Below are 56,553 nucleotides of genomic sequence, written 5' to 3' on the forward strand. Positions count from 1 at the left end.
TTTGGTTATGCATAAAAGAAATATATAAACCGGTTTCTTCCAGGCAAAAAAACAGGCCGTCGAAACGGCCTGAAATCCCCTGCTTTGTGGGTGCCTTGAAAAGATCGCAGCCTGCGGCAGCTCCTACAGGGATCGACGTATGCACGTAGGAGCTGCCGCAGGCTGCGATCTTCTGACCTTCAACGATTGGGCTGCGGCGTCAGGCGCAGGTAAGGCTTGACCGCCCGATAGCCCTTGGGAAAGCGCTGTTTGATTTCATCTTCATCCTTGAGCGACGGTACGATCACCACCTCATCACCGTCTTGCCAGTTGGCCGGCGTGGCCACCTTGTAGTTGTCGGTGAGTTGCAGCGAGTCGATCACCCGCAGGATTTCATTGAAGTTGCGGCCGGTGCTCGCCGGGTAGGTAATCGTCAGCCGGACCTTTTTCTTCGGGTCGATCACGAACAGACTGCGCACGGTCAGGGTGTCGTTGGCGTTGGGGTGGATCAGGTCGTAGAGGTCCGAGACCTTGCGGTCGGCGTCATCCAGGATCGGAAAGTTGACCACGGTGCCCTGGGTTTCGTTGATGTCCTCGATCCACTTGTGGTGCGACTCCACCGGGTCCACCGACAAAGCGATGGCCTTGACGTCGCGCGCGGCGAACTCATCCTTGAGCCTCGCGGTGAAGCCCAGCTCAGTCGTGCACACCGGTGTGAAGTCCGCGGGATGGGAAAACAGCACGCCCCAGCTATCGCCCAGCCACTGATGGAAACGGATGGTGCCTGCGCTGGAGTTCTGTTCGAAATCGGGGGCGATATCGCCAAGTCTGAGACCCATGGTGCTGCTCCTTGTGAGTGCTTGATGGGTTCAACTGTGCCTGTGTTTTTTATCTATTAAAAAGAATAAATATCGATTTATTTAGATCATAAAGAAATATTAAATATCTGTTCACTGGACGTGCCCGCGCAACCGGCCGAACATCGCCCCCAAGGTTCGAGAAGGCCTTGAGTTGCTGCAAAGAGGGAAGTTCAAGGCGGGATTACGGGGGTGAACCCGTCTTGAAAATGTAAAAGCCCCGCCCGGTGCAATACCGGGCGGGGCTTTTTTGTCTCGGTTACGCGAGCGCTTATTACAACAGCGGGATCGAGTAGCTGACGATCAGGCGATTTTCGTCCTGCGAACGGGTGTTCGGCAGGTCGGTGCGCCACGTGGCGTTTTTCCACATCAGGCCGAGGTTCTTCAGCGCGCCGGACTGAACGACGTAACCCACGGTCAGGTCGCGCTCCCACTCAGAGGCACCATTGGCCGCCTCGCCCCCCTTGGCGTTAACGGTATCGATATTGTCACCGCGCAGGTACACCAGGCCAGCCGTCAGGCCAGGTACGCCGACCTTGGCGAAGTCATAGGAGTAGCGTGCTAGCCAGGTACGCTCGCCAGCACGGCCGAACTTCTGGATTTGCGAATCGGTGATGGTGTAGTTCGACGAACCGTCGCCCTGGTTCAGCCAAGGGAAATCGCTGCTGCCGTTGCTGACCTGATAACCGCCACCGAAGGTGTGACCGGCAACGGAGTACAGGAACAGGCCGCTGTACAGGTTGTTGTCGACCTTGCCCTTGCCGTTGGCTGCACCGCTGTAGTTGCCAGTGGTGTAGTACAGAGGATCGTGACCGTTGGCACCGTCGTCGGAGCTGTTGAAGTAACGCAAGTCAGACTTCAGCACGCCAGGGCCGATGGCCCAGTTGTGCACCAGACCCAGGAAGTGTTGCTTGTAGAACTCTTCCAGGGTGCCGTAGTAGTACTGGGCCGTCAGGTCCTTGGTGATCTTGTAGTCGCCACCGGCATAGATGAACTTGTTGCTGTCGCGGCCTGCAGCGGAACGGCTGTTGGCGCCAGAGATAGACAACTGTTCATTGTTGCTCGAGTTACGACCTTTTACCTGCTCGATCTGACCGCCGATCAAGGTCAGGTCCTTGATGTCGTTCGAGGAGATCTGGCCACCCTGCCAGGTTTGCGGCAACAGACGACCGTCGTTGGTCACGATCACCGGCAGCTTGGGCTGCAAGGTACCCAGCTTCAGCTCGGTCTGGGAGATCTTGGCTTTGGCAGTCAAACCCAGGCTGGAGAAGTCATCAACCGCTTCGCCGTTGGACTTGCTCGGGAACACGGTGCCGCCATACGAGTTGTTGCTCGCGCCGTTGGTGCCGCCACCGGAATCCAGTTTGACGCCCAACAGGCCGATCGCATCGATACCGAAGCCGACGGTGCCCTGGGTGTAACCCGAGATGAAACGTAGATCGAAGCCTTGGCCCCATTCTTCGTTTTTGTTCGGGCCAGTACCGTCACGGTAATCGGTGTTGATGTAGAAGTTACGCAGCCCCAGTGTTGCCTTGCTGTCTTCGATAAAACCCGCGGCGCTTGCCTGCTGGGTCAAAACCCCGACGGCCACAGCCATGGCCAAGGTGGACTTGTTCATGTTTCGCTCCTCTCGTTTCTAGTTCTGATGTTCCTGGTCCCGAATCGATTGCCCGGGATCCTGAATGCATTAATTCGTGGCAAACCGTCTAGGCCGGTCGTTTTGCGGGCCGCAGGATACATGGCCTTAAAGCCAAAAAGAATTTTTTGGTGCTTTTTAATACCGCTTAGGAATATGGCTTCCCACGACAGATCCGAGGTATCGGCGGCAAGGCCGAATTCTGAACCTGAGCAAATATCGAGGGACGAAACTGCCAAATCCGGGCTCAGGGATGAGTGGCGGACAGGCGCACTTTAAGCGGGATATTTAAAAACCAAAAAGAATAATAAATAATCAGCAAAGATCTTTATGGAATATAAAAGAACGGACAAAAAAAACCTCGCCAGCGGGCGAGGTTTTTTTCTCAAGGCTTGTTACAGGAAGCTGTAGGTGTAGTTGAAGATCAGACGAGTCTGGTCAACATCAGGGTTGTTGGAGACTTCACTGCCACGGTAGACGCCATTACGCAGCGTTACGCCGAAACCTTTGAGCGTGCCCTGCTGGATGGTGTAGTCGATCCGCATGTCGCGTTCCCACTCGGAGCCATCAGGGCCGCTGCCGTTGGTAGCCTTGATGTTGTCGCCATGCAGGTAGGCGATCGAAGTTTTCAGGCCCGGCACGCCCAGTCCGGCGAAGTCATAGGAGTATTGACCGAAGGTGGTGTTTTCACCGGCACGAACAAACCCGTTGATCATGGAATCGGTGAACAGGTAGAAGCTGGCGCCGCCGTTCCCTTCCGGACGGCCATTGCCATCGACCACGTTGCCCTGGTTCAGGTAGACAAAACCACCGTCATCGCTGACGCGCTGATGACCGACCAGGAAGGCATTGCCACCCAGGGTGTAGGTGAACATGGCGCTCCAGGTCTTGTTGTCGACCTCGCCCGGGGTCTTGGCGAAACCGTTGTTGTTGTTGAAACGGAATCCCGGATCACCGTTCTTGCCGTCGGAGCTACTGTCGAAGTAGCGAATATCAGTCTTGAAGGACTGCTTGGCGTCGATCGCAAACACGTGGACCAAGCCCAGGAAGTCCTGTTTGTAGTAGTCCTTCAGATTCGAGTGGTAGTACTGCAGGGTCAGGTCCTTGGTGACCTTCCAGTCAGCACCACCGTAGTAGAACTTGTTGCTGTCCTCTGTACCGCCAGCCACGGCCAGGCCGGTGGAGTTCGAAGAAGCGCGACCCGCCGAATGCTCCAACTGACCTGCGTTGAAGGTCACGTTGTCGATTTCTTTCGAAGTGATGGTGCCGCCTTCAAAGGTCTGCGGCAGCAGACGGCTGTCGTTCGCGACCAGGATCGGCAAGTTGGGTGCCAGAGCGCCACCCAGGTGGGCTTCGGTCTTCGAGAAGCGCGCCTTGACGTTGGCCGCCGCACGGCTCCATTCGTGTACGGCCGAACCATCGGTGTCGCTTGGGAAGAAGGTGTTGTTGTCCGGGTGGTGACCCTTGCCGCCGTCCAGGTGGATACCCAGCAGTGCCTGGGCGTCGATACCGAAACCGACAGTGCCTTGGGTGAAACCGGACAGATAATCGAATTTCAGGCCTTCCGCGGACTCTTTCTGATCCGCACCGCCTTCACGGTTATCGTTGTTGTAATACATGGTCCGGGAACTGATGGACGCCTTGCTGTCTTCCAGGAAACCTGCGGCGCCTGCCTGCTGCGCCAAAACCCCTACGGCCACGGCCAAAGCCAAGGTGGACTTGTTCATTGTGTAGCTCCTCTCGATTCTAATTCTTGTATTCCTGGTCTCGAGTCGTCGCCCGAAATCCTAAGATTCGCGATTAGCGCCAGACCGTGACCCACAAGTCAATCGTAACCATGTGTGTCTACGACCATAGTCTAATCCCCGTTTTTTGGTCCCTGCCGGGTCATGAGTTCGTCATGAACCTGAAAAGAATTACCCCATTCTTTTCTAATACCGTTTAGGAATTTAGCACCCGATTTACAGATCCCCCAGAACAGAGGGCTCGGCTCATAAGCTAATTCCTAAAAAGTATTTATTTTTGTTTTTTTAGATCGATTAGTTTTTTACGCAATTCGGAAACAAATCCTTTACCGAAAGGCGGCCCCATGACGACCAAACGCGCACTATCCGGACCAATTGTTACAGTTTGTGTATCTCTCGCATTTTCTTTCGCCGCCCAGGCAGCAAACCTCACTGTCGGCTATCAAACCGGAATCGACCCCAGCAAAGTCCCCCAGGCCGATGGCCTTTATGAAAAAACAATTGGCCAGCCCATCGACTGGCGACGCTTCAACAGCGGCCCGGAAGTGGTCACGGCGATTGCCTCCGGTGATGTGCAAATCGGCAATCTCGGCTCCAGTCCGCTGGCCGCTGCCGCCTCGCGCAACCTGCCGATTGTCGCGTTCATCGTCTCGGCCCAGATCAACGCGGCCGAAGCGTTGGTGGTGCGCAACGGCAGCGGCATCGAGAAACCGCAAGATCTGATCGGAAAGACCATCGCCACGCCTTTCGTTTCAACCTCCCACTACAGCCTGCTTGGTGCGCTGAAGCACTGGGGCCTGGACAGTTCGCAAGTCAAAGTGGTGAACCTGCAGCCGGCGGAAATCGCAGCAGCCTGGAAGCGTGGTGATATTGATGGCGCGTTTGTCTGGTCGCCCGCCCTGGGGGAAATCCGCAGGACTGGCAAGACCCTGACCGACGCTGCGCAGGTAGGCCAATGGGGTGCACCCACCTTTGAAGTCTGGGTGGCGCGCAAGGATTACGCCGAGAAGCACCCGGAGGTGGTGGCCAGATTCGCCAAGGTCACCCTCGACGCCTTTGCCGACTACGCAGCGCATAAAGCCGACTGGACGGTGGACTCGGAGCCCGTGCAGAAAATCGCCAAGCTGACCGGTGCCAATGCCGCCGATGTGCCGGAGTTACTGGCCGGATCCGCATTCCCGGATGCCAAGGCGCAACAGAGCACCGCGCTACTGGACGGCGGCACGGCCAAGGCCATTGGCGAGACGGCGAAATTCTTGAAGGAGCAAGGGAAGGTGGAGACGGTGCTGCCGGACTATTCGCCGTATGTCAGTGCGAAGTTTGTGCAGGAGTAACGCAAGGCTCCTACAAAAGTCGTTCAAACCTCAAAGGGCTTTTTCGAAGATCTTCGAATTACGCTGATAGTTGTACAGCGACGCCCGCGCCGACGGCAGACGGTCAACGCTGCTCGGCACAAAACCACGCTCGCGGAACCAGTGAGCGGTACGGGTGGTAAGGACGAACAAAGTCTTCAAACCCTGAGCCCGGGCGCGGGTCTCGATGCGCTCCAGCAATTCATCACCGCGACCGCCATGGCGATACTCCGGATTCACCGCCAGGCACGCCAGTTCACCGGCATCCGAATCGGCAATCTGATACAGCGCCGCACAGGCGATGATCATGCCTTCGCGCTCGACCACGCTGAACTGCTCGATCTCGCGCTCCAGCACCTCGCGGGAACGGCGCACCAGGATGCCCTGCTCTTCCAGCGGGCTGATCAAATCCAGCAGTCCGCCGACGTCTTCGATGGCCGCTTCGCGCACCACTTCGAACTGCTCCTGGGCCACCAGCGTACCGCCGCCGTCACGGGTGAACAGTTCGGTCAGCAGTGCACCGTTCTCGGCATAACTGACGATATGACTACGGGCCACACCGCCACGACAAGCTTCGGCAGCGGCATCCAACAGTTCCGCCTGATAGTTACTGCCCAGGCGCTGCAAATGCGCCGGCACCTGTTGCGGACGCAATTCGCGCACCAGGCGCCCGTTTTCGTCGATCAAGCCCAGTTCGGCGCCAAACAGCAGCAGCTTGTCCGCGCCCAGATCAATGGCCGCGCGGGTGGCGACGTCTTCGCAGGCCAGGTTGAAAATTTCCCCGGTCGGCGAATAGCCCAGCGGCGACAGCAGCACGATGGAGCGCTCGTCCAGCAAACGGTTGATGCCCTTGCGGTCGACCCGGCGCACCTCGCCGGTGTGGTGATAGTCGACGCCTTCAAGCACGCCGATCGGCCGTGCCGTCACCAGGTTGCCGCTGGCCACCCGCAGGCGCGAGCCCTGCATCGGCGACGAAGCCATGTCCATCGACAGGCGAGCCTCAATGGCAATGCGCAACTGGCCAACTGCGTCGATCACGCACTCCAGGGTCGCGGCATCGGTGATACGCATACCGTGGTGGTAATGCGGGGTCAGGCCGCGGGCCGTGAGGCGCGCTTCGATTTGCGGGCGGGAACCGTGAACCAGTACCAGACGCACACCCAGGCTGTGCAACAGCACCAGGTCGTGGACGATATTGCCGAAGTTCGGATGCTCAACGCCGTCGCCGGGCAGCATGACGACAAAGGTGCAATCGCGGTGGGCGTTGATGTAAGGCGAAGCGTGACGAAGCCAATTGACGTATTCGGGCATGAACCTGGGCCTGTAATAAATAGCAGCCGAAAAAAGGGCGAAACAGAAAAACGCACAGCGGGCTGATGGTTATCGTCGGAACAGGCTTGGCGACACGCGCGCTCTCCTCATGAATACGGGTTGGGGTACCGGCAATTTATACGGCTTGTCAGGTAATTCACAGACCCCTGTGGGAGCGGGCTTGCTCGCGAAGGCGGTGTGCCATTCAGTATTGAGGTGGCTGACACGACGCCTTCGCGAGCAAGCCCGCTCCCACAAGGTCAAGCCGCCGGTGCCAGGCAATAGTGTTCGATCAGTTGCCTTAATAGATGCACCGTAGGCTGCAAACGTGACATTTCGAGGTATTCCCCCGGCTGGTGGGCGCAAGCGATATCACCCGGGCCAAGCACCAGCGTTTCACAGCCAAGGCGCTGAAGATAAGGTGCTTCGGTGCCGAACGCCACTGCTTCGGCGCTGTGACCGGTGAGCTTTTCGGCAAGGCGTACCAGCTCGGCGTCCTCAGCCTGCTCGAACGGCGGCACTTCAGGGAACAACGGCGCGTAATCGATCTTGACCTGATGCCGCTCGGCAACCGGCTTGAGCTTCTGCAGGATCTCGGCGCGCAGGACTTTGGGGTCCATGCCGGGCAGCGGGCGCAAATCGAATTCCAGCGAACACTGGCCGCAGATGCGGTTGGGGTTGTCGCCGCCATGGATGCAGCCGAAATTCATCGTTGGCATCGGCACGCCAAACTGCGGATTGCGGAATTCACGCTGCCACAACAGGCGCAGGCCACGCAGTTCACCGATGGCATCGTGCATGGCTTCCAGGGCGCTGTGGCCCAGGCGCGGGTCGGAGGAATGACCGCTCTGCCCGAGAATGTCGATGCGTTCCATCATGATGCCTTTGTGCATGCGGATCGGCTTGAGCCCGGTCGGCTCGCCGATCACCGCCGCCCGCCCCAGCGGTCGCCCCGCTTCGGCCAGCGCGCGGGCACCGGACATCGAACTTTCTTCATCGCAGGTGGCGAGAATCAGCAACGGCTGTTTGAACGGCTGATCGAGCAGCGGTTTGACCGCCTCGATGGCCAGGGCGAAAAAACCCTTCATGTCACAACTGCCCAGGCCAATCCAACGACCGCCGACTTCAGTCAGCTTCAACGGGTCGGTTTGCCACAACGCGCCGTCGAACGGCACGGTGTCGCTGTGCCCGGCCAGCACCAGGCCGCCGGGGCCGGAGCCGAAACTGGCCAGCAGGTTGAACTTGCCGGGGCTGACCTGCTGGATCTCGCAGGTGAAACCCAGCTCACCGAGCCACGTCGCCAGCAGATCGATAACCGGGCGGTTGGTTTGATCGAGACTGGGCTGCGTGCAACTGACCGACGGTGCGGCGATCAACGCAGCGAATTGTTCTTTCATCGATGGCAATGGCATCGCTGACTCCCGGCACCCGAATTGAGGTCCATCATAGAACCAACCGATGACAGGAATAAACCGTCTCGGCGCGTACTAACCGTGAGTCCTGTACACTGCACGACCTTGGCAGCCACACATTCCCCCGGCTGCGCTCCCGATCCTGGATTTTCCGGCCATGCAGAAAGAAACCGAAATCAAACTCCGCGTCAGCCGCGAAACCCTCGCCGCCCTGCGCGAGCACCCGTTACTGAAAAAACGCAACAAAAGTGGCTGGGAACGCCGTGAGTTGATGAATCAGTACTTCGACACGCCCGAGCGCGACCTGGCCCAGGCCAAAGTCGCCCTGCGCCTGCGCAAGGATGGCGAAGAAGTGATTCAGACCCTCAAGACCCGCGGCCAGAGCGTCGCCGGCTTGTCCGAGCGTAATGAATTCAACTGGCCCCTGCCCAAGGCCAAGCTCGACTTGAAGAAACTCGACGGCGAATGCTGGCCCGAGGAACTGGCCGAGCTGGACAAGAAGACCCTGAAGCCGATCTTCACCACCGACTTCGTCCGCGAATGCGCGGAAATCGCCTGGGGTCGCGGCAAGACCAAAGTGGTCATCGAAGCCGCGCTGGACCTGGGTCACGTCGTGGTCGGCAAGCAGAAAGAAGAAATCTGCGAGCTGGAACTGGAACTGCGCGAAGGCGAGCCGGCAGCCCTGCTGGAACTGGCCGCCGAGCTGGCCGAGAAACTGGCCCTGATGCCTTGCGACATCAGCAAGGCCGAGCGCGGTTATCGCCTGTACGACGCCCACAGCTATTCGTTGAGCCTGCCGGCGCCGCAGATCACCGCCGAAACGCCGCTGGACGACGCGTTCGCCGCGCTGAGCTGGCATTTGCTGGGCAGCAGCCAGCGTCTGGCCGAGCAGTATCGCTTCAATGGTCACTGGCGCCTGTTGCAGGACTGGGTCGAATGTCTCGCGGAAATGCGCGCGCTGATCAGCAGCCTGGGCCAGGCCGCTCCGCGTCAGTCGACCCACGACCTGCGTATCGCCCTTGATGCCTTGCTGGAAGACTGGCGCCCGCTGGTCCAGGCCGGCCTGGAAGATGAAGACGTGCGCAAAGCCGCGCCCGAGCAGTTCCTCGAAGAGCTCGAAGACCCGCGCTGGGGCCTGTTCTCCCTGACCAGCTCGCGCTGGCTGCTGGCCCGCACCTGGGCCGCCGACCGCAACACCCGTGGCAATCGCCAGGGCGCTGCGCAACTGGGCAGCTGGTTGCCGCGCCTTTTGGGCGAAGAGGCCACTTCGTTGCAATTGCAACGTTACCAGCAACAACCGGAAGACCTGGCCGAGCAACTGCCGCGCATCGAACGCATCCAGGTCTGGCTGCACCATGCGCGTAACGTGCTGGAGATCCCGGAAATGGATCGCCTGTACGGTGAGCTGAACAAACTGGCGCAATTGGCCAACGAGTCGATCACCGACGAAGTCCTGGATGCGCGCAAGCAGCAGGCGATTGCGGTGTATCAGAACCGTGCCTGGAAAATGCTGTTGCGTCTGTAATACCGAAAAGATCGCAGGCTTCGCCAGCTCCTACGGGTGTACTCCATCCGAATGTAGGAGCTGCCGCAGGCTGCGATCTTTTTGCTTTATCGCACCACCGGCAAACTGGTCGTCGACTTGATCTCCGACAACGCCACGATCGAATTCACCTCCTGAATCCCCGGCACCATCGACAGTTTCTCGAAAAAGAAACGCTCGTAGGCCTCGATGTCCGCCGTGACAATCCGCAGCAAGAAATCCACCGCCCCCATCAGCACGTAACACTCCAGCACCTCCGGAAAGCCGCGAATCGCCTCGGTGAATTCGGTGAAGTTCGAACGCCCGTGGGCATTGAGTTTCACCTCCGCGAAGATCTGCGTGTTCAGGCCGATTTTCTTGCGGTCGAGCAAGGTCACCTGAGCGCGAATGATGCCCTCCTCTTTCATCCGCTGAATCCGCCGCCAGCACGGCGATTGCGAGAGCCCCACCTGTTCGGCGATCTGTGCGCTGGAAAGCGAAGCATCCTCTTGCAGCAAGGCGAGGATCTTGCGGTCGTAGCTGTCCAGTTCGCTTTGCATAAAAAAACCCTTAATCGACTAACAAGTGAATTGATTTATTCTTCAATTCTGCAATACAGCCAATCATAGAGAAGAAATACCCGGCACAGGATGTAAACATTTCTCCAATGATTTTGGAGCCAGACCATGCCGTATCTCGAAGCCGTAAACACCCCACCTGCCCGTTCCGATGTCTGGAACGTCGGTAACGCCCATTGCCGGGTTCGCTATCAAATGCTGGCCGAGGCAGAACCGGACCTGCTGTGTCGTGCCCTCAATCTGTTCGCTTTGCAACTGCTCACCCCGGAACAGGTCAACGCACAGCGCCAGGACGACTGGCTGAACATCGAGATCGTCATCGACGGTTTGAGCTGGCACCGCGCGCAAGTGATTGCGGAAAAACTTCGTAACCTGATCAGCGTTTGCTCGGTGGAGCTGCAAGAAGCTGATTCCCCATGGGCCGAAGCGGCTCAAGCGGCGGGCTGAAAAACGCCGAAACGGCTTTGTCGGGTAGTGGCCCAGCTGTCAGCCGGGCCACGGCTATCCTTTGCGCACTGTCGTTCAAAAGGAGCCCGCATGTCCGTACATCTCGCCTTTCAGGACCGCTGGCTGGATCTCAATGACCTGCTGCGCGAACTGGTCGCCCAGAGCTTTATCAGTCAGGATTCGGCCGAACACGCGCTCAATGCCCGTCGCCGCAACGCCTCCCTTGGCCAGATGCATCCGCTGGAGTTCATTGCCAGCCAACAGCTGGACGATCTCAGCCGTCCCGGCAAACCGCTGGACCTCGAGAGCCTGACCTTGTGGCTATCCCGGCAGGCCGGCCAGCCTTACCTGCGCATCGACCCGTTGAAAATCAATGTCGCTGCCGTGACCCCGCTGATGTCCTATGCCTTCGCCCAGCGCCACAAGATCCTCGCGGTATCGATCGACCGCGAGGCGGTCACCGTGGCCAGCGCCCAACCTTATGTCAGCGGTTGGGAAGCTGACCTGACCCATGTGCTCAAGCTGCCGATCAAGCGCGTGGTGGCCAACCCGGTGGACATCCAGCGCTTCAGCGTCGAATTCTTCCGCCTGGCCAAATCGGTCACTGGGGCGAACAGCGCCGACCCGCAAGTCAGTACCCTCGGCAATTTCGAACAGTTACTCAACCTCGGCGCCAGCGACCAGGAGCCCGACGCCAACGACGCACACATCGTCAACATCGTCGACTGGCTGTTCCAGTACGCGTTCCAGCAGCGTGCCAGCGACATCCACATCGAGCCCCGGCGCGAGCAAGGCACGGTGCGTTTTCGCATCGACGGCGTGCTGCACAACGTCTATCAATTCCCGCCCCAGGTCACCATGGCCATCGTCAGTCGCCTGAAAACCCTGGGGCGCATGAACGTCGCGGAGAAACGCAAACCCCAGGACGGCCGGGTGAAAACCAAGACCCCGGACGGCGGAGAGGTCGAACTGCGCTTGTCGACACTGCCCACGGCCTTCGGCGAAAAAATGGTCATGCGGATCTTCGATCCGGAAGTATTGCTCAAGGACTTCGACCAGCTTGGTTTCTCCGCCGACGACCTGCGCCGCTGGCAAGACATGACCCGCCAGCCCCACGGCATCATCCTCGTCACCGGGCCGACGGGTTCGGGCAAGACCACCACCCTCTATACCACCCTGAAAAAACTGGCGACGCCGGAGGTCAACCTCTGCACCATTGAAGACCCGATCGAAATGATCGAGCCTGCGTTCAACCAGATGCAGGTCCAGCACAACATCGACCTGACCTTCGCCGCCGGCGTGCGCGCGCTGATGCGGCAAGATCCGGACATCATCATGATCGGCGAGATCCGCGACCTCGAAACTGCAGAGATGGCGATCCAGGCCGCGCTCACCGGGCACCTCGTGCTGTCGACCCTGCACACCAACGACGCACCCAGCGCCATCAGCCGCCTGCTGGAGCTCGGCGTGCCGCACTACCTGATCAAGGCCACGGTGCTTGGCGTCATGGCCCAGCGACTGGTGCGAACCCTGTGCTCGCACTGCAAGGCGCCGCTGACGCTGGGCGAAGACGACTGGCAAACCCTGACCCGCCCCTGGCAAGCACCCTTGCCGACCAATGCCCAGCGAGCCATCGGTTGCGTGGAGTGCCGCGACACCGGTTATCGCGGTCGCGCCGGGGTCTACGAAATCATGCAGTTAAGCGATGGCATCAAAGCGCTGATCAGTCCTGATACCGACCTGCTGGCCGTGCGGCGCCAGGCATTCAAGGAAGGCATGCGCAGCCTGCGGCTGTCAGGAGCGCAAAAAGTCGGCGCCGGGCTGACGACCATCGAGGAGGTTCTGCGCGTGACACCCCAGAGCGAGCAGAACTGAGACCCGGCTGTACTTATCCGGCATCGGCACAGCTACACTCCAGCGATTGAAACTCCACAGATCCACACATCAACAAGGAATCGTTATGCAGATCGGTAGTGTGCTTTTGCTTTTTGTCGGCCTGGTGGTCGCCATTCTGTTCATGGGTTTCAAGGTCGTGCCCCAGGGCTTTGAATGGACAGTCGAGCGTTTCGGTCGCTACACCAACACGCTCAAGCCGGGTTTGAACGTCATCATTCCGGTCATGGACCGCATCGGCCGCAAGATGAATGTGATGGAAAGCGTGCTGGATATTCCGCCGCAGGAAGTCATCACCGCCGACAACGCCACGGTGCAAATCGACGCCGTGTGCTTCTTCCAGGTGGTCAACACGGCCCAGGCGGCCTATGAGGTCAACAACCTCGAACACGCCATCCGCAACCTGCTGCAAACCAACATCCGCACCGTGCTCGGCTCGATGGAACTCGACGCCATGCTCAGCCAGCGTGACGGGATCAACGAAAAACTGCTGCGCACTGTCGACGAAGCGACCGCGCCGTGGGGCATCAAGATCACCCGGATCGAGATCAAGGACATCAGCCCACCCGCCGACCTGATGGCGGCGATGTCGGGGCAGATGAAAGCCGAACGGATCAAGCGTGCACAGATCCTCGAAGCCGAGGGCCTGCGCGCCGCAGCGATCCTGACCGCGGAAGGCAAGAAGCAGGCACAGATCCTCGAAGCCGAAGGCAGTCGCCAGGCCGCGTTCCTGGAATCCGAAGCCCGCGAGCGGCAAGCCGCGGCAGAAGCACAGGCGACCAAAGTGGTGTCCGAAGCCATCGCCAGCGGCAACGTGCAGGCGGTCAACTACTTCGTCGCGCAAAAGTACATCGATGCGCTGGGCAAGCTGGCTTCGGCCAACAACAGCAAGGTGATCCTGATGCCGCTGGAGGCCAGTTCGATGATTGGCGCGGTGGGCGGCATTGGCGAAATCGTCAAGGCCACTTTCGATAACAAGAAAGCCTGAGGCGCGCCATGTGGGCATTTTTGCAGCACCTTTCGTTCTGGGACTGGTTGGCGCTGGGCACGGTGCTGTTGATTCTCGAAGTGTTCGGCGCCGGCGGTTACCTGCTGTGGATCGGCATGGCTGCGGCCGCCGTGGGCGTCTTGACCTTCCTGCTGCCGGACCTGTCCTGGGAATGGCAGTTTCTGCTGTTCGGCCTGCTGTCGATCACCACCGCGTTGTACTGGTGGCGACGTCAGCGCACGGCGGCGCGCCCGAGCGATCAGCCGCACCTGAACCTGCGCGGTCAGGATCTGATCGGCAAAACCTTTGTGGTGCATGAAGCGATTGTCGACGGTCGCGGCAAAATCAAGGTGGCCGACGGCGTGTGGATGGCCCGAGGGCCGGATGCTGGCATTGGCAGTCGCGTGCGGGTGGTCGGCCAGCAAGGCGCGATCCTGCTGGTCGAAGCGGCGGATTAGGCGACCACGGAACTCGATTGGGGGTTGGCAATCCAACCGCGTAGTCAACCCAGTGGAGTCACCCTGTCATGCGTTTCAAACTTGCTGTCGCTACCGTCGCGCTGTTGTCTTTGCCTGTCGGTTCGGCGATGGCCGATACTTTTTGGCGTAACGTTCTCACCTCCGGCGCAACCACCGGTTCGAGCTATCTGACATCCAAGGATAACAAGCTGGTTGTCGCAGCCCAGGACGATGCCAGCAGCTTCGTCGCCAGTGATGGCAGTATCCGCGGCCCGTACCTGGAAGCGGCCATGCAGAAAGTCCGCGCCGACAACCCGGGCCTGCAAGCCACGGACATGGAGCTGGCAAACGCGATCCTGGCGAAGAATGCCGTGGCTTCGGAGTAAGCGTTGCGAATGAAAAATGCCGCTCATATGAGCGGCATTTTTTTTGCTTTGCGAACACAACCTCATGTTCACTGATACCCCTGTGGGAACAGCCTGAAATGTCAGCGGTAATCATCCACCGGCACACAGGCACAAAACAGGTTCCGGTCTCCATACACGTTGTCCACCCGGTTCACCACCGGCCAGTATTTGTGCGCCTTGGTGTGCGCGTCTGGCGTGACCGCTTGCACGATGCTGTATGGCCGCTCCCACACGCCGGTGATATCGGCCAACGTATGCGGCGCACCTTTCAACGGGTTTTCTTCAGCCGGCCAATTGCCGTTCTGCACCTCGTTGATTTCCGCGCGGATGCTCAGCATTGCCCCGATGAACCGGTCCAGCTCCGCCTTCGACTCACTTTCGGTCGGTTCAACCATCAGCGTCCCCGGCACCGGAAACGACATGGTCGGGGCATGGAAGCCGTAATCCATCAAGCGCTTGGCCACGTCCTCCTCGGTAATGCCGGTCAACGCCTTGAGCGGACGCAGGTCGAGGATGCATTCATGGGCCACCCGCTCGTTGCGCCCGGTGTAGAGCACAGGAAAGGCACCGGACAAATGCCGCGCCAGGTAATTCGCGGCGAGGATCGCCACTTCGCTGGCGTCCGCCAACTGCGGCCCCATCATCGCGATGTACATCCAGCTGATCGGCAGAATGCTTGCGCTGCCCCAGGGTGCTGCGCTGACGGCGCCATTTTGTGGAAGCGGGCCGTCGATCGGCACCACCGGATGGTTGGCCACGAACGGCGCCAGATGCGCCCGAACACCAATCGGCCCCATGCCCGGCCCACCGCCACCATGGGGAATGCAGAAGGTCTTGTGCAGGTTCATGTGCGAGACATCGGCGCCGATATCGGCCGGACGCGCCAATCCGACCTGAGCGTTGAGGTTGGCGCCATCCATGTACACCTGCCCCCCGTGCTGGTGGATCACTTCACAGATTTCGCTGATTCCCTCCTCATACACGCCATGGGTCGAAGGATAGGTCGCCATCAGGCAGGCGAGTTTGTCTGCGGCCTGCGCGGCTTTTTCCTTGAGGTCATCCAGGTCAACGTTGCCCGCCTCGTCACACTCGACGATCACCACGCGCATCCCGGCCATCTGCGCCGACGCGGGATTGGTGCCATGAGCCGACGAAGGAATCAGGCAAATATCGCGGCCGCCCTGTTGCCGGCTCTCATTGTATTTGCGGATTGCCAGTAGCCCGGCGTATTCGCCCTGGGCACCGGAGTTGGGTTGCATGCAGATCGCGTCGAAACCGGTGATCGCACACAACCAGCGCTCCAGCTCCTCGATCATCAGTCCATAACCGGCGGCCTGTTCCTTGGGCACGAACGGGTGCAGGTTGGCGAACTGCGGCCAGGTAATCGGGATCATCTCGCTGGTGGCATTGAGCTTCATGGTGCAGGAGCCCAGCGGGATCATCGATTGATTGAGCGCCAGGTCCTTGTTTTCCAGTTGCTTGAGGTAGCGCAGCATCTCGGTTTCGCTGTGATGGGCGCTGAACACGGGATGGCGCAGATAAGGCGAAGTTCGCACCAGCCCTTCGGGAATACCGCCAGGCAAGACCTCGGCATCCAGGTCATCGACGCTGAACCCGTGATCGGCCCCCAGGAACACATCGAACAGCTTCGCCACGGTGCCTTCGTCACAGGTCTCGTCAAGGCTCAAGCCCAGTTGGCCGCGCCCGAGAATGCGCAGGTTGATCTGTGCGGCCCGGGCACTTTCGATGATCGCGGTCTGGGCTCCGCCGACTTCCAGCGTCAGGGTGTCGAAGAAGTGCCGGTTGATCCGGGTGATACCGTTGCGCTCAAGCCCGGCGGCCAGGATGCAGGTCAGCCGATGAACCCGCTGGGCGATCCGCTTGAGCCCTTCGGGGCCGTGGTAGACCGCATAGAAACTGGCGATATTGGCCAGCAGCACCTGGGCCGTGCAGATGTTGGAGTTGGCCTTCTCCCGGCGGATGTGTTGCTCGCGGGTTTGCAGGGCCATGCGCAAGGCGGTGTTGCCCCGCGCATCTTTCGAAACACCGATGATCCGCCCGGGAATTGCCCGTTTGTATTCATCGCGGCTGGCAAAAAATGCCGCGTGAGGCCCGCCGTAGCCCATGGGCACGCCAAATCGCTGGGACGAACCGAACACCACATCGGCACCCAGTTCACCTGGCGGGGTCAGCATCAACAGGCTCAGCAAATCCGTGGCGACGCAGGCCAGGGCCTGTTGCGCGTGCAGGTGATCGATCAGCGGCCGCAGGTCGTGGATTTCACCGTGGGTGTCGGGGTATTGCAGCAATGCGCCGAACACCTGGTGCTGCTTCAAGTTATCCACAGCGTCGACGATCAGCTCGAAGCCGAAACCTTCAGCACGGGTCTGCACCACGGAAATGGTTTGCGGGTGGCAGTTTTCGTCGACAAAGAACAGGTTGCTTTTGGACTTGGCGACCCGCTTGGCCAGGGCCATGGCCTCCGCCGCGGCGGTGGCCTCATCAAGCAGTGAGGCATTGGCCAGCTCCAGGCCGGTCAGGTCAATGGTCAGTTGCTGGAAGTTAAGCAGCGCTTCGAGCCGCCCTTGGGCGATCTCAGGTTGATAAGGGGTGTACGCGGTGTACCAGCCGGGATTTTCCAGCACGTTGCGCAGAATGACGGCCGGTGTGAGGGTGCCGTGGTAGCCCATGCCGATCAGGCTGGTCCAGACCTGGTTCTGTTCGGCATAACCGCGCAGCTTGGCCAGCGCGGCCTCTTCATCGAGTGCCGGGGGCAGATCCAGCGCCCGGTTGAGACGGATGCCCGGCGGCACCGTCTGCTCGATCAATTCGACCCGACTGCCCAGGCCGAGGCTGTCGAGCATCGCCTGCTGCTCGGCGGCATCGGGCCCGAGGTGGCGGCGCAGAAAGGCATTGGGGTCGCGTAACTGGCTCAGGGACGGCAACTGGGACATGACGGGCTCTCTCTTGACTGGCGCTCAGCGTCGATGCAACACGGTCAAACCAGCATAGCAGTCGATCTCCCGGTGGATGGCGTGGCGCGCTCGAGCAATCCGGATCATCATGTCCGCCGCCTGCCCAATGTCCGCTGATCGGTGACTGTATCCATGAGCCAACTGCCTTTCCTGCCGTTTTCCAAACCTACTATCGATGAAGCCACGATTGCCGCCGTCGGCGACGTATTGCGCTCGGGCTGGATCACCAGCGGCCCCAAGGTCCAGGCCTTCGAAGCGCAACTCTCGGAGTATTTTGGCGGGCGCCCGGTGCGCACCTTCAATTCCGGCACCTGCACCATGGAAATCGCCTTGCGGATTGCCGGGGTCGGGCCAGGCGATGAAGTGATCACCACGCCGATTTCCTGGGTGGCCACCGCCAACGTCATCCTGGAAGTCGGCGCCACCCCGGTGTTTGCCGACATCGACCCGATGACCCGCAATATCGATCTCGATCAACTGGAAGCGGCGATTACCCCCCGCACCAAAGCCATCATCCCGGTGTACCTCGCCGGTTTGCCGGTGGACATGACACGTTTGTACGCCCTGGCGAAAAAGCACGGCCTGCGGATCGTGGAGGATGCAGCCCAGGCGCTGGGCTCCAGCTGGAACGGCCAACGCATTGGTTCGACGGGGGACTTCGTGTCCTTCAGTTTCCAGGCGAACAAAAACGTCACCTCCTCCGAGGGCGGTTGCCTGGTGCTGAATACGGCCGAAGAAGTACGACTGGCGGAGAAATACCGGTTGCAGGGCGTTACCCGCAACGGCTTCGATGGCCTGGATGTCGACTTGCTGGGTGGCAAGTTCAACATGACCGACGTCGCCGCAGCCATTGGCCTGGGGCAATTTGCTCATATCGAAGCCATCACCGCTCATCGCCGTGACCTGGCCCGGCACTATTTCGCCTGTTTTGGCGAGGATTTCGAAGCGCAGTACGGAGCGCAACTGCCGCCAGCGGATTTCGAGAACAGTAACTGGCATCTGTTCCAGCTGGTATTACCGGAACGCACGGATGGCAAACCGGCGCGGGCGACTTTCATGGAGCAGATGCAGGCATTGGGTGTCGGGATCGGCTATCACTACCCACCGATTCACCTGTTGAGCCTGTACCGCGAGTGCGGCTTCAAGGAGGGCATGTTCCCGGTCGCTGAGCAGGTCGGTCGGCTGATTGTCTCGCTGCCGATGTTCACGGCGATGAGCAAAGCCGATGTCGAGCGTTCGGTGGCGGCGGTGAAAGCGGTTTTGCGCGACGCCTGAGCCCGCAATGAAAAAGCCCCGACGGATCGGGGCTTTGGGATGTTGCGTCAGGCTTATTCGCCGATGGCAGCCTTGTAGCCGGCGGCATCCAGCAGCTTTTCCAGCTCTGCCTTGTCGCTTGGCTTGAGCTTGAAGATCCACGCGCCGTACGGGTCGGTGTTGAGCAACTCTGGCGAACCACCCAGTTCTTCGTTGATCGCAATCACTTCGCCGCTGATCGGAGCGTAAATGTCGGAAGCGGCTTTAACCGACTCCACCACACCAGATTGATCGCCAGCGCTGAAGACTTTACCAACTTCAGTCAGCTCGACGAACACCACATCACCCAGCGCTTCCTGCGCGTGATCGCTGATGCCCACGGTGACGGTGCCATCGGCTTCCAGACGTGCCCATTCGTGACTTTCGGCAAAACGCAGGTCGGCAGGGATATTGCTCATGTTCTGTGTCCTCAGGAAATTGTCAGCGGTCGTTAACCGCTGGAAAAGATTAGATCAAGGTTTTGCCGTGGCGTACGAAGGTCGGCTTGACCACCCGGACCGGGTACCACTTGCCACGGATTTCCACTTCAGCGCGGTCGGCTGTTGCCATCGGCACGCGCGCCAGTGCAATCGACTTGCTTAGCGTAGGAGAGAAACTACCACTGGTGATCTCCCCTTCGCCAACATCAGCGATACGAACCACCTGATGAGCACGCAAAACACCGCGCTCCTCAAGGACCAGCCCTACCAGTTTGTGCTGTATGCCGGCGGCCTGCTCGGCTTCCAGCGCCTTGCGCCCGATGAACTTCCGGGTGGCGGGCTCCCAGGCAATGCTCCAGGCCATATTGGAGGCCAAGGGTGAAATATCCTGCTGGATGTCCTGACCATAAAGGTTCATGCCGGCTTCGACCCGCAAGGTATCCCGCGCGCCAAGGCCGATGGGAGAAATCCCGGCACCGACCAGATCGTTGAAAAAGCCTGGCGCCTGATCGGCCGGCAGAATGATTTCCAGGCCGTCTTCGCCGGTATAACCGGTGCGCGCGATGAACCAGTCACCATCGGACAGGCCTTCGAAGGGCTTGAGGAGCTGGATCAGGTTGCCGCGGGACTGGCTGACCAGTTCGGCAATTTTCTGCCGGGCGTGAGGGCCCTGGATGGCCAGCATCGCCAATTCGGAACGCTCGCGAAGTTGCACGTCGAAACCGTCGAGATGCGCTTGCATCCAGGCCATGTCCTGATCGCGGGTGGAGGCGTTGACCACCAGGCGATAACCCTCATCGAGACGGTAGACGATCATGTCATCGACGATCCCGCCCTGCTCGTTGAGCATGGTGCTGTACAAAGCACGGCCGGGGCTGTGCAGGCGTTCGACATCATTGGCCAGCAAATGCCGGAGCCAGGCTTTGGCCTGGGTGCCGCCGACATCGATTACGGTCATGTGGGATACATCGAAGACACCGCAATCGCGGCGCACCTGATGGTGCTCCTCGACCTGCGATCCATAATGCAGAGGCATGTCCCAACCGCCAAAATCGACCATCTTCGCGCCGAGTGCGAGATGAAGGTCATACAGAGGCGTACGCTGTCCCATGGGTTTCTCCTTCCGGGCGTGGCGAAGGCGCGGGCAGGTGCTGCACGGACTGAATGCCTTGAAACAAAGGGCCTTCAGCCGATTTCAGCTACCTGGTCTGTCAGACTGACCGCACCGAATGCCGCGCATTGTAGCCGCAAGGTGTAGGACTGACACCTAGCTGTTTCGATGCGCCGAGCGCCGGATCAATCCGATGACCGGCAACAGCCCGACCAGCACCAGGGTCAAGGCCGGCAAAGACGCCCGCGCCCATTCGCCTTCGCTGGTCATTTCGAAGATTCGCACTGCCAGCGTGTCCCAACCAAACGGGCGCATCAGCAAGGTCGCGGGCATTTCCTTGAGCACGTCGACGAACACCAGCAGCGCGGCGCTCAACGTGCCGGGTAGCAATAATGGCAGATACACTTTGAAAAACAGTCGTGGCCCACTGACGCCAAGGCTACGTGCCGCTTCGGGCAAAGATGGCCTTATACGCGCCAGGCTGCTTTCCAGCGGACCGTAGGCCACCGCAATGAAACGCACCAGATAGGCCAGCAGCAACGCCGACAGGCTGCCCAGCAGCAGTGGCTTGCCCGCGCCACCGAGCCAGCTCGAGAACGGGATCACCAGCTCGCGATCCAGGTAACTGAACGCCAGCATGATCGACACCGCCAGCACCGAACCAGGCAAGGCATAACCCAGATTGGCCAGACTGATCCCGGAACGAATGACCCGGGTGGGTGCCAGTCGTCGGGCAAACGCCAGTAACAAGGCGACGCTGACGGTGATCAACGCCGCCATCGCCCCCAGGTACAAGGTATGGACGATCAACCCGGTGTAGCGCTCGTCGAGATCGAAGCGCCCGCGCAACCAGAACCACACCGCCAATTGCAGCATCGGGATAACGAAGGCGCAGGCGAACACCAGACCGCACCACGTCGTGGCCGCCAGTGCCTTGATGCCTCGCAGGTGATACAGCGCCTTGACCCGTGGTCGCTCGTTGCTCGCCCGGTTGGCCCCACGGGCACGCCGTTCGCCGTAGAGCACGAGCATCACCACCAGCAGTAACAGGCTGGCCAGTTGCGCGGCGGACGACAGGCTGAAAAAACCGTACCAGGTCTTGTAGATGGCCGTGGTGAAGGTATCGAAGTTGAACACCGACACGGCGCCGAAGTCCGCCAGGGTTTCCATCAACGCCAATGCCACGCCCGCACCGATGGCTGGTCGCGCCATGGGCAACGCCACCCGCCAGAACGCTTGCCAGGGCGACTGGCCAAGGACTCGCGCGGCTTCCATCAGACCCTTGCCCTGGGCGAGGAAGGCGGTGCGCGCCAGCAGATAGACATAGGGATAGAAAACCAGCACCAGCACCACAATCACCCCACCCGTGGAGCGCACGCGCGGCAGCCGCAGACCACTGCCAAACCACTCGCGCAGCAGGGTTTGCACGGGGCCGGCGAAATCCAGCAGGCCAACGAAGACGAAGGCCAACACATAGGCAGGGATCGCGAAGGGCAGCATCAGCGCCCAGTCCAGCCAGCGCCGGCCGGGGAATTCGCAAAGGCTGGTGAGCCAGGCCAGGCTGACACCCAGGGCGGTCACGCCGACACCGACGCCTAGCACCAGGGTCAGTGTATTGCCCAGCAACCGCGGCATCTGTGTGTCCCAGAGATGGGACCAGATCTGTTGATCGATGGTTTGCCAGGAAAGCAGCAGGACGCTCAGGGGCAACAGGACCAGCGCAGCGATGGCGAAGACGACGGGATACCAGCGGCGCTGGGCGGGATGGGCCAAGGAAAATCTCTCGCGAAATTTTGAAGTGTAGAGAAAACGCAAAAAGATCGCAGCCTCCGGCAGCTCCTGCATTGGGTTGGTGATCACCCTGTAGGAGCTGCCGGAGGCTGCGATCTTTTGACCTTTAAAACAGCAGGCTCAGTTCCAGCCAGCCTTGTCCATCAGGCGAATCGCCTCGGCCTGGCGCTTGCCGGCGATTTCCACAGGCAAGGTATCAGCGATGAACTTGCCCCACGCGGCGACTTCAGCCGATGGCTGCACGGCCGGGTTCGCCGGGAACTCCTGGTTCACGTCGGCAAAGATTTTCTGCGCTTCAGGAGTGGTCATCCACTCCACCAGGGCCTTGGCCGCTTCCGGGTGTGGCGCGTGTTGTGTCAGGCCGATACCCGACAGGTTGATGTGTACGCCACGGTCAGCCTGGTTCGGCCAGAACAGCTTCACCGGCAGGTCTGGCTTCTGCTTGTGCAGGCGGCCGTAGTAGTAGGTGTTGACGATACCGACGTCGCACTGGCCGGCGTTGATCGCTTCCAGCACGGCGGTGTCGTCGGAGAACACGTCAGTGGACAGGTTCCTGACCCAGCCCTTGAGGATTTCCTCGGTCTTCCCGGCGCCGTGCACTTCGATCATGGTCGCGGTCAGGGACTGGTTGTAGACCTTCTTCGCCGTGCGCAGGCACAGGCGGCCTTCCCATTGCTTGTCGGCCAGCGCTTCGTAGGTGGTCAGTTCACCCGGCTTCACCCGATCAGTGGAGTAGGCGATGGTCCGCGCCCGCAGGCTCAGGCCGGTCCAGGCATGGGAGGCAGCCCGGTATTGCAGGGGAATATTGGTGTCGATGGTTTTCGAGGTGAACGGCTGGAGGATGCCCATCTGCTCGGCTTGCCAGAGGTTACCGGCATCGACGGTCAGCAGCAGGTCGGCCGGCGTATTCGCGCCCTCGGCCTTGAGCCGCTGCATCAGCGGCGCTTCCTTGTCGGTGATGAACTTCACTTTCACGCCGGTCTTGGCGGTGTAGGCATCGAATACTGGCTTGATCAGCTCGTCGATTCGCGAGGAGTAGACCACCACTTCGTCAGCGGCCTGGGCGGCGGTGCTGCCGATCAGGGTCAAGGCCAGTGCAGTCAGTAGACGCTTCGGTGCCAACATGGGAGCGGTCTCTCGATTGAAAAATGAGGACAAATGATAAGGACTCACATTTAGCTTCTCAATCGAAGCTGGCCGTGGAGGAGTTACCAGATGTTGCTTGAGCTGGAATATGAGGTGACTGAACTGCCGCCATCGCGAGCAAGCTTGCTCCCACAGGGTTCTCCAGCGTTCACACAAATTGCATTAACACCTGAATTCCTGTTAGAGCGAGCTTGCTCGCGATGAGGCCATAAGCCTCAACGAAAATCTCAGAGCTTGGCAAGCGCCGGCAAATCCCCGGTCAACCCCAGCGCTTCACGCACGAACAACGCCTTGGCTTCCGGCATCTTCTCCACAATTTTCAACCCGGTATTACGCAACCAGCGCACCGGCAACGGATCGGCCTGGAACAAGCGCTCGAAGCCTTCCATCGCCGCCATCAGCGCCAGGTTGTGGGGCATGCGCCGACGTTCGTAACGGCTGAGGACCTTCACATCCGCCAGGCGTTCGCCACGTGTTGTCGCTTGCAGCAACACTTCGGCCAGCACGGCGGCATCAAGGAACCCGAGATTCACCCCCTGCCCGGCCAACGGGTGAATGGTGTGGGCCGCGTCGCCGATCAATGCCAGGCCTTCAGCCACATAACGCTTGGCATGCCGCTGGCGCAGAGGCACACACAGGCGCGGGTCAGCGCTAAGCACCTCGCCGAGCCGACCTTCAAAGGCCCGCTCCAGCTCCTTGCGGAAACCTTGTTCATCCATCGCCATCAGGCGTTCGGCTTCGCCGGGTGTGGTCGACCAGACGATCGAACACCAATCCTGTTGGCCGTCGCGCTCAAGGGGCAGAAACGCCAACGGACCGTTATCGGTGAAGCGCTGCCAGGCCGTCATCTGATGCGGCCTGGCGCAACGCACGCTGGTAACGATGGCATGGTGCAGATAATCCCATTCGCGGGTCGCCACACCGGCCAGGCGTCGCACCGCCGAGTTGGCGCCATCCGCCGCGATCACCAGCGGCGCGCGCAGGGTGCGGCCGTCGGCCAGGGTCAGCAGCCAATCATCGCCGGAGCGGCGCATCTGCTCCAGGCGAGCATTGGCCAGCAACCCCAGGTCGCATTCGTGCAGGCGCTCGAGCAAGGCATCCTGCACCACGCGGTTCTCGACTATATGTCCCAGTACCTCGGCATGCACGCTGGTCGCCGAGAAGTGGATTTGCCCGGTGCCGCTGCCATCCCAGACCTGCATGTCGGTGTAGGGGCTGCTGCGCCGCCCGGCGATGCCGTCCCACACACCCAGGCGCTCGAGAATCCGCTGGCTGGCGGCCGACAAGGCGCTCACCCGCGGTTCAAACGCAGCCTGAGCGTTGAACGGTTTGACGCTCATGGGGCTGCCGTCCAGCAGCAGGACTTCCAGCCCGCTGTCCTGTAACGCCAGCGCCAGGGCGCTGCCGACCATTCCGGCCCCGACAATCAGCAGATCTGCGCGCATTTCCATGCTTTAAGCCTGTCTCTCTTGCGGCTTGAGCCGCACGTAAAGGGTTTTCCCGACCCGCGCCACCCAGTGGCAAGAGCCGTCATGAATGCCGAACCTGCAGGCAGGTATTTTTATCGATCGTGCCTTGCCGAATCCGCGGATCAGCCAGTCACGCATCCGGTCGCGTACCCAACCCCATCGCCTGCCGGGCAAACCAGCGTTTGGCCGGTGGCAGCAGATCCAGGCCGAGCAAGCCGATGTTGCGCCCCAGGGACACCAGCGGCTGGGTGCTGCCAAACAGGCGCGTAACCTGATCGGAGAAACCCACGGTGAGGTCCTGATCGAGTCGCTGGCGTTCGCGATAGGCCTGCAACGTGGCGAAGTCGCCCAAAGGGTTTTCGCTGGCGAGCAAGGCATCGGCCAAAGCCTGGGCATCGCGCAGGGACAGGTTGAACCCTTGGCCGGCGATCGGATGCAGGCTGTGCGCTGCGTTGCCGAGAATCGCCAGATGCGGGCGCACCTGTTCTTCAGCCTCGACCAGCGTCAGTGGATACAGATGCCGCGCACCCACCTGCTTCAATGTGCCGAGGCGATAACCGAACACACCCTGCAACTCGCTGAGGAAGCTGCGCTCATCCAGGGCCGCCAGGCGTTGCGCGTCCATGCCCAGGCGGGTCCAGACCAGTGCGCAGCGATTATCCGGAAGCGGCAGCAACGCCATCGGGCCTTCGTCGGTGAAACGCTCGAAGGCCATGCCGTTGTGGGCTTCACTCGGGGTGATGTTGGCGATCAGCGCGCTCTGGTTGTACGGACGCTTGCGGATACCGATCCCCAACTGCTCGCGCAAGCCGGAGCGGCCGCCATCGGCGAGCACCGCGAGGTCGCATTCCAGGGTGGTTTCATCATTCAGGGTCAGGCGATAGCCATCGACCAGCGGCTCCATGCGGGTGACTTCCGCCGGGCAGCGCCAACTGATCACGTCCTTGTCCAGGCCTTGCCACAGGCATTGGCCGAGCCAGGCGTTTTCAACGACATAACCCAGCGCTGGAACACCCTCTTCCATCGCCGACAGCCGCGCCGTCGAGAACCGACCACGGTCGGAAACATGAATCTGCTTGATCGGCTCGGCGCGGCGCGAGACTTCCTGCCAGACGCCCAGCCGTTGATAGATCTGCCGCGAGCCGAAGGACAACGCCGAGGAACGGGCATCGTAACTCGGTTGATAGCTGTCGCCAGGGGCGAACGGTTCGATCAACACGATCTTCCAGCCCCGGGCCTTGGCCCCGGCCTGAAGCGCCAGCGCCAGGCTTGCACCGACCAGCCCGCCACCAATGATTGCCAGGTTGACTCGACTCATGCTGCCTGTGTCCGCGCGGCGGCCATCAGGGCCTCGATCTCGGCAACGGTTTTCGGCACGCCGTTCGTCAATATTTCACAGCCGGTTTTGGTGACCACTACGTCGTCCTCGATGCGCACGCCAATGCCACGCCATTTCTTCGCAACATTCTGGTTGTCCGGGGCGATATAGATCCCCGGCTCCACGGTCAGCGCCATGCCGACTTCCAGCACGCGCCACTCGCCGCCGACCTTGTATTCGCCGACGTCATGCACATCCATGCCCAACCAATGGCCGGCGCGGTGCATGTAAAACGCCTTGTAGGCTTCGCTGGCGATCAGTTCATCAACGTCGCCCCGCAGCAGGCCCAGTTTGACCAGCCCGGCGGTAATGACCCGGACCGTTGCTTCGTGTGCCTGATTCCAGTGCTTGTTCGGGGCGATTTCGGCAAAGGCGGCTTCCTGGGAAGCCAGCACCAATTCGTAAATCGCTTTCTGTTCCGCAGAATACTTACCGCTGACCGGAAAGGTCCGGGTGATGTCACTGGCGTAGCAGTCGATCTCGCAACCGGCGTCGATCAGCACCATATCCCCATCCTTGAGCAACGCGTCATTCTGCTGGTAATGCAGGATGCAGCTGTTACGCCCCGCCGCGACGATCGACCCGTAGGCTGGCATCTTCGCCCCGCCCTTGCGAAATTCGTAATCGAGCTCGGCTTCCAGGCTGAATTCGTGCAACCCGGCGCGACAGGCCTGCATGGCCCGTACATGCGCCTGGGCGGAAATCCGCGCCGCCTCGCGCATCACTTTCACTTCTGCCGCCGATTTATACAGGCGCATGTCGTGCAGCAGATGATCCAGGGCAACGAATTCGTTCGGCGGCTGGGCACCGAGGTTGGCCTTGGAGCGGATCACGTTGATCCACTCCATCAGGTGGCGATCGAATTCGGGGTTGCTGCCCATCGCCGAATACACCCGGTCACGGCCTTCGATCAGGCCTGGCAGGATGTCGTCGATATCAGTGATTGGAAAGGCGTCGTCGGCGCCGAAGTCGCGAATTGCGCCTTCCTGCCCGGCACGCAGGCCATCCCACAGCTCGCGCTCGGCATTGCGTTCGCGGCAGAACAGGATGTATTCGCCATGCACGCGCCCCGGCATCAGCACCAGTACGGCCTGAGGCTCGGGAAAACCGCTGAGGTACTGGAAGTCGCTGTCCTGGCGGTAGACGTGCTCGACGTCGCGGTTACGAATTGCGACCGCGGCGGCGGGCAGGATGGCGATGCTGTTGGGTTCCATCTGCGCCATCAGGGCCTTGCGGCGACGGCTGTATTCCGATTTCGGGATATGAATCATGGGCAGATGGTTTTCCCTGTCTTACGATTAGTGCAAAGACGGTTTGGCAGCGACCTGCACGTCTTTTTTGGTCTCGGAGAACAGCAGCAGCGGTGCGACGCGCAGGTACTCCATGACTTCCATGTAGTCGTTTTCGCCGTCGTCGGACTCTTCCAGGGCATCTTGCACCTGGGAAATGGCCGCCAGATCCTGCAACACCTCGGTGGCCTCGGTGCTCAGGGCGCTGCTGTCACGGCAGTTCAAGCCAAAGCCACTGAGGAAGCCCTGGCACCACTCGCCCAGTGCAGCGGCACGCTCGGTGAGCGGGGCGTCGTCAGTCGGCAGCAGCAGAACGACGGTCACGTCATCGCCGGTGAGTTCGCCTTTTACCATCTCTTGCAGGCCGGTCAGGGCGTTGCGAACGTTGTCCTGCGGCTCGCTTTCGAGCAGTTCAGCGGCGTCGATCAGCCAGCCTTCGGCGTCGAAACCGGCGCCGGCGCAGCTGCGGCCGAGCAACAGCCCGTGCAGTTCAGCGGGCGAGACGTTGTGACCGCTGGAAGTCAGCAGGGTGGCGAAGGCTTGGTACGGGGAATTCTGAATGGTCATGGGCAGCTAGGCGCCAGACGGCGCTATGTCTAGAATGAAGGCCTTGTATCCTACATCGACAGACTCGCCAAGACTATTAAAGGCTGTCCGCCAGCTACCCCGTCAGACACAGTGGACAATATGGAAGACACCGACCTGCAAGCGCTGATGGCCAGACTCGAGCTGCTGATTACCCGAGTCGAGCAACTTAAGAGTCAAAACGCACTCTTACTAGCTCAGGAAAAGACCTGGCGCGAGGAACGCGCGCACCTCATTGAAAAAAACGAAATCGCCCGGCGTAAGGTCGAATCGATGATTTCGCGCCTCAAGGCCCTGGAGCAAGACTCATGAGTTCAAGCAATAGCGTCACCGTGCAGATCCTCGACAAAGAGTATTCGATCATCTGCCCTCAGGAAGAGCGCAGCAACCTGGTCAGCGCAGCCCGTTATCTGGACGGCAAGATGCGCGAGATCCGCAGCAGCGGCAAGGTCATCGGTGCCGACCGTATCGCCGTGATGGCCGCGCTGAACATCACCCACGACTTGCTGCACAAGGAAGAACGCCCGGATATCCAGGCCAGCGGATCGACCCGCGAACAGGTGCGTGACCTGCTCGATCGCGTCGATCTGGCGCTCGCCACCGATCCGGACGTCACCAAAGGCTGATTCGCGCCGCCGCTTGCGGTATAATCCCCTAACTCCCTGGGGTGCTTGCCAGTTGGCGATGTCCCTGAGCCGATTTGCTATACCCTGGAGGTTGCACGTTGGGCTGGTGTGCATGTCCGCTAGACGGAAAGCCTTAAAGCCTACTGCATCTTCCACCTTGAACTTTCGGGTTCAAGGGCTAAGTCGACAGCGGCACATTCGGGGAGCCTGATTTCAGTCCAATGCCGGTTTTGATACCGGCATTGGCGTTTTTACGGGTACGCTTCACGTATCCGCATTGTTGAAGCCCGAATACATGACCGAACCTGCGCTGCTCCCCCGCCCGCAACTTCGACGCATGCTGCGCAAGGCCCGCCGCGCACTGACTCCCAGTCAGCAACGCCAGGCCGCTCGCGGACTGTACAAGCAATTGGCCCAGCAACCGCTGTTCCGCCGCGCCCGGCACATCTCGCTCTACCTGCCCACCGACGGTGAAATCGATCCACGCCTGTTGCTGCGCGCCGCGCAACGCCGGGGCAAGGCCACCTATCTACCGGTGCTGAGCGCCTGGCCGCGAACCAAAATGGTGTTCCAGCGTATCCGACCCGGGGAAAAACTCAAACCCAACCGCTTCCGTATTCTCGAACCACGGGCCAACCTCGCCCGGCAGCGCAAGATCTGGGCACTGGATCTGGTGCTGTTGCCATTGGTGGGTTTTGACGATGTCGGCGGGCGCCTGGGGATGGGCGGTGGCTTCTACGACCGCAGCCTGGCCTACCTGGCGCGACGAAACGACTGGCGCAAGCCGACGCTGTTGGGGCTGGCCCATGAATGTCAGAAAGTGGCGCGATTGGCTCAGGCGAGCTGGGATGTGCCGCTGCAAGGAACGGTGACAGACAAGGCCTGGTATTACGCAGGCTAGACGCCACTTCGATCAGTGGCGCCGAGGCAACAGGATCAGCGCTTGAAGGCGGTCGACTGTTGCTGCAATTGGGCGAGTTCGACCGGTGCATCGGTCTTGTTGGCCCACAGGCTTTGGGCATAGCCAGTGGTTACGACGCCAAGGCCAAACAAAATGACCAAAATCCATAGTAAATCCGGTTTGCGTTTCATCGATTGCCCCCCAAAGGCACATCAACACGATGACAGCAGCGGTTTCCGTTTGTAGGCCGTGCAGCAGCGTCAAGCTCTAAAGGCCGGCATTTTGCGACAACGTGAACCGCTGCGCAAATGCTGACGTCAACCGACTGTCGGTTTGTCATAAAATCGCCGACAAGCTGCTCAATCACCACGCAAGGAGCAACAGACATGGCCTATTGGCTGATGAAGTCCGAGCCCGACGAACTCTCGATCAAGGGGCTGGAAAAGCTCGGCAAAGCGCGCTGGGACGGGGTTCGCAACTATCAGGCACGCAATTTCCTGCGGACCATGGCGGTGGGGGATGAGTTCTTTTTCTATCATTCCAGCTGCCCTGAGCCGGGCATCGCCGGAATCGGCAAGATTGTCGAAGCCGCGTATCCGGACCCGACGGCGCTGGAGCCAGAGAGCCATTATTTCGACCCTAAGGCCACCCCGGACAAAAACGCCTGGAGCGCGATCGATGTCGAGCATGTCGAGACCTTTGCCCGGGTGCTGAAACTGGATTATCTGAAACAGCAGACGGCACTGGCCGGGTTGCCGCTGGTGCAGAAAGGCTCGCGGCTGTCGGTGATGCCGGTGACGGCGGAGCAGTGGGCAGCGGTGGTTGCGCTCAAGCCGTAGGATTTGCAGCGTCTTTCAGAACGCCTTCGCGGGCAAGCCCGCTCCCACAGTGGATTTGTGTTGGAACATGATCATAAGTCCACCACGGAACCCTGTGGGAGCGGGCTTGCTCGCGAAGAGGCCCGTCAGGACAGCGAGAGTCTTATTGGATGATCAGGTTGTTGAACAACAAATCCTCAACCACCGGCTTACCGGTTTCGTCGTTCATCACCTGCTGGGTCTGCTTCAACGCTTCCTGACGCAGCTTTTCCTTGGCCTCGACATTGTTCATCGTCTCGGTGGTCTGCTGGGCGAACAGCGCGACCAATTGATTGCGGATCAACGGCTCATTGGCCTTCACCGCCTTGGCGGCTTCGTCACCGGTTACCCGCAACGCCACATCGGCCTTGTAGACCTTCAGTTTCGGCGTGCCATCCAGCCCGTAGTTACCCACGAACGGCGGGCTCAGGGTGATGTAACTGACTTTCGGCGCTGCATCTTCCCTGGCTTCTTCGGCCACCGCTGCCACAGGCAGGGACAGGGCCAGCATCAACATGATCCACGCTTTCACAATTCGCTCCTTATCCGGTTTGCGGCCTAGCATAACGACCCGCCACGCCAGCACAAGCTTATGGCTGACTATCAGGGTCGGGCATGCTCGTTGACCCATCGACCCACACACCTACACTTATCGGCCATCACTCCCAAAGGAATAGCCCTGATGAAAGCCGTGCTGTGCAAAGCCTTCGGCCCTGCCGAATCGCTGGTGCTGGAAGACGTCGCCAGTCCTGTCGCAAAGAAGAACGAAATCCTGCTGGACGTGCACGCCGCCGGGGTGAACTTCCCCGACACGTTGATCATCGAGGGCAAATACCAGTTCAAGCCGCCCTTCCCGTTTTCACCGGGCGGTGAAGCGGCCGGCGTGGTCAGCGCAGTGGGCGAAAAGGTCAGCCACCTGAAAGTCGGTGACCGGGTCATGGCCCTGACCGGCTGGGGCAGCTTTGCCGAGCAGGTCGCTGTACCGGGTTACAACGCGCTGCCGATCCCGCCATCGATGGACTTCAACACTGCCGCCGCCTTCAGCATGACCTACGGCACCTCGATGCACGCCCTCAAGCAGCGCGGTAACCTGCAGCCGGGCGAAACCCTGCTGGTGCTTGGTGCCTCCGGTGGTGTCGGCCTGGCGGCGGTGGAAATCGGCAAAGCCATGGGCGCCCGGGTGATCGCCGCGGCCAGCAGCGCAGAGAAACTCGCCGTGGCCAAGGCCGCCGGTGCCGACGAACTGATCAACTACAGCGAAACCAGCCTCAAGGACGAAATCAAGCGCCTGACCGACGGCCAGGGTGCCGACGTGATCTACGACCCGGTCGGCGGCGACCTGTTCGACCAGGCGATCCGCGCCATCGCCTGGAACGGCCGCCTGCTGGTGGTCGGCTTCGCCAGCGGGCGCATTCCCGAGTTGCCGGTCAACCTGGCCCTGCTCAAGGGTGCGGCGGTGCTCGGCGTGTTCTGGGGCTCGTTCGCCCAACGTCAGCCGCAAGACAATGCGGCAAACTTCCAGCAGTTGTTTGGCTGGTTTGCCGAAGGCAAGCTCAAGCCGCTGGTGTCTCAGGTGTATCCGCTGAGCAATGCGGCGCAGGCGATCAATGACCTTGGCCAGCGTAAAGCGGTGGGGAAAGTGGTGGTGCAGGTTCGCTGAATCTCTATCTGCAATAAAAGCGCGGCCATTTAGCCGCGCTCTTTCTTGCCGTCAAAGCAACACCCGAATCTCCTCCGGCAAAAACCGCACATACCGACTTGCCGGATGTGCGCTACACCGCTGCACAATCGAACGCACGCTGGCATTGAGCCTGGCGATCAGAGCCAGACGTTTCTCTTCCGGCAATTGCGTCGGTGAAAGCGAGTGGGTCAGGTAACTGCGAGTCCAGCTGAAAACCGGCAGGTCCACCCACGAGGAAGTGGCGATGTTCAACGATGCCCGTGCGATAGCACTGCATTTCAGCCGCTCCAATTCCTTGTTGACGTGGAAGGGATGATCTCTGTCCAGCCTGTACTCCATAGGTGCGACCACGATGATTTGTGCAGGCTGATCCTTGGTAACTGTCCACGGCTTGAATCGCCATTGGTTGACTGCGGCCAATGATGCCTCTTCGAGTTCGGGATGCACACTTTGCGCAATCACGGCATTACTGACTGATCCATCGGCCTTCACAATCATGCTGACACGCACCATCCCGGTGACACCCGCCCTATGCAGCGCCATTGGATAAACCGGCTTCGGATTATTCTCGGGAATCAGGAACACCTCCCCGGCCCTGACATCTAGGGACACCACCAACAACAGCACGCATACCCACCACCGCATGTCCCTCTCCCTTCGCCTACAACGCCAGACCTGGCAACAGCACAAAGGTTAAGGCGCTGAGTCATTCGGCATAACGCCATGACTTCTGCTTTAAACGAAGGGCCTTTCCTAAAGACCTGCCCTATTTCAGGCACATCAAGCGCCTGCCAACCAAACAGGTAACGCTTCCTACAACGCCCCTCACTTACATCTGACCGACATGTTCATAAAGGAACGCGCGATATCCAACATTTCCGCTGTTTTGCCGATGAGAACCGGTGCTATTTTCGGTAACGAAACTGTAACATTCGTATCCGCAGTCAAAACAAGAAACCTGGAGCTCTTGAATGTTTGCTTTCTTTCGTCCTGCCGCACATCAGGCTCCATTGCCTGAAGAAAAAATAGACAGCACCTACCGACGCCTGCGCTGGCAGATTTTCGCCGGTATCTTCATCGGCTATGCCGGTTACTACCTGCTGCGCAAGAACTTCTCCCTGGCCATGCCGTACCTGATCGACGAGGGTTACTCCCGTGGCCAGCTGGGCCTGGCGATGTCTGCCATCGCGATTGCCTACGGCCTGTCGAAGTTTCTGATGGGCCTGGTGTCCGACCGTTCCAACCCGCGCTTCTTCCTGCCGTTCGGCCTATTGGTGTCGGCCGGAGTGATGTTCATTTTCGGTTTCGCACCCTGGGCGACGTCCAGCGTGACCATGATGTTCATTCTGCTGTTCATCAACGGCTGGGCGCAGGGCATGGGTTGGCCGCCAAGTGGCCGGACCATGGTGCACTGGTGGTCGCAGAAGGAACGTGGCGGCGTGGTGTCCGTGTGGAACGTGGCGCATAACGTCGGTGGTGGCCTGATCGGCCCGTTGTTCCTGATCGGCATGGGCCTGTTCAATGACTGGCACGCCGCGTTCTACGTGCCGGCAGCCGTGGCGCTGGCAGTAGCGGTGTTTGCCTTTGTGACCATGCGCGACACCCCGCAATCGGTTGGCCTGCCGCCGATCGAGCAATACAAGAACGACTACCCGGAAGGCTACGACGCCAGCCACGAAGAGGAATTCAGCGCCAAGGAAATTTTCGTCAAATACGTGCTGCGCAACAAAATGCTCTGGTACATCGCCCTGGCCAACGTCTTTGTCTATCTGCTGCGTTACGGCGTGCTGGACTGGGCGCCAACCTACCTCAAGGAGGCCAAGGGTTTCACTGTGGATAAAACCTCGTGGGCGTACTTCTTCTACGAGTGGGCAGGTATCCCGGGCACGCTGCTGTGCGGCTGGATGTCGGACAAGATCTTCCGGGGCAACCGTGGCCTGACCGGCATGGTGTTCATGGCGCTGGTGACGGTTGCGACGCTGGTTTACTGGCTCAACCCTGCCGGTAATCCGATGGTCGACATGATCGCGCTGCTTTCCATCGGCTTCCTGATCTACGGCCCGGTAATGCTGATCGGCCTGCAGGCGCTGGAACTGGCACCGAAGAAAGCTGCCGGTACGGCGGCGGGCTTTACCGGTCTGTTCGGCTACTTGGGCGGTTCGGTCGCGGCCAGTGCAGCGATGGGCTACACCGTGGACCATTTCGGCTGGGACGGCGGCTTCGTGCTGCTGGTCGGCGCCTGCCTGCTGGCGATGGCCTTCCTGGCCCCGACGCTACGGCACAAACAAATCGCCAGTCAGGGCCGCGAAGCACTCGCTTGATCGGCCGTTGATTTACAGCGCTTGAGCCGCGCCTCCAGATTCCGGTCTGGCATGGCGTGGCTGCGCAGGGCGTGCGCGGTCTGCTCGACATAATCGCGAGTGGTGCCGTAGCGCCCGCAGGCGTTTTCGAACACATGGCTCAGCACATGGTCCGGCAGGTTGCCGGCATAGCTGGGCAGGTGTCGCTCCAGAACGAATCCCAATGCCTGAACCTGGCTGCCATCTTCGAGACGGCAGTTGAGCCAGTGCGGGCGGTAGGAAGGGAAAGGCATCTCGCGCTGCCATAGTGCGTAGAGCGAGGCTTCGAGTTGCTCTTCGGGCAAGCGATAGGCGAAACCGCTGCAAGAACCGCCGCGATCCAGGCCAAACACCAGGCCAGGCATTTCCGGTGTGCCGCGATGTTCGTGGGACCACAGGTACAACCCGCGATGGTAGCCATGCACCCGGCCGCGAACCCGCTCAACCGCCGTGCACTCAGGGCGCCAGATCAGTGAACCATACGCAAACAACCAGACCGGCCCACCTTTGTGGCGCGCCATGAGTCGATTGCATCGAGCCGAGCAGTTGTTCGTGCGTGAGCTGCGGCCCCAGATCGAGCCGCGGAGGGTAAGCCAGATTCAAAAAAGCAGATTCAATGGCGCTCATGGCGAATAGCGTTCAGCTCCCCGCGAGTGAAGAATTACTTAATAGAACGCACAGCTGTAACAATAAGGCACATAAGTTTTAAGGCAATTTGAATGCCATGGCACCGTACTTATTTAAATGCCTGAACGACATATAACCTACCGACATTTATAAAAGTTTATAAATGCCGATTGGCTATATATAGAGTTATAACGAAAGAGCGCGGATCAAGATCGCGGATCAAGATCGCGGCTCAAGGGCGCGGCGCATACGCAAAAACGTCGGCGCGCATCTGGTGGGCGTCCATCCCCGCTTCCACCAGCGCATCCAGCGTGCCGTAGACCATGGCCGGAGAGCCGCTGGCGTACACGTGCAGCGGCTTGAGGTCAGGGAAGTCTTCACAGACCGCTTCATGCAACATGCCGCACCGCCCTCCCCAACCGCATTGATCGCTGACGACCTTGTGCAGGAACAGGTTGGGCAGCTTCAGCCATTCGTCCCAATGCTCGATTTGATAAAAATCTTCAGGACGACGCACGCCCCAATACAGATGCACCGGGTGCTTGAACCCCGAGGCCCGGCAATGCTCGATCAGACTGTGGATCTGGCCCATGCCGGTACCAGCGGCGATCAGCACGAGAGGACCGTCCGGCAACTCCTCCAGGTGGGTATCGCCAAACGGCAATTCGACCCGCACCATGCTGTTGCGCTGGAGCTGTTCGATCAGGCTCAGCGCACTGGATTCGCGCGCCAGTACGTGGATTTCCAGGTCGCGCCCCGCATGCGGGGCCGAGGCGAGGGAGAAGGCGGACTTTTCGCCGTTCTCGCGCTCGATCATCAAGTACTGGCCGGCGTGGTAGCGCGGTGGTTTACCGGCCGGAGCCCGCAGACGCACGCGCCAGGTGTCGCCGCCCACCCCCTTGCACTCAATGACCTGACACGACACGCTGCGCACCGGCAGTTCTCCCAGCGCGAGCACGCCATCCCACAGCACGATGCAGTCTTCCAGCGGCTCTGCTATGCAAGTGTAGAACTCGCCATGGTCGCGCACATTGCCGGCCTGCTCGACCCGGCCTTCCACCAGCAGCGCCGCGCACACGTGGCAATTGCCGTTGCGGCAGCTTTGCGGGCATTCGTAGCCCAGACGTCGTGCGCCATCGAGAATCCGCTCGCCGGGCAATATCTCAAGCACTGCTCCGGAGGGCTGCAAGGTTACACGCATCAATCTATTCCTAACTGATTCCAGATGGCATCGATCCGCTGGGTCACGGCATCGTCCTTGACGATGACCCGGCCCCATTCGCGGGTAGTTTCGCCCGGCCATTTATGCGTGGCATCAAGGCCCATTTTCGACCCCAGGCCGGACACCGGCGAGGCAAAGTCCAGGTAGTCGATCGGCGTGTTGTCGATCATCACCGTGTCGCGCTTGGGATCCATGCGCGTGGTGATGGCCCAGACCACGTCGTTCCAGTCCCGGGCGTTGATATCGTCGTCGGTGACGATAACGAATTTGGTGTACATGAACTGTCGCAAAAACGACCAGACACCCAGCATTACCCGCTTGGCGTGGCCCGGATACGACTTCTTCATGGTCACGATGGCCATGCGGTACGAGCAGCCTTCGGGTGGCAGGTAGAAATCGGTGATCTCCGGGAACTGCTTCTGCAGGATCGGCACAAACACTTCGTTCAACGCCACGCCGAGGATCGCCGGCTCATCCGGCGGACGGCCGGTGTAGGTGCTGTGATAGATCGGCTTGATCCGATGGGTGATGCGCTCGACGGTGAACACCGGGAAGCTGTCGACTTCATTGTAGTAACCGGTGTGGTCGCCGTATGGGCCTTCATCGGCCATCTCGCCCGGATGGATTACGCCTTCGAGGATGATTTCGGCGGTGGCCGGCACTTGCAGGTCGTTGCCGCGGCACTTCACCAGCTCAGTGCGGTTACCGCGCAACAGGCCGGCGAAGGCGTATTCGGAAAGGCTGTCGGGCACCGGGGTCACGGCACCGAGGATGGTCGCCGGGTCCGCACCCAGGGCCACGGAAACCGGGAACGGCTGGCCCGGGTGCTTCTCGCACCACTCGCGGTAATCCAGCGCGCCGCCACGGTGGCTCAGCCAGCGCATGATGACTTTGTTGCGACCAATCACCTGCTGACGATAAATGCCGAGGTTCTGGCGATCCTTGTTCGGGCCTTTGGTGACGGTCAGGCCCCAGGTGATCAGCGGGCCGACATCGCCCGGCCAGCAGGTCTGTACCGGCAGCATGGCCAGGTCGACGTCGTCGCCTTCGATGACCACTTCCTGGCACACCGCGTCCTTGACGACTTTCGGCGCCATCGAAATGATCTTGCGGAAGATCGGCAGCTTGGACCAGGCATCCTTCAAGCCTTTCGGCGGCTCGGGCTCCTTGAGGAACGCAAGCAGCTTGCCGATTTCGCGCAGCTCGCTGACCGACTCGGCACCCATGCCCATGGCGACCCGCTCGGGGGTGCCGAACAGGTTGCCGAGCACCGGGATGTCATAGCCTGTCGGCTTTTCGAACAACAGCGCCGGGCCTTTGGCACGCAGTGTGCGATCACACACCTCGGTCATCTCCAGCACTGGAGAGACGGGGATCTGGATGCGTTTCAACTCTCCGCGCTGCTCAAGCTGCTGCACGAAATCCCGAAGATCCTTGAATTTCATTTGATGATGGCACCCGAAAAATAGGCGTACATCCTACCTGCTCTGCTGGCCGCTGGCAGCTTATCGCTGCTTATCTGGATGCATTACCCCGGGTTTGCCCCGGCTGCAGACTGACAAACAGCGGTTCGAGGATCGGCGCCACGAACCGCGCACCGACTTCCGAGAGGTGATTGTCATCGGTGTACAACGAGTAGCCGCTGCGTTCGGCGCGGCACAGGCCGCTCGCGTCACACAGCCTTGGCGCCGGGTCCACCACCTGTACCGCCGGGTCTTGCGCCAGTTGTGCAAACAATCGACTGATGAATGCCTGGCGCTTGTGGTGCTCTGCGAGCGCCAGCCCGACATCGTCGACCGGGCGGTCCAGCATTGCCAGGCGGGTGAGGCGATACGGAGGGCTGAAGGCCTGCAACGGCACCTCTTTTACCAGCCAGACCCGATGCCCGCCTGCACGCAATTGCGCGACTCGTGCACGCAAGCCATCGGCCAGACGTTGTTCGGCGCTGGCGCGGTCGTAGTGCCCGTCAGCGCTTTTCAGTGCGTGGCCCAAGTCACCTTTGCCGTCGCCATAGAGGTACAGGCTCCAGTGCGCGACCAACACCACATCGCCGACAGCTTGCGGCATCAAGGCCTGTTCAACGCGCCGGTTGAACCGCGCACAACGCGCATCGTGCTCCAGGCCATCGACTGGCAAACAACCAGCAGAACTGGCGAGGATCACGTTGACGCCATGGGCCTTGGCACCCTCGTCGAAAACCGGAATCAACGCCGTGGCATGGCTATCGCCCCAGACAAGCGCTGGGGGCAGGCGATTTTGTGCGCCATAACGGCAGAACAACTTGTCATCCGGCGTCTTGTCATCGGCCAGGCAGGCCATCAGCTCCGGTCGCCATTCGCGAGCCTTGGCGTATTGCAAGGCCTGGTCAGACAGACGCCACGGCAAGCCGTCGGTCCAGCGCAAGGTCTGCCCGGCCAGGCCGAGCACCAGGACACCGCATGCGCTGGCGAGCAGGATCTGCCGGCGTCCGGCAATCAGGCGACGCTCACGAAACGGGGTTTCGACAAATTTCCAGGACAGATAACCCAGCAACAGCGTCAGCAGAATCAACCCGGCACTGTCGAAAGCACTCGGCTCACCGACGCTGGCATAGCGGGAGAATACGAACACCGGCCAGTGCCACAGGTACCAGGAATAAGAAACCAGGCCGAGGCCGACCATTATCCGACTGCTCAAAAACTGACCAATCCAGGTTTCACGATGACCGTTGGCCAGAATCAGCAGCACCACACCCAGCACCGGCAACAACGCAGCAACGCCCGGGAATGGCGTGGCCTTGTCATAACCGAACACCGCCAGCAGGATCAGCACCATGCCCAGCAGGCTCAGCCACTGCGCCGCCATCGGCTTGAGACGCCACGCAGACTTGGGCGCGACCGCCAGCATCGCTCCGGCCAACAGCTCCCACGCACGCATCGGCAACAGGAAGAAGGCTTTTTCCGGATGATGGGCGACGGCCCACACGCTCAAGCCAAAGGACAGCAGCAATACGCCGAACAGCGTCAGTCGCCGATGCTTGAGACGGCTCGACAGCAGTGTCAGCAGCAACGGGAAGACGATGTAAAACTGCTCCTCCACGGCCAGCGACCAGGTGTGCAGCAGGGGTTTGAGATCGGAGGCGACATCGAAATAGCCGTCCTGGCGCATGAACAGGATGTTGGACACGAACATCACCTGGTAACGCACCGATCGCCCCAGCTCTTCGTAATCCTTCGGTGCCAGCAAAAACCAGCCGACCGCCAGCACCGCGATGATCATCGCGAACAACGCCGGCAAAATCCGCCGCGCACGCCGGGCCCAGAAATCGACAAAGCTGAATTGTCCGGCCTGGCGCTGATTCCAGATGATCGAGGTGATCAGGTAACCGGAAATCACGAAAAACACGTCCACGCCGACAAAGCCGCCGGTAAACCCCGGAACACCAAAATGAAACAGCACGACAGCGATCACCGCCACTGCGCGCAAGCCGTCGATATCCCGTCGATAAGCCAGTGAGCTCATAAACATTAAACCATTCAGATCGTTGTTTTCAGCGCGCTTGGGCATCGTCCCCGGAGATGACTGCAAACGCGCCTGGTTGAATTGCCAAGTAACTGACCTTGGCCAATCAAAAACCTCCCATGGCGCGGGCAAAAAAGTGCGGGCAAAAAAAATGGCGCCCCACCGGGGCGCCATTCTCTTGAACTCAACGGGCGATGTTACTTGCGTTTCATCGACAGGAAGAATTCGTCGTTGGTCTTGGTCGTTTTCAGCTTGTCGACCAGGAACTCGATGGCAGCCACTTCATCCATCGGGTGCAGCAGCTTGCGCAGGATCCACATGCGCTGCAGCTCGTCGTCGGCAGTCAGCAACTCTTCGCGGCGGGTGCCGGAACGGTTGATGTTGATGGCCGGGAAGACGCGCTTTTCAGCGATACGGCGATCCAGCGGCAGCTCCATGTTGCCGGTGCCTTTGAATTCCTCGTAGATCACTTCGTCCATCTTCGAGCCGGTTTCAACCAGCGCGGTGGCGATGATGGTCAGCGAGCCGCCTTCTTCGATGTTCCGCGCGGCGCCGAAGAAACGTTTCGGTTTCTCCAGGGCGTGGGCATCGACACCACCGGTCAGTACCTTGCCGGAGCTCGGGATCACGGTGTTGTAGGCACGGGCCAGACGGGTGATGGAGTCGAGCAGGATCACCACGTCTTTCTTGTGCTCGACCAGGCGCTTGGCCTTCTCGATCACCATTTCGGCAACCTGCACGTGGCGGGTTGGCGGCTCGTCGAACGTCGAGGCAACCACTTCGCCGCGCACGGTGCGCTGCATTTCGGTCACTTCTTCCGGACGTTCATCGATCAGCAATACGATCAGATGAACTTCAGGGTTGTTACGTGCGATGTTCGCCGCGATGTTCTGCAGCATGATCGTCTTGCCGGCTTTCGGCGGTGCAACGATCAGGCCGCGCTGGCCTTTGCCGATCGGGGCGCACAGGTCGATGACACGACCGGTCAAGTCTTCGGTGGAGCCGTTACCGGCTTCCATCTTCATGCGCACGGTCGGGAACAGCGGGGTCAGGTTCTCGAAGAGAATCTTGTTCTTCGCGTTTTCCGGACGGTCGTAGTTGATCGTGTCGACCTTGAGCAGCGCGAAATAACGCTCGCCTTCCTTTGGAGGGCGGATCTTGCCAACGATGGTGTCACCGGTGCGCAAGTTGAAGCGACGGATCTGGCTCGGCGAGACGTAGATATCGTCTGGGCCGGCGAGATAGGAAGCGTCAGCGGAGCGCAGGAAGCCGAAGCCGTCCTGGAGAATCTCCAGCACGCCATCACCGGAGATTTCCTCACCGCTTTTCGCGTGCTTCTTGAGCAGGGAGAAAATCACGTCCTGCTTGCGCGAACGGGCCATATTTTCTATGCCCATCTGTTCGGCCAATTCGAGCAGTTCGGTAATCGGCTTTTGCTTGAGTTCAGTCAGATTCATATAGGAATGACGTAATCATTTATGGAGGGGGGAAATTAAGCTTTTGGCTTAATGAGGCCGCGCCGCAGAGAAGGCGACAGGATCGCGTACTTATTCGAAAAGGAGTGCGTCGGCGACGGCTAGCAGGGGGCAATGGAGAAACCAGTGCGGGGCCGAATGTACCACCTGAGTTTAGGAGCGTCTAGCCCTGAATACGCAAAAAGCCCCGCTATTTTGCGGGGCTTTTTCAGGACACTTTGCAGCGACGCTTAGATGTTGGCGTCGAGGAAGGCAGCCAGTTGCGACTTCGACAGTGCGCCGACCTTGGTCGCTTCAACGTTGCCGTTCTTGAACAGCATCAGGGTCGGGATACCGCGCACGCCGTGCTTGGCCGGGGTTTCCTGGTTCTCGTCGATGTTCAGCTTGGCAACGGTCAGCTTGCCTTTGTAAGTCTCGGCAATTTCGTCCAGAACCGGAGCGATCATTTTGCAAGGGCCGCACCATTCAGCCCAGTAGTCGACCAGTACAGCGCCTTCGGCCTTGAGTACGTCGGCCTCGAAGCTAGCGTCGCTAACGTGTTTGATAAGATCGCTGCTCATGGAATTCTCCAGGTTGTAAGCAAAAAAACGTGGCCCATCATAGCGGTCCTTCCCTCGTTCAGGAAGGTGCAGATGATTGAGTCTCGCTATGGTGATTCATGAGTTTGGGTATAGCTCAGGTCATGAAGCGACGGGAGCGATGAACGCGATTCCGGTACGCAGCGCGGCATTGCGTACGTGCTCTTGCATAGCCTTTTGCGCGGCGCCAGACGCTCGACGGGCCAGCGCACGAAGGATTTTACGGTGTTCCTGCCAGGTTTCCATGGCACGTTCGACCCGGATGAACGGTAGCTTCTGACTCTCCAGGAAGATGTCGGCGCTGGCAGTCAGGATGCTCAGCATCGCCTGATTGCCGCTGGCCAGCAGGATGCGGCGGTGGAATTCGAAATCCAGGCGGGCCGCGGCTTCGAAGTCGCCGGACTTCAGTTCGTTACGCATGGCGGCGACATTGTCTTCCAGCGCATCCAGTTCGTCGGTGCTCAAGGTTACGGCCGCCAACCCCGCCGCAAACCCTTCCAGCGCATAGCGCAACTGGAAGATGTCCAGCGGCGAAGCCTGCGCCGCGAACGGCCAGCCCGGCGCTGCATCGCCACGCGGCAGCTCCACCGGCGACTGCACGAATACGCCTTTGCCCGGCTGGATGCTGATGACCCCCAGCGCACTCAGCGATGACAACGCCTCGCGCAGCGACGCCCGACTGACCCCCAGTTGCACCGCCAGGTCCCGTTGCGAAGGCAAGGCATCCCCCGGCCCGAAGCCCTGTTCGGTAATCAGTTTACGGATGGCTTGCAGCGCCACTTCAGGTACGGCGCGGGAGATCGAGTTCATGGTTTTCCAGACGAACCAGGCCAATGTGCGCTCAGTTGTAAAGCTATTCGCGACGCCCGGCAAGTCGTGCCCCATGGGGGTTCGGTGATTTTCACGGCTGCGCCATCGGGGTGCGAAACGCAACCCGACTGTTCAGACCAGTAAGACCGTACGACACCAGCAAAACCGCGCCCTGGCGCCCTCAAGACCCCATGTTGGCATGGCCCATGCTCTGTCGATCCGCAGAAATCACTTCTTGCCGATCCGGAGATTTGCCATGACCCAGCGTTACAGCGCCCTCCTCGCCGCCCTGTTTGCCAGCCTGATGCTGAACCAGGCACCCGCCCACGCCGACGGTCTGGAGGATGTGGTCAAGCGCGGCGTCCTCAAGGTGGCCGTGCCCCAGGACTTCCCGCCCTTCGGCTCGGTCGGCCCGGACATGAAACCCCGCGGCCTCGATATCGACACCGCGAAACTGCTGGCCGATCAGCTCAAGGTCAAGCTCGAACTGACCCCGGTCAACAGCACCAACCGCATCCCGTTCCTCACCACCGGCAAGGTCGACCTGGTGATCTCCAGCCTCGGCAAGAACCCGGAGCGCGAAAAAGTCATCGACTTCTCCCGTGCCTACGCACCGTTCTACCTCGCCGTGTTCGGTCCGCCAGACGCCGACATCAAGGGCCTGGACGATCTCAAGGGCAAAACCATCAGCGTCACCCGTGGTGCCATCGAAGACATCGAGCTGACCAAGGTCGCCCCCGAAGGCGTGGCCATCAAGCGTTTCGAAGACAACAACTCGACCATTGCCGCGTACCTGGCCGGGCAAGTCGACCTGATCGCCAGCGGCAACGTGGTGATGGTCGCGATCAGCGAGAAAAGCCCGAAACGCGTGCCGGCGCTGAAAGTGAAGCTCAAGGATTCGCCGGTCTACGTCGGCGTCAACAAGAACGAGCCGGCGCTGCTGGACAAGGTCAACCAGATCCTCGTGACCGCCAAGAGTGACGGCGCGCTGGAAAAGAACGCCCTGACCTGGCTGAAAGAGCCGTTGCCGGCCGATCTCTGATTCGGCGTGCTGGAGACGTTTTATGGCTTATCAGTTCGATTTCCTGCCGGTGGTGAACAACACCGACCTGTTGCTGCGCGGTGCGTTGTTCACCCTTGAGCTGACCGCCATCGGCGCTGTGCTCGGCGTGGGACTGGGCATCGTCGGGGCGCTGGTGCGGGCGTGGAACATTCGGCCTTTCGCGGGAATTTTCGCGGTCTACGTCGAGTTGATCCGCAACACGCCATTCCTGGTGCAGTTGTTTTTCATCTTCTTCGGCTTGCCGTCCCTGGGCGTGCAAATTTCCGAATGGCAGGCGGCGGTGCTGGCGATGGTCATCAACCTCGGCGCCTATTCCACCGAGATCATCCGCGCCGGCATCCAGGCGATCCCCCGGGGTCAGCTGGAAGCCGCGGCAGCACTGGCGATGACGCGCTTCGAGGCGTTCCGCCATGTGGTGCTGCTACCGGCCCTGGGCAAGGTCTGGCCGGCCCTGAGCAGCCAGATCATCATCGTCATGCTCGGCTCGGCGGTGTGTTCGCAGATTGCGACGGAGGAGCTGAGCTTCGCCGCCAACTTCATTCAATCGCGCAACTTCCGCGCCTTTGAAACCTATGCCCTGACTACCTTGCTCTATCTGTGCATGGCGCTGCTGATCCGCCAGTTGCTGAACTGGATAGGCCACCGCTTCATTGCAAGGAGCAGCCGATGAGCGACTTCACCTTCTGGGACATCGTGCGCAACCTGCTCATGGGACTGCAATGGACGCTGGCGCTGTCACTGGTGGCGTTCATTGGCGGCGGGCTGATTGGCTTGCTGATCATGGTCATGCGTATCTCGAAAAAATCCCTGCCGCGTAGTTTCGCCCGTACCTACATCGAACTGTTCCAGGGCACACCGCTATTGATGCAGCTGTTCCTGGTGTTTTTCGGCGTGGCATTGGCCGGGATAGAGATTTCGCCGTGGATGGCGGCGGCGATTGCACTGACGTTGTTCACCAGCGCTTATCTGGCGGAGATCTGGCGCGGTTGCGTCGATTCGATTCCAAACGGCCAATGGGAAGCCTCATCGAGTCTGGCGCTGACCCCTCTGGAGCAATTGCGCCATGTGATCCTGCCTCAGGCCCTGCGCATCGCCGTGGCGCCGACAGTGGGGTTTTCGGTGCAGGTGGTCAAAGGCACCGCCGTGACCTCGATCATCGGCTTCACCGAGTTGACCAAGACCGGCGGCATGCTCGCCAACGCCACCTTCGAACCCTTCATGGTCTACGGCCTCGTCGCCCTCGGCTATTTCCTGCTCTGCTACCCCTTGTCGCTCAGTGCGCGCTACCTGGAAAGGAGACTGCATGCCTCTGCTTAGAATTTCCGCCCTGCATAAATATTATGGCGATCACCATGTGCTCAAAGGCATCGACCTGAGCATCGAGGAAGGCCAGGTGGTGGCGATCATCGGTCGCAGCGGCTCGGGCAAGTCCACTTTGCTGCGCACCCTCAACGGCCTGGAGTCGATCAACGACGGCGTGATCGAAGTCGACGGCGAGTACCTCGACGCCGCCCGCGCCGACCTGCGCAGCCTGCGGCAGAAAGTCGGCATGGTGTTCCAGCAGTTCAACCTGTTCCCGCACCTGACCGTGGGTGAGAACGTCATGCTCGCGCCGCAAGTGGTGCAGAAAGTGCCGAAAGCCAAGGCCGCCGAATTGGCGCGGCAGATGCTGGAAAGGGTCGGGCTGGGGGAAAAGTTCGATGCCTTTCCTGATCGGCTGTCCGGTGGGCAGCAACAGCGGGTGGCGATTGCCCGGGCACTGGCGATGTCGCCGAAGGTTTTGCTGTGCGACGAAATCACCTCGGCGCTGGACCCGGAACTGGTCAATGAAGTGCTGAGCGTGGTCCGGCAACTGGCCAGCGAAGGCATGACGCTTATCATGGTCACCCACGAAATGCGCTTCGCCCGGGAGGTTGGGGACAAGTTGGTGTTCATGCACCAGGGCAAGGTGCATGAGGTTGGGGATCCGAAACTACTGTTCGCCAACCCCCAGACGGCGGAACTGGCGAATTTCATCGGGACGGTTGAGGCTGTGGGCTGATAGATCTTTGTTGACCGGAAGGCCGCCTTCGCGAGCAAGCCCGCTCCCACAGTTGACCGCGTTGTTACTGAGGTACGCGGTTAAATGTGGGAGCGGGCTTGCTCGCGAAGAGGCCATCAGCAGCACCGCAAATATTCCCGCGGCAGAAGATCGCAGCCTTCGACAGCTCCTACGCGTTGGCGCCAGCCTTTGATCGTGGCACGATGTCGAGGTTATCGACCGAGACCCCAGACCATGCCGCAATCCAAAGCCAAGAATCTGTCCCTGATCGCCGCAATCGACCTGGGCTCCAACAGTTTTCACATGGTCGTGGCCAAGGCCCAGAACGGCGAGATCCGTATTCTCGAGCGTCTCGGGGAGAAGGTTCAGCTGGCCGCCGGCATCGACGAAGAGCGCCATCTCAACGAAGAATCGATGCAGCGCGGGCTCGACTGCCTCAAGCGCTTCGCCCAACTGATCAGCGGCATGCCCACCGGCGCCGTGCGAATCGTGGGTACCAACGCCCTGCGTGAAGCCCGCAACCGCGCCGAATTCATCCGTCGCGCCGAAGAAATTCTCGGCCACCCGGTGGAAGTCATTTCCGGCCGTGAAGAAGCGCGCCTGATCTACCTCGGCGTGTCCCACACCCTCGCCGATACCCCCGGCAAGCGCCTGGTGGCCGACATCGGTGGCGGCAGTACCGAATTCATCATTGGCCAGCGCTTCGAGCCGCTGCTGCGCGAAAGCCTGCAGATGGGTTGCGTCAGCTACACCCAGCGCTATTTCAAGGACGGCAAGATCACTCCGGCCCGTTACGCCCAGGCGTACACTGCGGCGCGGCTGGAGATCATGAGCATCGAGCACGCCCTGCACCGCCTGACCTGGGATGAAGCCATCGGCTCCTCGGGCACCATCCGCGCCATCGGTCTGGCGCTGAAGGCCGGCGGCCACGGCACCGGCGAGGTCAACGCCGAAGGCCTGGCCTGGCTCAAGCGCAAACTGATCAAGCTGGGCGACGTCGAAAAAATCGATTTCGAAGGCATTAAACCGGATCGCCGGGCAATTTTTCCAGCGGGCCTGGCGATCCTCGAAGCCATCTTCGACTCCCTCGAACTGCAGCGCATGGACCACTGCGAAGGTGCCCTGCGCGAAGGCGTGCTCTATGACCTGCTGGGCCGTCATCATCACGAAGACGTGCGCGAACGTACGCTCACTTCGCTGATGGAGCGCTACCACGTCGATCAGGAACAGGCGGTACGGGTCGAGCGCAAGGCACTACATGCGTTCGACCAGGTGGCCGAGGATTGGGACCTGGAAGACGGCGTCTGGCGCGAACTGCTCGGCTGGGCGGCCAAGGTCCATGAGGTGGGCCTGGACATCGCTCACTACCAGTACCACAAGCACGGCGCCTACCTGATCGAGCACTCGGACCTCGCCGGGTTCTCCCGCGAAGACCAGTTGATGCTCGCACTGCTGGTACGCGGCCACCGACGCAACATTCCCAAGGACAAGTTCGCCGATTTCGGCGATGACGGCATCAAGCTGATTCGCCTGTGCGTGCTGCTGCGCTTTGCGATCCTGTTCCACCACATCCGTGGCACCCAGCAAATGCCCCAGGTGGAGCTGAACGCCCACGGCAATAGCCTCGAAGTGGTGTTCCCGGAGAACTGGCTGGACGAAAACCAGCTGACCCAGGCCGACTTCGAAATCGAAGCGCAATGGCTGACCCGGGTCGATATCGTGTTGAGCGCTCGCTGAAACTGAAAAAGGCCTTCTTCGGAAGGCCTTTTTTGTGCCGCTCCCACAGGTTCCGAGTTAACGAACCGCCAGGATCGGACTGCCCAAACGCTCCAGCAACGTCGCCTGGGCGCTGCGCGGGTTCTGGTTGCCGGTCGGTGTGTTACGGATGTAACGACCGTCCGACTGCAGGCTCCAACTGTGGGTGTTATCGGTCAGATACAACTCCAGCTCTTTCTTGACCCGCATGATCAGCTTCTTACCCTCCACCGGGAAGCAAGTCTCGACGCGCTTGTCGAGGTTGCGTTCCATCCAGTCGGCACTGGACAGGAACATCTGCTCGTCGCCACCGTTGAGGAAATAGAAGACCCGGGTGTGCTCCAGGAAGCGGCCGATGATCGAGCGCACATGGATGTTGTGGGAAACCCCGGCGATGCCCGGCCGCAGGCAGCACATGCCACGCACCACCAGATCGATGCGCACGCCTGACTGGCTGGCCTTGTACAGCGCGCGGATGATCTTCGGATCGGTCAGCGAGTTGAACTTGGCAATGATGTGCGCCGGTTTGCCGTCGAGGGCGAACTGGGTTTCCCGGGCAATCATGTCGAGCATGCCCTTCTTCAGGGTGAACGGCGCGTGCAGCAGTTTCTTCATGCGCAGCGTCTTACCCATGCCGATCAACTGGCTGAACAGTTTGCCGACGTCTTCGCACAAGGCGTCGTCGGAGGTCAGCAGGCTGTAGTCGGTATACAGGCGGGCGTTGCCGGCGTGGTAGTTACCGGTGCCGAGGTGCGCGTAACGCACGATTTCACCGGCCTCGCGCCGCAAAATCAGCATCATCTTGGCGTGGGTCTTGAAGCCGACCACGCCGTAGATCACCACCGCACCGGCCGCTTGCAGACGGCTGGCCAGTTGCAGGTTGGATTCCTCGTCGAACCGCGCACGCAATTCGATCACCGCCGTGACTTCCTTGCCGTTACGCGCAGCATCCACCAGCGCATCGACGATTTCCGAGTTGGCGCCGGAGCGGTACAGGGTCTGGCGCACCGCCAGAACGTGTGGGTCCTTGGCGGCCTGGCGCAGCAGGTCGACTACCGGGGTGAACGACTCGAACGGGTGCAGCAGCAGGATGTCCTGCTTGCTGATCACGCTGAAAATGTTCTCGCTGTTCTGCAGCAGTTTCGGAATCTGCGGCGTGAACGGCAGGTATTGCAGCTCGCGCTGGCTGTCCAGGCCAGTGATGCTGAACAGTCGCGTCAGGTTCACCGGACCGTTGACCTGATACAACTCCGACTCGCTCAGGTTGAATTGCTTGAGCAGGTAATCGGACAGGTGCTTCGGGCAGGTGTCGGCCACTTCCAGACGCACCGCATCGCCATAGCGACGGGAGAACAGTTCGCCGCGCAAGGCGCGGGCCAGGTCTTCGACGTCTTCGGAGTCCAGCGCCAGGTCGGCGTTACGGGTCAGGCGGAACTGGTAGCAACCCTTGACCTTCATGCCCTGGAACAGGTCATCGGCGTGAGCGTGGATCATCGACGACAGGAATACATAGTTGTCGCCAGCGCCGCCAACTTCTTCCGGCACCTTGATGATGCGCGGCAGCAGGCGTGGCGCCGGGATGATCGCCAGGCCGGAATCGCGGCCAAAGGCGTCGATGCCTTCGAGTTCGACGATGAAGTTCAGGCTCTTGTTCACCAGCAACGGGAACGGGTGCGTCGGGTCGAGGCCGATCGGGGTGATGATCGGTGCGATCTCGTCACGGAAATAGCGGCGGACCCAGGTCTTGAGCTTGGTCGTCCAGTTACGGCGACGGATGAAGCGGACCTGATGTTTTTCCAGTTCCGGCAACAGAATGTCGTTGAGGATCGCGTACTGGCGATCGACGTGACCGTGGACCAGTTCGCTGATGCGCGCCAGCGCCTGATGCGGTTGCAGACCATCGGCGCCGGCCTGTTCACGGGCGAAGGTGATCTGCTTCTTGAGGCCGGCGACCCGAATTTCGAAGAACTCGTCCAGGTTGCTGGAGAAGATCAACAGAAACTTCAGCCGCTCCAGCAATGGATAGGACTCGTCCAGCGCCTGCTCCAGCACGCGGATGTTGAACTGCAGTTGCGAGAGCTCGCGGTGGATGTACAGGCTGCTGTCATCCAGGCCGGGAATGGCCAGCGCTGGCGCTGGCGCTGTCACGGCGGTTTCGACGACCGCCGCGGGCGGAGCTGGCTCCAGCTCCGGCGGGGTCTCGTCGACTTGCTCCACCACAGGTTGAGCGTCTTTTACGGCAACTTCAGTGAGTACTTCGGTATTCATCGAATGTTCCTGGGAGGGCTATTTTTGCTCTCGTAACAATTGAGCGGCACGAACGGCAAAGTACGTCAGGATGCCATCAGCCCCTGCACGTTTGAAAGCGGTCAAGGACTCGAGGATAACCCCTTCGCTCAACCAGCCATTCTGGATCGCCGCCATGTGCATGGCGTATTCGCCGCTGACTTGATAAACAAACGTCGGCACTTTGAATTCTTCTTTTACCCGGCACAGGATGTCCAGGTACGGCATGCCCGGCTTGACCATGACCATGTCTGCACCTTCTGACAAGTCCGCCGCCACTTCGTGCAAGGCTTCGTTGCTGTTGGCCGGGTCCATCTGATAGGAGGCCTTGTTGGCCTTGCCCAGGTTCAGCGCCGAACCGACCGCATCGCGGAACGGGCCGTAATAGGCACTGGCGTACTTGGCCGAGTAGGCCATGATCCGCACGTTGACGTGACCGGCCACTTCGAGGGCTTCGCGGATCGCCTGGATGCGACCGTCCATCATGTCCGATGGCGCCACGACCTGAGCGCCGGCTTCGGCGTGGGACAGGGCTTGCCTGACCAGTGCGTCGACGGTGATGTCGTTCTGCACGTAGCCTTCTTCATCAAGAATGCCGTCCTGGCCGTGGGTGGTGAACGGGTCCAGGGCAACGTCGGTGATCACGCCCAGCTCAGGGAATCGCGCACGCAGCGCACGGGTCGCGCGCTGGGCGATGCCTTCGGGGTTCCACGCTTCGGCGGCGTCCAGCGACTTGAGTTCCGCGGGTGTCACCGGGAACAGCGCCAGCGCCGCAATCCCCAGCTCGACCCACTTGGCCGCTTCTTCCAGCAACAGGTCGATGGTCAGGCGTTCGACGCCCGGCATCGAAGCCACCGCTTCGCGACGGTTTTCACCGTCCAGTACGAACACCGGCAGGATCAAGTCATCGACGGTCAGGACGTTTTCACGCACCAGGCGACGCGAAAAGTCGTCACGACGATTGCGGCGCAGGCGGGTTGCGGGGAACAAACGGTTGGCGGGGGTAAAGCTCACGGCAGACTCCTGAGCCCGCAGACGTGCGAGCGTGACAGTTATAAGCGGCCATTATGACGAACGCGTGACAGTTATGTGCACGCTGCGACAGGTAGCCGCATTCCATTGTCGTTGTAGGAAATGTTCACGTCGAGACACATTTGGACACTTTCCTGAATGTGCCCGAAGGGTTAGGCTGCGCGTTCATTTCGCCAGCACCCAGACAATGCTCCAACAATTTCTGCATGACTTCGGCTACTTTGCCCTTTTTCTAGGCACGTTCTTCGAAGGCGAAACCATCCTGGTACTCGCGGGCTTCCTCGCGTTCCGTGGATACATGGACATCAACCTGGTGGTGGTCGTGGCCTTCTTCGGCAGCTATGCCGGCGACCAGCTGTGGTATTTCCTGGGGCGCAAGCACGGCCGCAAACTGTTGGAGCGCAAACCGCGCTGGCAGATGATGGGTGACCGGGCGCTGGAACACATTCGCAAGCACCCGGACATCTGGGTGCTGAGCTTCCGCTTCGTCTACGGTTTGCGCACGGTCATGCCGGTGGCCATCGGGCTGTCAGGTTATCCGCCGGGCCGTTACCTGCTGCTCAACGGCATTGGCGCAGCGATCTGGGCCACAGCCCTGGCGGCCGCCGCATACCATTTCGGCGCCGTGCTCGAAGGCATGCTCGGCAGTGTGAAGAAGTACGAGCTATGGGTACTCGGTGCGCTGCTGGTCCTGGGCTTCGTGCTGTGGCTGCGTCGGCGCTTCAAGAATGCCCGCCTGGCCAAGCAGGTCTACGCCGACGAACAAGCCCTGAAAGCTGTGCGAACCAACACCGAAGGCCCTACGACGCCAACCGAGTGATGCGGCTCCTGCAACAGTAAATACCGACGCCGCTCAACAGGCTGTAACTGAGCAGGCCGACCCAGCCCAGCGCGCTAGCCGGCCACAGCCCCACCATCGGGGCCAGCCATGCCAATGGCAGATTCGACGCCAGCCGCACCAGCTCCAGCTTCAACGCCCACGGGCGATTCTCCAGGGCCACGCCCAGCACAAACAGACCGAACGCCATCGCTCCCCAGCCCGACACCAGGGCGGCGACTGGCAGCTTCGACTCAAGATTCATCAGGTAACTGCCCAGTACGATATAGACGCAAAACTGCAAGAGGACGTAGAGCTGCTGACGCCCGTCCAACGCCACCTCGAATTTACGAAACTGGCTGAGATCCGGCTTGTTCATCGGGTATCTGGCCGCCACGTCCGCCGGGCGCCAGCCGGTGCGCATGAACCAGATCCGCAGCTTGTCCCGGGTGCTTTCGGCACGCCGCGCATCTACCCACAACTGCGCGTAGAACTGCACGTTCGCCCACACGGGGTTCCAGCTCGCCAGCGGCGTGGTCACGCCGAAGATCACCGGCTCGTTGTCGTCTTCTTCCTGGAACGAGCCGAACAGACGGTCCCAAATAATGAACACGCCGCCATAGTTGCGATCCATGTAGAGAGCGTTCTGTGCATGGTGGGCCCGATGATTGGACGGCGTGACAAAGAACCATTCGAACCAGCCGAGCTTGGGAATGTGCCGCGTGTGCACCCAGAACTGGTACAGCAGGTTCAGCGCCGCGACGCTGACGAACACCAGCAGCGGCACGCCGGACACCGCCATCGGCAGATAGAAGATCCAGCCCAGCAGGAAGCCGGTGCTGGTCTGGCGCAACGCCGTGGACAGGTTGTAGTCCTCGCTCTGGTGATGCACCGAATGGGCGGCCCAGAGGATGTTGCGCTCGTGGCCCATGCGGTGCAGCCAGTAGTAGCAGAAATCGTAGAAGACAAAGGCAAACACCCATGTCCAGACGTTGTCGGCCGACAGTTCGAACAGTGCCAGGTGCTTGAGGGCAAACCCATAGGTCACCAGCCCCACCCCCTTGGTCAACAGACCCGTGGTGGTCGACAGCACGCCGGTGCTGATGCTGTTGATCGCGTCCGCCACCCGATAATTGCTCACCCCGCGCCAACGGTCGGCCAGCAGCTCGGCAGCGATCAGCACAAAGAAAAATGGCACCGCATACAGAATGAAGTCCATGACGCGCCCTGATCGGAATCTTGAGGACAGATGCTATGTGCAGCCGTGAATTAACCCTATGGCAACGCAGGACAAATTAGTGGACATTTAACGCCATGAATCTGGAGAAAAGCCCATGAGCAAAAAAGTTGCAGTGATCCTTTCCGGTTGTGGCGTGTACGACGGCGCCGAGCTCCACGAGAGCGTCATCACCCTGCTGCGCCTGGACCAGCGCGGTGCCCAGGTGCAGTGTTTCGCACCGAACATCGCGCAGTTGCATGTGATCAACCACCTGACCGGCGAAGAAATGCCCGAATCGCGCAACGTGCTGGTGGAATCGGCGCGGATTGCCCGGGGCAACATCAAGGATATCCGTGACGCGAACGTCGATGAGTTCGATGCGCTGATCGTGCCCGGCGGCTTCGGCTCGGCCAAGAACCTGTCCAACTTCGCCATCGAAGGCGCCGGCTGCAGCGTTCAACCGGATGTCCTGGCACTGACCGAAGCCTTTGCCGAGGCTGGTAAACCGGTGGGGTTGATGTGCATCTCCCCTGCCCTGGCGGCAAAGATCTACGGCCCTGGCGTCACCTGCACCATAGGCAACGACACCGATACCGCTGCCGCGATGAACAAGATGGGCGCGACCCATACCGATTGCGCGGTCAGTGAGATCGTCGAGGACAAGGCTCGCAAACTGGTGAGCACACCGGCTTACATGCTGGCGCAATCGATCAGTGAAGCGGCATCGGGGATCAACAAGCTGGTCGACCGGGTACTGGAACTGACCCACGAAAACGATGCGTAAAAACAAGATCAAAAGATCGCAGCCTGCGGCAGCTCCTACAAGGGGCGGTGTATACCTGTAGGAGCTGCCGCAGGCTGCGATCTTTTCAGGCGTTGCGGGATAACCTGGTCAAAATCCGGTCCAGCGCATTGGCAAACGCCTGCTTCTCACGCTCGCCAAAGGGTGCCGGGCCACCGCCCATTTGCCCCTGTTCGCGCAAATCAGTGAACAGGTTGCGAACCGCCAGCCGCTCGCCCATGTTCTGCGCATCAAACTCCTTGCCCCTCGGGTCAAGCGCTGCCACGCCCTTCTTCACCAGACGATCGGCCAGCGGCACATCGCTGCAGATCACCAACTCACCGGGTACGGCGTGTTCCACCAAGTAGTCATCGGCCGCATCCGGGCCGCTCGGCACCACGATCAGCTTGACCAGGGCCAGTCCCGGCTTGGTCTGCGGTTGCCCGGCCACCAGCACCACTTCGAACTGGCGCTTGAGGGCGAACTTCACCACCAGATCCTTGGCTGCCCGCGGACAGGCGTCCGCATCGATCCACACACGCATTGAATTTTCCTCTGTTTAAAAGCATCGTCGGAACGCCGCCCGGGGCAAGCCACGCTCCCACAGGTTAACGCTAAACCTGTGGGAGCGTGGCTTGCCCGCGGAAGTGAGCGAAGCGAATGCCGTTTAAGAAACCTGCACCCGCTGCCTCTCAACCACTCGGCTACGACCGTACAACACGACAATCGCAATGATCGCCACAGCCTGGGCACTCAACGAATAGGCGTCGGCATGGATCCCCAGCCATTCAAAGTCAAAGAACGGTACCGGCCGCGTACCGAAGATCCCGGCTTCCTGCAGCGCTTTCACGCCATGCCCGGCAAACACCACCGACAAGGCGCACAAAAGGCCGGCATTGATGCTGAAGAACAGCGCCAGCGGCAGCTTCGCCGAACCGCGCAAAATTACCCAGGCCAGGCCTATCAGCAACACCAGCGCCGTGGCCCCACCGGCCAGCACCGCGTTGTGCCCCGCGGGCCCCGCCTGCAACCACAGGGTTTCGTAGAACAGAATCACTTCGAACAGCTCGCGATACACCGAGAAGAACGCCAGGGTCGCAAACCCGAAACGCCCGCCGCCGCCCACCAGGCTGGTCTTGATGTAATCCTGCCAGGCCGCCGCGTGACGACGGTCATGCATCCACACGCCCAGCCACAGCACCATGACGCTGGCAAACAACGCCGTCGCACCTTCCAGCAATTCGCGTTGTGAACCGCTGACATCAATCACATAGGCTGCCAGCGCCCAGGTGCCCAGCCCCGCCACAAACGCCAGGCCCCAACCGACGTTAACGCTGCGCACTGCCGCCTGTTGATCCGTGTTACGCAGGAAAGCAAGGATCGCCGCCAGCACCAGGATCGCTTCCAGACCTTCGCGCAGCAGAATCAGCAGACCGGAAATGTAACTCAGCGACCAGCTCAAACCCTCGTTGCCCAACAGGCCGGCCGATGCCTTCAACTTGTCCTTGGCCACTTCCAGGCGCTGCTCGACCTCGCTCACCGGCTGGCCGTCCTGCAACGACTGACGGTAGGCCATCAGGGATTTTTCAGTGTCTTTACGCACGTTGGCGTCAATGTTATCCAGCGAACTCTCAACCAGCTCAAAGCCTTCCAGATACGCTGCTACCGATAAGTCATAAGCCTGATCATGCTCACCGGCACGATACGCCGCGATGCTTTTGTCCAGAGTGGCCGCAGTGTAGTCGAGCAGTTGCGCCGGGCCACGCTTGACCTGCGGCGGTTGCGCCCGCTGGGCACGGAAGGTCGCGGCGGCTTGCGGGCCTTCGACGGCCTGTACTTCGGCCGGGGTCTGACGAGCCAGGTCGGCGATGTTGTAGGTCTTTTCAGCCTTGACCGTCGCCGGGTCGACGCTGAAGCTGGCGATATAGGTGGCCAGGTCCCAACGCTGACGATCATCCAATTGATCGGCAAAGGCCGGCATGTCAGTCCCTTCGACGCCCAAGCCCAAGGTGCTGTAGATCGCGTAGAGGCTCAGGCGATCCAATCGTGTAGTGTCACGCAGATCAGAAGGCGGTGGCGTCATGCCGACACCTGCCGGGCCATCGCCGGCCCCTGCATCGCCATGGCAGACCGAGCAGTGCTGAGCATACAGCGGCGCGCCACGCGCCGGGTCCGGCGTAATCACCGGGGCCTGGCTGACTTCATAGGCCACGGCCAGCTTCGCGCCCAGTTGCCTGGCCTGGCGAGTGACCTCGGTACCCTCCTGCCGGGCGCCGATGGAATTTCCCAGCGCGGCCAGGCTTTGCTCCAGCGCAGCTTTTTCCGGCTTGGCCGGCATGGCTGTAATCAGACTTCCCAGCGTCTTGACCGATTCTTGCTGCGCGCGAAATCCTGCCTGGTCCGTGATGCTGCCCGCCTGCACCGTGTCCGGGTAATCGGTGCCGATGTAATCGAGCAAGTGCAACGCCTGCGGTGCACCCTCGGCGGGTGCGGCCAGCAGTTGAAAGCTGCACGCAGCCAACAGCGGCAGCAACAGCCAGGCCAGGAAACGTGGGGGGGCAATCATGAATGAATCTCAATTGGAAATACGAAGTTACATATTGTTAACGCCAGACGGGTTTCGCTCAAGCTTTGTTGATACTTCTTCGTAATTGCATTGGTTTCTGAAATTGCTCCCCAAACGAAAAAGGCGACCTCCAGGGTCGCCTTCCTTGTAAGTCGCCGTTTTAAACGGCAGCCCTGCGCAACGTCGCCATGAACGCCGCCGCACCGATGAACAGCCCGGCAAAGGTGCGGTTCATGCGTTTTTGCTGTTTCGGCGTTCGCAACATACGAAGCACTTTGGACGCCAGGCCGGTGTAGCCGGCCATGACAATCAGG

52 protein-coding genes, 1 other RNA gene and 2 pseudogenes (2 of these 55 cut by a window edge) are annotated in these 56,553 nt (G+C 60.4%); 22 read left to right on the forward strand and 33 right to left on the reverse strand.

Translation table 11 applies throughout. The features are described from left to right. From AB4O40_RS16345 to AB4O40_RS16360, 4 genes are all read right to left on the reverse strand, one after another. Positions 1-145: the 5' portion of a hypothetical protein gene (locus AB4O40_RS16345; RefSeq protein WP_223541304.1), read on the reverse strand. The gene continues 104 nt to the left of window position 1, outside the view; only the first 145 of its 249 coding nucleotides appear in the window; it begins with the start codon at positions 143-145; its stop codon lies beyond the left edge, outside the window. Positions 146-179: 34 nt separating this feature from the next. Beyond that, entirely contained in the window at positions 180-818 is a 639-nt protein-coding gene (locus tag AB4O40_RS16350; protein ID WP_056726414.1) for a peroxiredoxin, read from the reverse strand. Positions 819-1,110: 292 nt separating this feature from the next. After that, on the reverse strand, positions 1,111-2,454 hold the full coding sequence (locus AB4O40_RS16355) for an OprD family porin (protein WP_223541303.1): 1,344 nt from the start codon (positions 2,452-2,454) through the stop codon (positions 1,111-1,113). 413 nt (positions 2,455-2,867) lie between these two features. Next, entirely contained in the window at positions 2,868-4,199 is a 1,332-nt protein-coding gene (locus tag AB4O40_RS16360) for an OprD family porin (protein WP_056726412.1), read from the reverse strand. A gap of 362 nt (positions 4,200-4,561) precedes the next feature. On the opposite strand from AB4O40_RS16360, the gene tauA reads away from it, so the two are divergent. After that, positions 4,562-5,551, forward strand: coding sequence for a taurine ABC transporter substrate-binding protein (gene tauA / locus AB4O40_RS16365; RefSeq protein WP_460053841.1), 990 nt, complete (start codon positions 4,562-4,564; stop codon positions 5,549-5,551). 30 nt (positions 5,552-5,581) lie between these two features. Here the strand turns inward: tauA and argA are convergent, their stop codons facing one another. Both argA and argE read right to left on the reverse strand, forming a co-directional pair. Continuing rightward, complete coding sequence (gene argA, locus AB4O40_RS16370; protein WP_223541302.1) at positions 5,582-6,880, reverse strand: amino-acid N-acetyltransferase; 1,299 nt, start codon at positions 6,878-6,880, stop codon at positions 5,582-5,584. A gap of 260 nt (positions 6,881-7,140) precedes the next feature. Further along, entirely contained in the window at positions 7,141-8,292 is a 1,152-nt protein-coding gene (argE, locus tag AB4O40_RS16375; RefSeq protein WP_460053839.1) for an acetylornithine deacetylase, read from the reverse strand. A gap of 157 nt (positions 8,293-8,449) precedes the next feature. On the opposite strand from argE, the gene AB4O40_RS16380 reads away from it, so the two are divergent. Next, complete coding sequence (locus AB4O40_RS16380) at positions 8,450-9,817, forward strand: CYTH domain-containing protein (RefSeq protein WP_056726408.1); 1,368 nt, start codon at positions 8,450-8,452, stop codon at positions 9,815-9,817. 86 nt (positions 9,818-9,903) lie between these two features. Here AB4O40_RS16380 and AB4O40_RS16385 read toward each other — a convergent pair whose 3' ends face one another. After that, on the reverse strand, positions 9,904-10,374 hold the full coding sequence (locus AB4O40_RS16385; protein WP_056726407.1) for an Lrp/AsnC family transcriptional regulator: 471 nt from the start codon (positions 10,372-10,374) through the stop codon (positions 9,904-9,906). Positions 10,375-10,500: 126 nt separating this feature from the next. On the opposite strand from AB4O40_RS16385, the gene AB4O40_RS16390 reads away from it, so the two are divergent. The 5 genes from AB4O40_RS16390 to AB4O40_RS16410 all read left to right on the forward strand — a co-directional run bounded on the left by AB4O40_RS16390 (position 10,501) and on the right by AB4O40_RS16410 (position 14,564). Beyond that, positions 10,501-10,839 (forward strand): hypothetical protein, encoded by a 339-nt coding sequence (locus AB4O40_RS16390; protein ID WP_056726406.1) that lies wholly within the window; start codon positions 10,501-10,503, stop codon positions 10,837-10,839. A gap of 90 nt (positions 10,840-10,929) precedes the next feature. Further along, complete coding sequence (locus AB4O40_RS16395; protein WP_056726405.1) at positions 10,930-12,714, forward strand: GspE/PulE family protein; 1,785 nt, start codon at positions 10,930-10,932, stop codon at positions 12,712-12,714. A gap of 85 nt (positions 12,715-12,799) precedes the next feature. Next, positions 12,800-13,720 carry an SPFH domain-containing protein gene (locus AB4O40_RS16400; RefSeq protein WP_056726404.1) on the forward strand — a complete coding sequence of 307 codons (921 nt, stop codon included), beginning with the start codon at positions 12,800-12,802 and terminating at the stop codon, positions 13,718-13,720. An 8-nt stretch (positions 13,721-13,728) separates the two neighbouring features. Further along, positions 13,729-14,178 carry an NfeD family protein gene (locus tag AB4O40_RS16405; RefSeq protein WP_056726403.1) on the forward strand — a complete coding sequence of 150 codons (450 nt, stop codon included), beginning with the start codon at positions 13,729-13,731 and terminating at the stop codon, positions 14,176-14,178. A gap of 68 nt (positions 14,179-14,246) precedes the next feature. Continuing rightward, complete coding sequence (locus AB4O40_RS16410; protein ID WP_056726402.1) at positions 14,247-14,564, forward strand: DUF2388 domain-containing protein; 318 nt, start codon at positions 14,247-14,249, stop codon at positions 14,562-14,564. A 101-nt stretch (positions 14,565-14,665) separates the two neighbouring features. Here AB4O40_RS16410 and gcvP read toward each other — a convergent pair whose 3' ends face one another. Continuing rightward, positions 14,666-17,539: an aminomethyl-transferring glycine dehydrogenase gene (gene gcvP / locus AB4O40_RS16415; RefSeq protein WP_056726401.1), complete on the reverse strand. Its 2,874-nt coding sequence runs from the start codon at positions 17,537-17,539 to the stop codon at positions 14,666-14,668. A 153-nt stretch (positions 17,540-17,692) separates the two neighbouring features. Here gcvP and AB4O40_RS16420 point away from each other — a divergent pair, with 153 nt between their 5' ends. Continuing rightward, a complete protein-coding gene (locus AB4O40_RS16420; protein WP_056726400.1) occupies positions 17,693-18,835 on the forward strand; it encodes a DegT/DnrJ/EryC1/StrS family aminotransferase in 1,143 nt (380 codons plus the stop codon). Between the two features lie 53 nt (positions 18,836-18,888). On the opposite strand, the gene gcvH is transcribed toward AB4O40_RS16420, so the two are convergent. The 9 genes and pseudogenes from gcvH to AB4O40_RS16465 form a co-directional block, all read right to left on the reverse strand. Continuing rightward, positions 18,889-19,272 carry a glycine cleavage system protein GcvH gene (gene gcvH / locus AB4O40_RS16425; RefSeq protein WP_056726399.1) on the reverse strand — a complete coding sequence of 128 codons (384 nt, stop codon included), beginning with the start codon at positions 19,270-19,272 and terminating at the stop codon, positions 18,889-18,891. Between the two features lie 49 nt (positions 19,273-19,321). After that, on the reverse strand, positions 19,322-20,404 hold the full coding sequence (gcvT, locus tag AB4O40_RS16430) for a glycine cleavage system aminomethyltransferase GcvT (protein WP_056726398.1): 1,083 nt from the start codon (positions 20,402-20,404) through the stop codon (positions 19,322-19,324). 156 nt (positions 20,405-20,560) lie between these two features. After that, positions 20,561-22,177 (reverse strand): ABC transporter permease, encoded by a 1,617-nt coding sequence (locus AB4O40_RS16435; RefSeq protein WP_056726677.1) that lies wholly within the window; start codon positions 22,175-22,177, stop codon positions 20,561-20,563. Between the two features lie 138 nt (positions 22,178-22,315). Then, positions 22,316-23,320 carry an extracellular solute-binding protein gene (locus AB4O40_RS16440; protein WP_056726397.1) on the reverse strand — a complete coding sequence of 335 codons (1,005 nt, stop codon included), beginning with the start codon at positions 23,318-23,320 and terminating at the stop codon, positions 22,316-22,318. Between the two features lie 248 nt (positions 23,321-23,568). Then, positions 23,569-24,786, reverse strand: a complete 1,218-nt coding sequence (locus tag AB4O40_RS16445; protein ID WP_177336486.1) for a 2-octaprenyl-3-methyl-6-methoxy-1,4-benzoquinol hydroxylase — start codon at positions 24,784-24,786, stop codon at positions 23,569-23,571. Positions 24,787-24,795: 9 nt separating this feature from the next. Beyond that, a pseudogene (locus AB4O40_RS16450) lies at positions 24,796-24,882 on the reverse strand (tetrameric acyl-CoA thioesterase); the annotation flags it as partial. Positions 24,883-24,940: 58 nt separating this feature from the next. Next, positions 24,941-26,128 carry a 2-octaprenyl-6-methoxyphenyl hydroxylase gene (gene ubiH, locus AB4O40_RS16455; protein ID WP_056726395.1) on the reverse strand — a complete coding sequence of 396 codons (1,188 nt, stop codon included), beginning with the start codon at positions 26,126-26,128 and terminating at the stop codon, positions 24,941-24,943. After that, on the reverse strand, positions 26,125-27,459 hold the full coding sequence (pepP, locus tag AB4O40_RS16460; protein WP_056726394.1) for a Xaa-Pro aminopeptidase: 1,335 nt from the start codon (positions 27,457-27,459) through the stop codon (positions 26,125-26,127). Before pepP ends, ubiH begins: the two co-directional genes overlap by 4 nt. Positions 27,460-27,486: 27 nt before the next feature. After that, a complete protein-coding gene (locus AB4O40_RS16465; protein WP_056726393.1) occupies positions 27,487-28,044 on the reverse strand; it encodes a YecA/YgfB family protein in 558 nt (185 codons plus the stop codon). A gap of 120 nt (positions 28,045-28,164) precedes the next feature. On the opposite strand from AB4O40_RS16465, the gene AB4O40_RS16470 reads away from it, so the two are divergent. The 4 genes from AB4O40_RS16470 (at position 28,165) to AB4O40_RS16485 (ending at position 29,589) form a co-directional block, all read left to right on the forward strand. Then, positions 28,165-28,374, forward strand: a complete 210-nt coding sequence (locus tag AB4O40_RS16470) for a TIGR02449 family protein (RefSeq protein WP_007940359.1) — start codon at positions 28,165-28,167, stop codon at positions 28,372-28,374. Further along, on the forward strand, positions 28,371-28,688 hold the full coding sequence (locus AB4O40_RS16475; protein WP_007982900.1) for a cell division protein ZapA: 318 nt from the start codon (positions 28,371-28,373) through the stop codon (positions 28,686-28,688). The genes AB4O40_RS16470 and AB4O40_RS16475 overlap by 4 nt, the downstream gene beginning before the upstream one ends. A 30-nt stretch (positions 28,689-28,718) precedes the next feature. Further along, positions 28,719-28,897: non-coding RNA, 6S RNA (gene ssrS, locus AB4O40_RS16480), on the forward strand. A gap of 86 nt (positions 28,898-28,983) precedes the next feature. Next, the gene (locus tag AB4O40_RS16485) at positions 28,984-29,589 is read left to right on the forward strand and encodes a 5-formyltetrahydrofolate cyclo-ligase (protein WP_008048703.1); all 606 of its coding nucleotides are present in this window, start codon (positions 28,984-28,986) and stop codon (positions 29,587-29,589) included. 35 nt (positions 29,590-29,624) lie between these two features. On the opposite strand, the gene AB4O40_RS16490 is transcribed toward AB4O40_RS16485, so the two are convergent. After that, entirely contained in the window at positions 29,625-29,780 is a 156-nt protein-coding gene (locus AB4O40_RS16490; RefSeq protein ID WP_007982896.1) for a hypothetical protein, read from the reverse strand. 195 nt (positions 29,781-29,975) lie between these two features. Here AB4O40_RS16490 and AB4O40_RS16495 point away from each other — a divergent pair, with 195 nt between their 5' ends. Next, on the forward strand, positions 29,976-30,428 hold the full coding sequence (locus AB4O40_RS16495; RefSeq protein ID WP_056726392.1) for an EVE domain-containing protein: 453 nt from the start codon (positions 29,976-29,978) through the stop codon (positions 30,426-30,428). Positions 30,429-30,570: 142 nt separating this feature from the next. Here AB4O40_RS16495 and AB4O40_RS16500 read toward each other — a convergent pair whose 3' ends face one another. Then, a complete protein-coding gene (locus AB4O40_RS16500; RefSeq protein ID WP_056726391.1) occupies positions 30,571-30,978 on the reverse strand; it encodes a flagellar basal body-associated protein FliL in 408 nt (135 codons plus the stop codon). Positions 30,979-31,128: 150 nt separating this feature from the next. On the opposite strand from AB4O40_RS16500, the gene AB4O40_RS16505 reads away from it, so the two are divergent. Then, the gene (locus AB4O40_RS16505; RefSeq protein WP_056726390.1) at positions 31,129-32,106 is read left to right on the forward strand and encodes an NADPH:quinone oxidoreductase family protein; all 978 of its coding nucleotides are present in this window, start codon (positions 31,129-31,131) and stop codon (positions 32,104-32,106) included. Positions 32,107-32,157: 51 nt separating this feature from the next. Here AB4O40_RS16505 and AB4O40_RS16510 read toward each other — a convergent pair whose 3' ends face one another. Beyond that, a complete protein-coding gene (locus tag AB4O40_RS16510) occupies positions 32,158-32,772 on the reverse strand; it encodes an energy transducer TonB (RefSeq protein ID WP_056726389.1) in 615 nt (204 codons plus the stop codon). Between the two features lie 326 nt (positions 32,773-33,098). Between AB4O40_RS16510 and glpT the strand changes: the two genes are divergently transcribed. Then, positions 33,099-34,448: a glycerol-3-phosphate transporter gene (gene glpT, locus AB4O40_RS16515; protein ID WP_008048696.1), complete on the forward strand. Its 1,350-nt coding sequence runs from the start codon at positions 33,099-33,101 to the stop codon at positions 34,446-34,448. Here glpT and AB4O40_RS16520 read toward each other — a convergent pair. The 7 genes and pseudogenes from AB4O40_RS16520 to AB4O40_RS16550 all read right to left on the reverse strand — a co-directional run bounded on the left by AB4O40_RS16520 (position 34,424) and on the right by AB4O40_RS16550 (position 42,679). After that, positions 34,424-35,093 (reverse strand): annotated as a pseudogene (locus AB4O40_RS16520) (gamma-glutamylcyclotransferase). The gene glpT and the pseudogene AB4O40_RS16520 sit on opposite strands and share 25 nt — an antisense overlap. A 232-nt stretch (positions 35,094-35,325) precedes the next feature. Beyond that, entirely contained in the window at positions 35,326-36,294 is a 969-nt protein-coding gene (locus tag AB4O40_RS16525) for a CDP-6-deoxy-delta-3,4-glucoseen reductase (RefSeq protein WP_056726387.1), read from the reverse strand. Then, positions 36,294-37,760: a 4-hydroxy-3-polyprenylbenzoate decarboxylase gene (gene ubiD, locus AB4O40_RS16530; protein WP_056726386.1), complete on the reverse strand. Its 1,467-nt coding sequence runs from the start codon at positions 37,758-37,760 to the stop codon at positions 36,294-36,296. The genes AB4O40_RS16525 and ubiD overlap by 1 nt, the downstream gene beginning before the upstream one ends. A gap of 70 nt (positions 37,761-37,830) precedes the next feature. Further along, on the reverse strand, positions 37,831-39,816 hold the full coding sequence (locus tag AB4O40_RS16535) for an acyltransferase family protein (protein ID WP_223541298.1): 1,986 nt from the start codon (positions 39,814-39,816) through the stop codon (positions 37,831-37,833). Positions 39,817-40,013: 197 nt separating this feature from the next. Then, positions 40,014-41,273 carry a transcription termination factor Rho gene (gene rho / locus AB4O40_RS16540; protein WP_046039047.1) on the reverse strand — a complete coding sequence of 420 codons (1,260 nt, stop codon included), beginning with the start codon at positions 41,271-41,273 and terminating at the stop codon, positions 40,014-40,016. Positions 41,274-41,521: 248 nt separating this feature from the next. Next, complete coding sequence (gene trxA / locus AB4O40_RS16545) at positions 41,522-41,851, reverse strand: thioredoxin TrxA (RefSeq protein WP_003206727.1); 330 nt, start codon at positions 41,849-41,851, stop codon at positions 41,522-41,524. 120 nt (positions 41,852-41,971) lie between these two features. Beyond that, positions 41,972-42,679 (reverse strand): FadR/GntR family transcriptional regulator, encoded by a 708-nt coding sequence (locus tag AB4O40_RS16550; protein WP_056726675.1) that lies wholly within the window; start codon positions 42,677-42,679, stop codon positions 41,972-41,974. Between the two features lie 256 nt (positions 42,680-42,935). Here AB4O40_RS16550 and AB4O40_RS16555 point away from each other — a divergent pair, with 256 nt between their 5' ends. From AB4O40_RS16555 to ppx, 5 genes are all read left to right on the forward strand, one after another. Further along, positions 42,936-43,721: a transporter substrate-binding domain-containing protein gene (locus tag AB4O40_RS16555; RefSeq protein ID WP_056726385.1), complete on the forward strand. Its 786-nt coding sequence runs from the start codon at positions 42,936-42,938 to the stop codon at positions 43,719-43,721. A 22-nt stretch (positions 43,722-43,743) separates the two neighbouring features. Then, complete coding sequence (locus tag AB4O40_RS16560) at positions 43,744-44,412, forward strand: amino acid ABC transporter permease (protein ID WP_046039042.1); 669 nt, start codon at positions 43,744-43,746, stop codon at positions 44,410-44,412. Then, positions 44,409-45,059 carry an amino acid ABC transporter permease gene (locus AB4O40_RS16565; protein ID WP_056726384.1) on the forward strand — a complete coding sequence of 217 codons (651 nt, stop codon included), beginning with the start codon at positions 44,409-44,411 and terminating at the stop codon, positions 45,057-45,059. Before AB4O40_RS16560 ends, AB4O40_RS16565 begins: the two co-directional genes overlap by 4 nt. Further along, positions 45,046-45,783, forward strand: a complete 738-nt coding sequence (locus AB4O40_RS16570) for an amino acid ABC transporter ATP-binding protein (RefSeq protein ID WP_056726383.1) — start codon at positions 45,046-45,048, stop codon at positions 45,781-45,783. Before AB4O40_RS16565 ends, AB4O40_RS16570 begins: the two co-directional genes overlap by 14 nt. 234 nt (positions 45,784-46,017) lie before the next feature. After that, positions 46,018-47,520 carry an exopolyphosphatase gene (gene ppx, locus AB4O40_RS16575; protein WP_056726382.1) on the forward strand — a complete coding sequence of 501 codons (1,503 nt, stop codon included), beginning with the start codon at positions 46,018-46,020 and terminating at the stop codon, positions 47,518-47,520. Between the two features lie 57 nt (positions 47,521-47,577). Here ppx and ppk1 read toward each other — a convergent pair whose 3' ends face one another. Together ppk1 and hemB are read right to left on the reverse strand one after the other, a co-directional pair. Then, positions 47,578-49,806 (reverse strand): polyphosphate kinase 1, encoded by a 2,229-nt coding sequence (gene ppk1 / locus AB4O40_RS16580; RefSeq protein WP_056726381.1) that lies wholly within the window; start codon positions 49,804-49,806, stop codon positions 47,578-47,580. Positions 49,807-49,824: 18 nt separating this feature from the next. Next, entirely contained in the window at positions 49,825-50,838 is a 1,014-nt protein-coding gene (hemB, locus tag AB4O40_RS16585; RefSeq protein WP_056726380.1) for a porphobilinogen synthase, read from the reverse strand. Positions 50,839-51,043: 205 nt separating this feature from the next. Here hemB and AB4O40_RS16590 point away from each other — a divergent pair, with 205 nt between their 5' ends. After that, on the forward strand, positions 51,044-51,676 hold the full coding sequence (locus tag AB4O40_RS16590; RefSeq protein ID WP_460053830.1) for a DedA family protein: 633 nt from the start codon (positions 51,044-51,046) through the stop codon (positions 51,674-51,676). Here the strand turns inward: AB4O40_RS16590 and AB4O40_RS16595 are convergent. After that, positions 51,657-52,892, reverse strand: coding sequence for a sterol desaturase family protein (locus AB4O40_RS16595; protein ID WP_460053829.1), 1,236 nt, complete (start codon positions 52,890-52,892; stop codon positions 51,657-51,659). The genes AB4O40_RS16590 and AB4O40_RS16595 overlap by 20 nt on opposite strands. A 115-nt stretch (positions 52,893-53,007) precedes the next feature. Between AB4O40_RS16595 and elbB the strand changes: the two genes are divergently transcribed. Further along, positions 53,008-53,676, forward strand: coding sequence for an isoprenoid biosynthesis glyoxalase ElbB (gene elbB, locus AB4O40_RS16600; RefSeq protein ID WP_223541297.1), 669 nt, complete (start codon positions 53,008-53,010; stop codon positions 53,674-53,676). A gap of 85 nt (positions 53,677-53,761) precedes the next feature. Here elbB and AB4O40_RS16605 read toward each other — a convergent pair whose 3' ends face one another. From AB4O40_RS16605 to rhtB, 3 genes are all read right to left on the reverse strand, one after another. Then, entirely contained in the window at positions 53,762-54,217 is a 456-nt protein-coding gene (locus tag AB4O40_RS16605; RefSeq protein ID WP_056726376.1) for a YaiI/YqxD family protein, read from the reverse strand. 123 nt (positions 54,218-54,340) lie between these two features. Beyond that, positions 54,341-56,239 carry an FTR1 family protein gene (locus AB4O40_RS16610; protein ID WP_460053827.1) on the reverse strand — a complete coding sequence of 633 codons (1,899 nt, stop codon included), beginning with the start codon at positions 56,237-56,239 and terminating at the stop codon, positions 54,341-54,343. Between the two features lie 160 nt (positions 56,240-56,399). After that, on the reverse strand, positions 56,400-56,553 hold the 3' portion of the coding sequence (gene rhtB, locus AB4O40_RS16615) for a homoserine/homoserine lactone efflux protein (protein ID WP_056726374.1). It continues 479 nt past the right edge of the window; 154 of the gene's 633 nt are visible here — the last part of the coding sequence; its start codon lies off the right edge, out of view; the stop codon is at positions 56,400-56,402.

This window comes from Pseudomonas sp. S2_F07, assembly GCF_054668325.1.

What these genes read in the sequence shown, in the direction of transcription:
- AB4O40_RS16565 (WP_056726384.1), top strand. Translation starts at nt 44,409, where the DNA reads ATGAGCGACTTCACCTTCTGGGACATCGTGCGCAACCTGCTCATGGGA.
- glpT (WP_008048696.1), top strand. Translation starts at nt 33,099, where the DNA reads ATGTTTGCTTTCTTTCGTCCTGCCGCACATCAGGCTCCATTGCCTGAA.
- AB4O40_RS16550 (WP_056726675.1), bottom strand. Translation starts at nt 42,679, where the DNA reads ATGAACTCGATCTCCCGCGCCGTACCTGAAGTGGCGCTGCAAGCCATC.
- AB4O40_RS16595 (WP_460053829.1), bottom strand. Translation starts at nt 52,892, where the DNA reads ATGGACTTCATTCTGTATGCGGTGCCATTTTTCTTTGTGCTGATCGCT.
- gcvT (WP_056726398.1), bottom strand. Translation starts at nt 20,404, where the DNA reads ATGGGACAGCGTACGCCTCTGTATGACCTTCATCTCGCACTCGGCGCG.
- trxA (WP_003206727.1), bottom strand. Translation starts at nt 41,851, where the DNA reads ATGAGCAGCGATCTTATCAAACACGTTAGCGACGCTAGCTTCGAGGCC.
- AB4O40_RS16495 (WP_056726392.1), top strand. Translation starts at nt 29,976, where the DNA reads ATGGCCTATTGGCTGATGAAGTCCGAGCCCGACGAACTCTCGATCAAG.
- AB4O40_RS16400 (WP_056726404.1), top strand. Translation starts at nt 12,800, where the DNA reads ATGCAGATCGGTAGTGTGCTTTTGCTTTTTGTCGGCCTGGTGGTCGCC.
- ppk1 (WP_056726381.1), bottom strand. Translation starts at nt 49,806, where the DNA reads ATGAATACCGAAGTACTCACTGAAGTTGCCGTAAAAGACGCTCAACCT.
- AB4O40_RS16485 (WP_008048703.1), top strand. Translation starts at nt 28,984, where the DNA reads ATGACCGAACCTGCGCTGCTCCCCCGCCCGCAACTTCGACGCATGCTG.
- AB4O40_RS16350 (WP_056726414.1), bottom strand. Translation starts at nt 818, where the DNA reads ATGGGTCTCAGACTTGGCGATATCGCCCCCGATTTCGAACAGAACTCC.
- AB4O40_RS16440 (WP_056726397.1), bottom strand. Translation starts at nt 23,320, where the DNA reads ATGTTGGCACCGAAGCGTCTACTGACTGCACTGGCCTTGACCCTGATC.
- AB4O40_RS16490 (WP_007982896.1), bottom strand. Translation starts at nt 29,780, where the DNA reads ATGAAACGCAAACCGGATTTACTATGGATTTTGGTCATTTTGTTTGGC.
- AB4O40_RS16405 (WP_056726403.1), top strand. Translation starts at nt 13,729, where the DNA reads ATGTGGGCATTTTTGCAGCACCTTTCGTTCTGGGACTGGTTGGCGCTG.
- ubiH (WP_056726395.1), bottom strand. Translation starts at nt 26,128, where the DNA reads ATGAGTCGAGTCAACCTGGCAATCATTGGTGGCGGGCTGGTCGGTGCA.
- AB4O40_RS16390 (WP_056726406.1), top strand. Translation starts at nt 10,501, where the DNA reads ATGCCGTATCTCGAAGCCGTAAACACCCCACCTGCCCGTTCCGATGTC.
- argA (WP_223541302.1), bottom strand. Translation starts at nt 6,880, where the DNA reads ATGCCCGAATACGTCAATTGGCTTCGTCACGCTTCGCCTTACATCAAC.
- pepP (WP_056726394.1), bottom strand. Translation starts at nt 27,459, where the DNA reads ATGATTCATATCCCGAAATCGGAATACAGCCGTCGCCGCAAGGCCCTG.
- AB4O40_RS16560 (WP_046039042.1), top strand. Translation starts at nt 43,744, where the DNA reads ATGGCTTATCAGTTCGATTTCCTGCCGGTGGTGAACAACACCGACCTG.
- AB4O40_RS16535 (WP_223541298.1), bottom strand. Translation starts at nt 39,816, where the DNA reads ATGAGCTCACTGGCTTATCGACGGGATATCGACGGCTTGCGCGCAGTG.
- rho (WP_046039047.1), bottom strand. Translation starts at nt 41,273, where the DNA reads ATGAATCTGACTGAACTCAAGCAAAAGCCGATTACCGAACTGCTCGAA.
- AB4O40_RS16445 (WP_177336486.1), bottom strand. Translation starts at nt 24,786, where the DNA reads ATGCGCGCAGATCTGCTGATTGTCGGGGCCGGAATGGTCGGCAGCGCC.
- AB4O40_RS16355 (WP_223541303.1), bottom strand. Translation starts at nt 2,454, where the DNA reads ATGAACAAGTCCACCTTGGCCATGGCTGTGGCCGTCGGGGTTTTGACC.
- ppx (WP_056726382.1), top strand. Translation starts at nt 46,018, where the DNA reads ATGCCGCAATCCAAAGCCAAGAATCTGTCCCTGATCGCCGCAATCGAC.
- AB4O40_RS16525 (WP_056726387.1), bottom strand. Translation starts at nt 36,294, where the DNA reads ATGCGTGTAACCTTGCAGCCCTCCGGAGCAGTGCTTGAGATATTGCCC.
- AB4O40_RS16610 (WP_460053827.1), bottom strand. Translation starts at nt 56,239, where the DNA reads ATGATTGCCCCCCCACGTTTCCTGGCCTGGCTGTTGCTGCCGCTGTTG.
- AB4O40_RS16465 (WP_056726393.1), bottom strand. Translation starts at nt 28,044, where the DNA reads ATGACCATTCAGAATTCCCCGTACCAAGCCTTCGCCACCCTGCTGACT.
- AB4O40_RS16385 (WP_056726407.1), bottom strand. Translation starts at nt 10,374, where the DNA reads ATGCAAAGCGAACTGGACAGCTACGACCGCAAGATCCTCGCCTTGCTG.
- AB4O40_RS16570 (WP_056726383.1), top strand. Translation starts at nt 45,046, where the DNA reads ATGCCTCTGCTTAGAATTTCCGCCCTGCATAAATATTATGGCGATCAC.
- AB4O40_RS16410 (WP_056726402.1), top strand. Translation starts at nt 14,247, where the DNA reads ATGCGTTTCAAACTTGCTGTCGCTACCGTCGCGCTGTTGTCTTTGCCT.
- AB4O40_RS16360 (WP_056726412.1), bottom strand. Translation starts at nt 4,199, where the DNA reads ATGAACAAGTCCACCTTGGCTTTGGCCGTGGCCGTAGGGGTTTTGGCG.
- AB4O40_RS16470 (WP_007940359.1), top strand. Translation starts at nt 28,165, where the DNA reads ATGGAAGACACCGACCTGCAAGCGCTGATGGCCAGACTCGAGCTGCTG.
- AB4O40_RS16380 (WP_056726408.1), top strand. Translation starts at nt 8,450, where the DNA reads ATGCAGAAAGAAACCGAAATCAAACTCCGCGTCAGCCGCGAAACCCTC.
- argE (WP_460053839.1), bottom strand. Translation starts at nt 8,292, where the DNA reads ATGCCATTGCCATCGATGAAAGAACAATTCGCTGCGTTGATCGCCGCA.
- AB4O40_RS16475 (WP_007982900.1), top strand. Translation starts at nt 28,371, where the DNA reads ATGAGTTCAAGCAATAGCGTCACCGTGCAGATCCTCGACAAAGAGTAT.
- AB4O40_RS16420 (WP_056726400.1), top strand. Translation starts at nt 17,693, where the DNA reads ATGAGCCAACTGCCTTTCCTGCCGTTTTCCAAACCTACTATCGATGAA.
- elbB (WP_223541297.1), top strand. Translation starts at nt 53,008, where the DNA reads ATGAGCAAAAAAGTTGCAGTGATCCTTTCCGGTTGTGGCGTGTACGAC.
- AB4O40_RS16505 (WP_056726390.1), top strand. Translation starts at nt 31,129, where the DNA reads ATGAAAGCCGTGCTGTGCAAAGCCTTCGGCCCTGCCGAATCGCTGGTG.
- AB4O40_RS16590 (WP_460053830.1), top strand. Translation starts at nt 51,044, where the DNA reads ATGCTCCAACAATTTCTGCATGACTTCGGCTACTTTGCCCTTTTTCTA.
- tauA (WP_460053841.1), top strand. Translation starts at nt 4,562, where the DNA reads ATGACGACCAAACGCGCACTATCCGGACCAATTGTTACAGTTTGTGTA.
- AB4O40_RS16605 (WP_056726376.1), bottom strand. Translation starts at nt 54,217, where the DNA reads ATGCGTGTGTGGATCGATGCGGACGCCTGTCCGCGGGCAGCCAAGGAT.
- AB4O40_RS16395 (WP_056726405.1), top strand. Translation starts at nt 10,930, where the DNA reads ATGTCCGTACATCTCGCCTTTCAGGACCGCTGGCTGGATCTCAATGAC.
- gcvP (WP_056726401.1), bottom strand. Translation starts at nt 17,539, where the DNA reads ATGTCCCAGTTGCCGTCCCTGAGCCAGTTACGCGACCCCAATGCCTTT.
- AB4O40_RS16510 (WP_056726389.1), bottom strand. Translation starts at nt 32,772, where the DNA reads ATGCGGTGGTGGGTATGCGTGCTGTTGTTGGTGGTGTCCCTAGATGTC.
- AB4O40_RS16555 (WP_056726385.1), top strand. Translation starts at nt 42,936, where the DNA reads ATGACCCAGCGTTACAGCGCCCTCCTCGCCGCCCTGTTTGCCAGCCTG.
- gcvH (WP_056726399.1), bottom strand. Translation starts at nt 19,272, where the DNA reads ATGAGCAATATCCCTGCCGACCTGCGTTTTGCCGAAAGTCACGAATGG.
- ubiD (WP_056726386.1), bottom strand. Translation starts at nt 37,760, where the DNA reads ATGAAATTCAAGGATCTTCGGGATTTCGTGCAGCAGCTTGAGCAGCGC.